The organism is Thermoanaerobacter sp. X514, assembly GCF_000019065.1.
In the GTDB taxonomy this organism is placed as follows: domain Bacteria; phylum Bacillota; class Thermoanaerobacteria; order Thermoanaerobacterales; family Thermoanaerobacteraceae; genus Thermoanaerobacter; species Thermoanaerobacter pseudethanolicus.
Map to the genome: position 1 here is coordinate 1,493,015 of NC_010320.1, position 57,671 is coordinate 1,550,685.

General features: G+C 34.0%; 61 protein-coding genes, 1 other RNA gene, 2 pseudogenes, 1 riboswitch and 1 other annotated feature (2 of these 66 running past the window's edge). All 64 genes and pseudogenes read left to right on the forward strand.

What is annotated here, in order from left to right:
- Nucleotides 1-582 carry the 3' portion of a thioether cross-link-forming SCIFF peptide maturase gene (scfB, locus tag TETH514_RS07370; RefSeq protein ID WP_009052294.1) on the forward strand. The gene continues 804 nt to the left of window position 1, outside the view, so 582 of the gene's 1,386 nt are visible here — the last part of the coding sequence; its start codon lies beyond the left edge, outside the window; the stop codon is at nt 580-582.
- On the forward strand, nt 563-1,120 hold the full coding sequence (locus TETH514_RS07375; protein WP_003868512.1) for a gamma carbonic anhydrase family protein: 558 nt from the start codon (nt 563-565) through the stop codon (nt 1,118-1,120). The genes scfB and TETH514_RS07375 overlap by 20 nt, the downstream gene beginning before the upstream one ends.
- Before the next feature lie 19 nt (nt 1,121-1,139).
- The gene (secD, locus tag TETH514_RS07380; RefSeq protein WP_003868511.1) at nt 1,140-2,375 is read left to right on the forward strand and encodes a protein translocase subunit SecD; all 1,236 of its coding nucleotides are present in this window, start codon (nt 1,140-1,142) and stop codon (nt 2,373-2,375) included.
- A gap of 12 nt (nt 2,376-2,387) precedes the next feature.
- On the forward strand, nt 2,388-3,299 hold the full coding sequence (gene secF / locus TETH514_RS07385) for a protein translocase subunit SecF (protein WP_003868510.1): 912 nt from the start codon (nt 2,388-2,390) through the stop codon (nt 3,297-3,299).
- Between the two features lie 82 nt (nt 3,300-3,381).
- Nucleotides 3,382-5,049 carry a 2-polyprenylphenol 6-hydroxylase gene (gene ubiB, locus TETH514_RS07390; protein WP_009052295.1) on the forward strand — a complete coding sequence of 556 codons (1,668 nt, stop codon included), beginning with the start codon at nt 3,382-3,384 and terminating at the stop codon, nt 5,047-5,049.
- An 8-nt stretch (nt 5,050-5,057) separates the two neighbouring features.
- Nucleotides 5,058-7,505: a single-stranded-DNA-specific exonuclease RecJ gene (gene recJ, locus TETH514_RS07395; RefSeq protein WP_009052296.1), complete on the forward strand. Its 2,448-nt coding sequence runs from the start codon at nt 5,058-5,060 to the stop codon at nt 7,503-7,505.
- Nucleotides 7,506-7,518: 13 nt separating this feature from the next.
- Complete coding sequence (locus tag TETH514_RS07400; RefSeq protein ID WP_009052297.1) at nt 7,519-8,040, forward strand: adenine phosphoribosyltransferase; 522 nt, start codon at nt 7,519-7,521, stop codon at nt 8,038-8,040.
- A 46-nt stretch (nt 8,041-8,086) separates the two neighbouring features.
- Nucleotides 8,087-10,245: pseudogene (locus TETH514_RS07405) on the forward strand (bifunctional (p)ppGpp synthetase/guanosine-3',5'-bis(diphosphate) 3'-pyrophosphohydrolase).
- Between the two features lie 11 nt (nt 10,246-10,256).
- A complete protein-coding gene (gene dtd, locus TETH514_RS07410) occupies nt 10,257-10,706 on the forward strand; it encodes a D-aminoacyl-tRNA deacylase (protein WP_003868856.1) in 450 nt (149 codons plus the stop codon).
- A 10-nt stretch (nt 10,707-10,716) separates the two neighbouring features.
- Nucleotides 10,717-11,349, forward strand: a complete 633-nt coding sequence (locus TETH514_RS07415; RefSeq protein WP_009052299.1) for an MBL fold metallo-hydrolase — start codon at nt 10,717-10,719, stop codon at nt 11,347-11,349.
- 352 nt (nt 11,350-11,701) lie between these two features.
- Nucleotides 11,702-11,903 (forward strand) — a binding site (T-box leader).
- Between the two features lie 66 nt (nt 11,904-11,969).
- Nucleotides 11,970-13,226: a histidine--tRNA ligase gene (gene hisS, locus TETH514_RS07425; RefSeq protein WP_009052301.1), complete on the forward strand. Its 1,257-nt coding sequence runs from the start codon at nt 11,970-11,972 to the stop codon at nt 13,224-13,226.
- Nucleotides 13,227-13,240: 14 nt separating this feature from the next.
- Entirely contained in the window at nt 13,241-15,019 is a 1,779-nt protein-coding gene (aspS, locus tag TETH514_RS07430) for an aspartate--tRNA ligase (protein ID WP_009052302.1), read from the forward strand.
- 66 nt (nt 15,020-15,085) lie between these two features.
- Nucleotides 15,086-15,268: non-coding RNA, 6S RNA (gene ssrS / locus TETH514_RS12350), on the forward strand.
- Nucleotides 15,258-15,992: a ThiF family adenylyltransferase gene (locus TETH514_RS07435; protein WP_012268706.1), complete on the forward strand. Its 735-nt coding sequence runs from the start codon at nt 15,258-15,260 to the stop codon at nt 15,990-15,992. Before ssrS ends, TETH514_RS07435 begins: the two co-directional genes overlap by 11 nt.
- Nucleotides 15,993-16,068: 76 nt before the next feature.
- Entirely contained in the window at nt 16,069-16,335 is a 267-nt protein-coding gene (locus TETH514_RS07440) for a metal-sensitive transcriptional regulator (RefSeq protein WP_003868846.1), read from the forward strand.
- Between the two features lie 102 nt (nt 16,336-16,437).
- Nucleotides 16,438-16,755, forward strand: a pseudogene (gene trxA, locus TETH514_RS12920) (thioredoxin); the annotation flags it as partial.
- On the forward strand, nt 16,741-17,109 hold the full coding sequence (trxA, locus tag TETH514_RS12925) for a thioredoxin (protein ID WP_049753480.1): 369 nt from the start codon (nt 16,741-16,743) through the stop codon (nt 17,107-17,109). The pseudogene trxA (TETH514_RS12920) and the gene trxA (TETH514_RS12925), both read left to right, overlap by 15 nt.
- A gap of 235 nt (nt 17,110-17,344) precedes the next feature.
- The gene (gene ord / locus TETH514_RS07455) at nt 17,345-18,385 is read left to right on the forward strand and encodes a 2,4-diaminopentanoate dehydrogenase (RefSeq protein ID WP_009052304.1); all 1,041 of its coding nucleotides are present in this window, start codon (nt 17,345-17,347) and stop codon (nt 18,383-18,385) included.
- Nucleotide 18,386: 1 nt separating this feature from the next.
- Nucleotides 18,387-18,689: a 2-amino-4-oxopentanoate thiolase subunit OrtA gene (ortA, locus tag TETH514_RS07460; protein ID WP_003868890.1), complete on the forward strand. Its 303-nt coding sequence runs from the start codon at nt 18,387-18,389 to the stop codon at nt 18,687-18,689.
- Nucleotides 18,686-20,080 carry a 2-amino-4-oxopentanoate thiolase subunit OrtB gene (gene ortB / locus TETH514_RS07465; protein WP_009052305.1) on the forward strand — a complete coding sequence of 465 codons (1,395 nt, stop codon included), beginning with the start codon at nt 18,686-18,688 and terminating at the stop codon, nt 20,078-20,080. The genes ortA and ortB overlap by 4 nt, the downstream gene beginning before the upstream one ends.
- A gap of 14 nt (nt 20,081-20,094) precedes the next feature.
- Nucleotides 20,095-20,469 (forward strand): ornithine aminomutase subunit alpha, encoded by a 375-nt coding sequence (locus tag TETH514_RS07470; protein ID WP_003868842.1) that lies wholly within the window; start codon nt 20,095-20,097, stop codon nt 20,467-20,469.
- Complete coding sequence (oraE, locus tag TETH514_RS07475; RefSeq protein WP_009052306.1) at nt 20,459-22,663, forward strand: D-ornithine 4,5-aminomutase subunit OraE; 2,205 nt, start codon at nt 20,459-20,461, stop codon at nt 22,661-22,663. The genes TETH514_RS07470 and oraE overlap by 11 nt, the downstream gene beginning before the upstream one ends.
- Nucleotides 22,647-23,990: a GlmL-related ornithine degradation protein gene (locus TETH514_RS07480; RefSeq protein ID WP_009052307.1), complete on the forward strand. Its 1,344-nt coding sequence runs from the start codon at nt 22,647-22,649 to the stop codon at nt 23,988-23,990. The genes oraE and TETH514_RS07480 overlap by 17 nt, the downstream gene beginning before the upstream one ends.
- Before the next feature lie 16 nt (nt 23,991-24,006).
- Nucleotides 24,007-25,071: an ornithine racemase Orr gene (gene orr, locus TETH514_RS07485; RefSeq protein WP_009052308.1), complete on the forward strand. Its 1,065-nt coding sequence runs from the start codon at nt 24,007-24,009 to the stop codon at nt 25,069-25,071.
- A gap of 85 nt (nt 25,072-25,156) precedes the next feature.
- Entirely contained in the window at nt 25,157-25,324 is a 168-nt protein-coding gene (locus TETH514_RS12930; protein ID WP_012268707.1) for a VOC family protein, read from the forward strand.
- A gap of 11 nt (nt 25,325-25,335) precedes the next feature.
- Nucleotides 25,336-25,449: a VOC family protein gene (locus TETH514_RS13155; protein ID WP_369791824.1), complete on the forward strand. Its 114-nt coding sequence runs from the start codon at nt 25,336-25,338 to the stop codon at nt 25,447-25,449.
- Nucleotides 25,450-25,537: 88 nt separating this feature from the next.
- Nucleotides 25,538-25,987, forward strand: a complete 450-nt coding sequence (locus tag TETH514_RS07495; protein ID WP_003868830.1) for an Rrf2 family transcriptional regulator — start codon at nt 25,538-25,540, stop codon at nt 25,985-25,987.
- Between the two features lie 46 nt (nt 25,988-26,033).
- Complete coding sequence (gene mnmA / locus TETH514_RS07500) at nt 26,034-27,128, forward strand: tRNA 2-thiouridine(34) synthase MnmA (protein ID WP_009052309.1); 1,095 nt, start codon at nt 26,034-26,036, stop codon at nt 27,126-27,128.
- Between the two features lie 87 nt (nt 27,129-27,215).
- On the forward strand, nt 27,216-27,377 hold the full coding sequence (locus TETH514_RS12750; protein ID WP_003868827.1) for a hypothetical protein: 162 nt from the start codon (nt 27,216-27,218) through the stop codon (nt 27,375-27,377).
- A gap of 17 nt (nt 27,378-27,394) precedes the next feature.
- Complete coding sequence (locus TETH514_RS07505) at nt 27,395-28,420, forward strand: AI-2E family transporter (RefSeq protein ID WP_012268709.1); 1,026 nt, start codon at nt 27,395-27,397, stop codon at nt 28,418-28,420.
- A gap of 113 nt (nt 28,421-28,533) precedes the next feature.
- Nucleotides 28,534-31,167: an alanine--tRNA ligase gene (gene alaS / locus TETH514_RS07510; protein WP_009052311.1), complete on the forward strand. Its 2,634-nt coding sequence runs from the start codon at nt 28,534-28,536 to the stop codon at nt 31,165-31,167.
- Nucleotides 31,168-31,244: 77 nt separating this feature from the next.
- Nucleotides 31,245-31,502: an IreB family regulatory phosphoprotein gene (locus TETH514_RS07515; protein ID WP_003868475.1), complete on the forward strand. Its 258-nt coding sequence runs from the start codon at nt 31,245-31,247 to the stop codon at nt 31,500-31,502.
- Between the two features lie 55 nt (nt 31,503-31,557).
- Nucleotides 31,558-31,977 (forward strand): Holliday junction resolvase RuvX, encoded by a 420-nt coding sequence (gene ruvX, locus TETH514_RS07520; protein ID WP_003868474.1) that lies wholly within the window; start codon nt 31,558-31,560, stop codon nt 31,975-31,977.
- Between the two features lie 79 nt (nt 31,978-32,056).
- Nucleotides 32,057-32,341, forward strand: coding sequence for a DUF1292 domain-containing protein (locus TETH514_RS07525; protein WP_003868473.1), 285 nt, complete (start codon nt 32,057-32,059; stop codon nt 32,339-32,341).
- Nucleotides 32,342-32,564: 223 nt separating this feature from the next.
- Nucleotides 32,565-33,005 (forward strand): Fur family transcriptional regulator, encoded by a 441-nt coding sequence (locus tag TETH514_RS07530; protein ID WP_003868472.1) that lies wholly within the window; start codon nt 32,565-32,567, stop codon nt 33,003-33,005.
- A gap of 145 nt (nt 33,006-33,150) precedes the next feature.
- Nucleotides 33,151-34,833, forward strand: a complete 1,683-nt coding sequence (locus tag TETH514_RS07535) for a ribonuclease J (protein WP_012268710.1) — start codon at nt 33,151-33,153, stop codon at nt 34,831-34,833.
- 17 nt (nt 34,834-34,850) lie between these two features.
- Entirely contained in the window at nt 34,851-35,180 is a 330-nt protein-coding gene (locus tag TETH514_RS07540) for a YlbF family regulator (protein ID WP_003868470.1), read from the forward strand.
- Nucleotides 35,181-35,651, forward strand: a complete 471-nt coding sequence (locus TETH514_RS07545; protein WP_009052312.1) for a QueT transporter family protein — start codon at nt 35,181-35,183, stop codon at nt 35,649-35,651. It abuts the gene before it with no gap.
- 84 nt (nt 35,652-35,735) lie between these two features.
- Entirely contained in the window at nt 35,736-36,791 is a 1,056-nt protein-coding gene (gene mltG / locus TETH514_RS07550) for an endolytic transglycosylase MltG (RefSeq protein WP_009052313.1), read from the forward strand.
- A gap of 12 nt (nt 36,792-36,803) precedes the next feature.
- A complete protein-coding gene (locus TETH514_RS07555) occupies nt 36,804-37,442 on the forward strand; it encodes an O-methyltransferase (RefSeq protein ID WP_003868466.1) in 639 nt (212 codons plus the stop codon).
- Nucleotides 37,443-37,449: 7 nt separating this feature from the next.
- Entirely contained in the window at nt 37,450-38,667 is a 1,218-nt protein-coding gene (locus tag TETH514_RS07560) for a U32 family peptidase (RefSeq protein ID WP_003868465.1), read from the forward strand.
- Nucleotides 38,668-38,719: 52 nt separating this feature from the next.
- The gene (locus TETH514_RS07565; protein ID WP_009052314.1) at nt 38,720-40,327 is read left to right on the forward strand and encodes a penicillin-binding protein 2; all 1,608 of its coding nucleotides are present in this window, start codon (nt 38,720-38,722) and stop codon (nt 40,325-40,327) included.
- A 68-nt stretch (nt 40,328-40,395) separates the two neighbouring features.
- The gene (gene sigK / locus TETH514_RS07570) at nt 40,396-41,091 is read left to right on the forward strand and encodes an RNA polymerase sporulation sigma factor SigK (RefSeq protein ID WP_003868463.1); all 696 of its coding nucleotides are present in this window, start codon (nt 40,396-40,398) and stop codon (nt 41,089-41,091) included.
- 63 nt (nt 41,092-41,154) lie between these two features.
- The gene (locus TETH514_RS07575; protein WP_009052315.1) at nt 41,155-41,655 is read left to right on the forward strand and encodes a YqeG family HAD IIIA-type phosphatase; all 501 of its coding nucleotides are present in this window, start codon (nt 41,155-41,157) and stop codon (nt 41,653-41,655) included.
- Nucleotides 41,645-42,499, forward strand: coding sequence for a shikimate dehydrogenase (gene aroE, locus TETH514_RS07580; RefSeq protein WP_012268711.1), 855 nt, complete (start codon nt 41,645-41,647; stop codon nt 42,497-42,499). Before TETH514_RS07575 ends, aroE begins: the two co-directional genes overlap by 11 nt.
- Before the next feature lie 3 nt (nt 42,500-42,502).
- Nucleotides 42,503-42,586, forward strand: a riboswitch (cyclic di-GMP riboswitch).
- Between the two features lie 26 nt (nt 42,587-42,612).
- The gene (gene gspE / locus TETH514_RS07585; protein WP_009052317.1) at nt 42,613-44,289 is read left to right on the forward strand and encodes a type II secretion system ATPase GspE; all 1,677 of its coding nucleotides are present in this window, start codon (nt 42,613-42,615) and stop codon (nt 44,287-44,289) included.
- Between the two features lie 5 nt (nt 44,290-44,294).
- Nucleotides 44,295-45,344: a type IV pilus twitching motility protein PilT gene (locus TETH514_RS07590; RefSeq protein ID WP_009052318.1), complete on the forward strand. Its 1,050-nt coding sequence runs from the start codon at nt 44,295-44,297 to the stop codon at nt 45,342-45,344.
- Nucleotides 45,345-45,354: 10 nt separating this feature from the next.
- Nucleotides 45,355-46,566, forward strand: a complete 1,212-nt coding sequence (locus TETH514_RS07595; protein ID WP_012268712.1) for a type II secretion system F family protein — start codon at nt 45,355-45,357, stop codon at nt 46,564-46,566.
- 24 nt (nt 46,567-46,590) lie between these two features.
- Entirely contained in the window at nt 46,591-46,956 is a 366-nt protein-coding gene (locus TETH514_RS07600) for a competence type IV pilus major pilin ComGC (RefSeq protein WP_003868457.1), read from the forward strand.
- A 67-nt stretch (nt 46,957-47,023) separates the two neighbouring features.
- A complete protein-coding gene (locus TETH514_RS07605) occupies nt 47,024-47,782 on the forward strand; it encodes an A24 family peptidase (protein WP_003868456.1) in 759 nt (252 codons plus the stop codon).
- A 4-nt stretch (nt 47,783-47,786) separates the two neighbouring features.
- Nucleotides 47,787-48,245 carry a prepilin-type N-terminal cleavage/methylation domain-containing protein gene (locus tag TETH514_RS07610; RefSeq protein WP_009052320.1) on the forward strand — a complete coding sequence of 153 codons (459 nt, stop codon included), beginning with the start codon at nt 47,787-47,789 and terminating at the stop codon, nt 48,243-48,245.
- Between the two features lie 10 nt (nt 48,246-48,255).
- Nucleotides 48,256-48,648: a prepilin-type N-terminal cleavage/methylation domain-containing protein gene (locus TETH514_RS07615; protein ID WP_009052321.1), complete on the forward strand. Its 393-nt coding sequence runs from the start codon at nt 48,256-48,258 to the stop codon at nt 48,646-48,648.
- 83 nt (nt 48,649-48,731) lie between these two features.
- Nucleotides 48,732-49,241 carry a PilW family protein gene (locus TETH514_RS07620; protein ID WP_038016633.1) on the forward strand — a complete coding sequence of 170 codons (510 nt, stop codon included), beginning with the start codon at nt 48,732-48,734 and terminating at the stop codon, nt 49,239-49,241.
- Nucleotides 49,231-49,890: a pilus assembly PilX N-terminal domain-containing protein gene (locus TETH514_RS07625; protein ID WP_009052323.1), complete on the forward strand. Its 660-nt coding sequence runs from the start codon at nt 49,231-49,233 to the stop codon at nt 49,888-49,890. The genes TETH514_RS07620 and TETH514_RS07625 overlap by 11 nt, the downstream gene beginning before the upstream one ends.
- 18 nt (nt 49,891-49,908) lie before the next feature.
- Nucleotides 49,909-50,169: a late competence development ComFB family protein gene (locus TETH514_RS07630; protein ID WP_003868451.1), complete on the forward strand. Its 261-nt coding sequence runs from the start codon at nt 49,909-49,911 to the stop codon at nt 50,167-50,169.
- A 10-nt stretch (nt 50,170-50,179) separates the two neighbouring features.
- Entirely contained in the window at nt 50,180-51,139 is a 960-nt protein-coding gene (gene pilM, locus TETH514_RS07635) for a type IV pilus assembly protein PilM (RefSeq protein WP_003868450.1), read from the forward strand.
- A gap of 1 nt (nt 51,140) precedes the next feature.
- On the forward strand, nt 51,141-51,674 hold the full coding sequence (locus tag TETH514_RS07640; protein WP_003868449.1) for a PilN domain-containing protein: 534 nt from the start codon (nt 51,141-51,143) through the stop codon (nt 51,672-51,674).
- Nucleotides 51,675-52,355, forward strand: coding sequence for a type 4a pilus biogenesis protein PilO (locus TETH514_RS07645; protein ID WP_012268713.1), 681 nt, complete (start codon nt 51,675-51,677; stop codon nt 52,353-52,355). It abuts the gene before it with no gap.
- 97 nt (nt 52,356-52,452) lie between these two features.
- Nucleotides 52,453-52,968, forward strand: coding sequence for a shikimate kinase (locus TETH514_RS07650; protein WP_009052324.1), 516 nt, complete (start codon nt 52,453-52,455; stop codon nt 52,966-52,968).
- Nucleotides 52,965-53,843, forward strand: coding sequence for a TIM barrel protein (locus TETH514_RS07655; RefSeq protein ID WP_009052325.1), 879 nt, complete (start codon nt 52,965-52,967; stop codon nt 53,841-53,843). The genes TETH514_RS07650 and TETH514_RS07655 overlap by 4 nt, the downstream gene beginning before the upstream one ends.
- Nucleotides 53,840-54,958, forward strand: coding sequence for a glutamate 5-kinase (gene proB / locus TETH514_RS07660; protein WP_009052326.1), 1,119 nt, complete (start codon nt 53,840-53,842; stop codon nt 54,956-54,958). Before TETH514_RS07655 ends, proB begins: the two co-directional genes overlap by 4 nt.
- Entirely contained in the window at nt 54,948-56,192 is a 1,245-nt protein-coding gene (locus TETH514_RS07665) for a glutamate-5-semialdehyde dehydrogenase (protein ID WP_009052327.1), read from the forward strand. Before proB ends, TETH514_RS07665 begins: the two co-directional genes overlap by 11 nt.
- 29 nt (nt 56,193-56,221) lie before the next feature.
- Nucleotides 56,222-56,668, forward strand: a complete 447-nt coding sequence (aroQ, locus tag TETH514_RS07670) for a type II 3-dehydroquinate dehydratase (RefSeq protein WP_009052328.1) — start codon at nt 56,222-56,224, stop codon at nt 56,666-56,668.
- 4 nt (nt 56,669-56,672) lie between these two features.
- Nucleotides 56,673-57,671, forward strand: the 5' portion of a protein-coding gene (locus TETH514_RS07675) for a Xaa-Pro peptidase family protein (RefSeq protein WP_009052329.1). Its footprint extends 66 nt past the window's final position; the window shows 999 of its 1,065 coding nt (coding positions 1-999); the start codon lies at nt 56,673-56,675; its stop codon lies beyond the right edge, outside the window.

A 57,671-nucleotide genomic window follows, 5' to 3' on the forward strand; every position in this document is an offset into this window, starting at 1 on the left:
CATATTGCTGATTTGGGAGTTTATGAAATATCTGTAGAGCCGGTAGTTGAAAAAGAAGATAAAGACTATACATTAAAGGAAGAGCATTTAGAGAGAATTTTAAATGAATATGACAGATTAGCAGAAGAATATGTAAAGAGATACGAAGAAGGAAGGCCTTTTTCTTTTTATCATTTTAAAATAGATTTAGAAGGAGGGCCTTGCATTAAAAAAAGACTTCAAGGCTGTGGTGCTGGTTTTGAGTATATAGCGGTGACTCCCGATGGGGATATTTATCCTTGCCATCAATTTGTGGGTATTGAGGAATTTAAATTAGGGAATCTTGAAGAAGGTATAACTAATAAAGAATTACAGCAAAAATTTATGGAAAGCGATATTTACAAAAAAGAAGAATGTACGAAATGTTGGGCGAGGTTCTATTGCAGTGGAGGTTGCTTTGCAAATAACTACAACATAAATGGAGATATTAATAAACCTTACGAGCTGGCTTGTGAAATGCAAAAAAGGCGTTTTGAAAATGCGATTGCCATAAAAGCATATCAAATGCTAAAGGGTGAGGAAAATGATAATAAAGGAATATAAAAGTATGAAGCCCAAAATAGATGATGAGGCGTATATAGCGGAAACAGCAGAGGTTATTGGAGATGTAGAAATAAAAAAAGATGCAAATATATGGTATGGGGCTGTGCTGAGAGGAGATATAGATAAAATAGTTGTTGGAGAAGGAACTAACATACAAGATAATTGCGTTGTACATGTTACAGAAGGACATCCTTGTTATATAGGAAATTACTGTACAATAGGACATGGGGCGATAGTTCATGCTTGTAAGATAGGAAATAATGTACTAATAGGTATGGGAACGATTATATTAGATGATGCAGAGATAGGAGATAATTGTATAATTGGAGCTGGTTCATTGGTAACAGGAGGTAAAAAGATTCCAGAGGGCAGTCTTGCTTTTGGAAATCCTGCAAAAGTTATAAGGAAACTTACTCAAGAGGAAATTGAAAATATTCATCGCTCCTATGAACATTATGTAGAATTAGCAAAATTACATTTTTCCAACTTTGGGAAATTGACCGTTTACAATAAAAGTAATATAATAGAAAATAGTTGAATTATGAAGGAGGATTCGAATGAGAAGTAGAGGTTTTATCAAATTTTTTTCTGTTGTTCTTATTGCAGCAATAGTTGCATATGTAGCATTTTTTGGAATAAATGTGGGTAATTACTCTATAAGTCCTGTGCAAAAGCACATAAGATTAGGGCTAGATTTAAGAGGTGGCGTTTATGTATTATTAGAAGCTCAGGGGGATGTTACACAAGACGCGATAGATAAAGCGATTGCGGTTATAAAAAACAGGGTGGATGCCCTGGGTGTAACACAACCTGTGATAGCTCAACAGGGTTCAAATAGAATTCGTGTAGAATTACCTGGTATGAAAGACCCTGACAAAGCAATAGAAATAATAGGTAAAACTGCTCAATTAAAATTTGTAGGTCCAGATGGACAAGTAATACTAACTGGTGCCAATGTTAAAGACTCTAAAGCAGTATATGGTCAGAGTCAAACAGGTGTGCAACAACCAGAAGTTACACTTGTACTTGATGCGGAAGGTACAAAAAAATTTGCAGAAGCAACACAAAAGTTTATAGAGCAACCAATCGCAATACTTTTAGATGATAAGGTAATTTCCGCTCCAACTGTGCAAAACGTTATCACAAATGGAAATGCAGTCATTACAGGCTTGAAGGATTTCCAAGAAGCATCTGAATTAGCTACTCTTATAAGAGCTGGTTCTCTACCTGTTACATTAAAACCAATAGCCTATAGTTCTGTAGGTGCAACTTTAGGCCCTAGTGCCTATAATGCTAGTGTAAAAGCTGGTATATATGGTGTACTACTTATTTTACTATTTATGGCAGTTTTTTATAGATTGCCAGGAGTAATGGCAGATATAGCCCTTTTAATATATATATTGATAGATTTAATAATTTATGCTTTATTTAATATAACCTTAGATTTACCAGGGATTGCAGGCTTCCTATTGTCAATTGGTATGGCTGTTGATGCTAATGTTTTAATTTTTGAAAGATTTAAAGAAGAACTATGGGCTGGTAAAAGCATAAGAGCTGCTTTAGAGGCAGGTTTTGCAAGGGCCTTCAGAGCCATTTTTGATGCTAATATGACTACTATTATCGGTGCTATTATACTTTTTTACATGGGCTCTGGAAATGTGAAAGGTTTTGCTTTAACACTTCTAATAGGTGTCATATCCAGCTTGTTTACAGCTATAACTGTAACGAGATTTTTGTTGCTTGCACTTGTCGATTTGGATTTGACAAGAAATATAAAATTTTACGGAGCGTAGGAGGGAAATTGAGTGAATCAACACAGATTTCATATAGACGTCATTGGTAAAACTAAGATTTGGTTTGCGATATCAGGAATTGTAATCTTAATTGGTGTAATAGCAATGTTTGTAAATGGATTTAATTGGGGTATAGATTTTACTGGTGGAACAATAATGGAATTCCAAATTGGCAAATCTTTTGATACTGCTGACATCATAAAAATATTAAACAATTATAAAGTCAAAGACTTTCAAGTGCAGAAAATAGGCACAAAGGGAGATACTGTTTCAATAAAGACAAGCCCAATATCTAATGAAACTCGACTTTCTATAATAAAAGATATAGAGTCAAAATATAATTTAACGGAAAACGATCTGATAATGTCACAACAAGTAGGACCTTCTTTAGGCGCAGAAATAAAATTTGGAATGATACGTGCTCTATTGCTGGCTTCTGCTGTAATGTTTATCTATTTAGGATTTAGGTTTGAATTTGAAATGAGTGGGGCTGCAGTTATTGCTTTACTCCACGATGTGATTATATTAATTTCTATATATGCTATTTTTCACATAACAGTTAACGCTCCTTTTATAGCAGCAGTTTTAACTGTATTTGGCTATTCTGTGAATGCTACTGTCGTAATTTTTGACAGAATAAGGGATAACTTAAAAATCATGAGAAGATCGGATTATGCAAAAATTGCAAATGTTAGTGTAAATCAGACTCTTACAAGGTCAATAAATACAACTTTGACTACGTTGATTATCCTTGTTTTAATGTATTTCTTAGGACCCAAGGCATTGAAAGATTTCGCATTGCCTTTGCTTATTGGGATAATTTCGGGAACATATTCTTCGATATTTATCTCTACTCCTCTTTGGGTATTAATTAAGAATAGAGAAAAGAGAAGAAAAACCTCTAATAAACCTATAAAAGCCTAAGTTTTAAATAAATACAAAAAATCTAGTGGCATAATATCTCTTTTTAGAGATAATGCTACTAGATTTTTATTGAGGTGAAAAAATGAATTTGCCTTTTATTTTTAGAAATAAAAATATTACCAGAAGATATAAAGAGATATTAAAGATTTTAACTAAAAATGGTTTTGGTTTTATTTCTGATATTTTATTAAAAGGTGGACATATACCTTTTCATATACTGAAAAGTCATGATTACATGGGAGCAGGAGAGAGGATTCGGAAAACATTAGAGGAATTAGGTCCTACTTTTATAAAAATGGGACAGCTTTTAAGTACAAGAGGGGACCTTATTCCCCATGATATTTTATTGGAACTTGCTAAACTTCAAGATGATGTAGAACCAGAAGACTTTGTAACTATAAAGAATATTTTAGAAAGTGAATTAAAAGGCAAAATATCGGATTTTTTCATTTATTTTGATGAAACTCCTATTGCTTCAGCTTCTATTGGACAAGTTTATAGGGCAAAAATTAAAGAAGGGAAAGATGTCGTTGTTAAAGTACAGCGTCCAGAAGTATCCCAAAAGATAAATGCTGATATAATAATTCTAAAGAATATTGCTAAAATTTTGAATGAGCGTATAGTTGATGCTCCTTTGGATTTTGTAGAAATTGTTGATGAATTAGCCGAATCTCTTCTCAATGAATTGGATTACACACAAGAAGGGAATAATGCCGAACGCTTTAGAGAAAATTTTGAAAAGGAAAGTTATATCTACATACCTAAAGTATATTGGGGATACACTACAAAGCGCGTTCTTACAATGGAGTACGTAGAAGGTATAAGTGTAAAAAATAGAGATTTACTTGTTAAAAAAGGCTTTGATTTAAAGAAAATTGCAAGAGAGGGAGCATGGGCTATATTTTTACAAGTTTATGAATTTGGTCTTTTCCACGGAGATCCCCATCCTGGCAATATCTTAATTACAAATGATGGCAAAATTTCATATATAGATTTTGGAATTGTAGGCTACCTTGATAAATCCTCAAGGGAAATGATAATTGACCTTTTTAAAGCTTTTGCTGAGAATGATATTGAGGAAGTAATAGAAGTTTTGTCGGACATGGGTGCCATAAGGCCTGATACTAACCTTAGAACTCTTAAGTCTGATTTGAGCCATATAATAAATTATTTTTACAATACTCCTCTAAAAAATATCAGTGTGAATGATTCAATGAGGAAAATAATGTCAACTGTTTATAAGCATAAGCTGATTTTACCTCCAGGGTTTACTTTACTTCTCAAGTCCTTAGCTACAGTAGAAGGTGTAGGCAGAAGCTTAGATCCCGATTTTAGCATTTCTAGTGTAGCAAAAGATTTTATAAAAGAGGTATATTTGAGAAACATCAGTTTAACTAAAATATTAAAAGAAAACTCGAAGGATTTACATAAGGCAATAATAGTATTGAGAAAACTTCCTTCCAAAATCCAAAGTATAATGACAAAGCTTATAAAAGACGATATAAAAGTTAGAATAAACCTTGATGAAAGTGAAAGCTTACGCTATGACTTAAATATTATGGTGAATAAAGTTATTATAAGTATCATAGCATCAGCATTAATTGTAGCTTCTTCATTGGTTTTGACATTTCAAGGGGGATATAAAATTTTCGGCTACAATGCATTGGGGCTTTTTGGCTATGTGGTTGCTTTACTTCTGTGCTTATGGGTCTTTTATCGAATCTTTATAATTGAGAGGAGAAAAAAATAGGAGAATTTGTGGGTGATTTGATGTCCAAAATTTACAGGTGGATTTTGAAGGAGAATAAAGATTCTCGATTGTCTGAAGAAGTACAAAAAACTTATGGGTTACCCAAAATAATTGCTGATATGCTTTCAGCAAGATTAAACCTCCAAGAAGTTAAGAGTTTTTTAAATCCTGATTTGAAAGATTTGTACTCTCCTTATCTTCTAAGGGGAATAAAAGAGGCAAAAGATTTGATACAACAACATATTGCCTCGAAGGATCTAATCACCATTTATGGGGATTACGATGTAGATGGAATTACTGCTACCTCTATCCTATATTTAACCTTAAAAAAATTAGGGGCAAAAGTGGATTATTACATACCAGAAAGATTAGTTGAAGGATATGGTATAAATGAAGAAGCGATAGACAAAATTGCACAGAGAGGAACAAAACTTATAATTAGTGTAGACTGTGGTATAACCTCTGTTAAGGAAGTGGAAAAAGCTAAATTTTTGGGAATAGATGTAATTATAACTGACCATCATAGTATCCCTAAAGAGATACCACAGGCAGACGTTGTGATAAATCCTCATTTACCTGATAGTGAATACCCTTTTTGTGACCTGGCAGGGGTAGGGGTTGCTTTTAAACTGTCACAAGCTCTTATTGGAGAAGAAGCTTATGAACTTTTAGATATTGTTTCAATAGGAACTATTGCAGATATTGTCCCTTTATTAGGAGAAAATAGAATAATTGTAAAAGAAGGACTAAAAAGACTAAATGAAACACAAAATATAGGTTTAAAAGCCCTCATAAAAGCTTCTGGATTGCAAAATAGTGAAATTGATGAATATCATGTGGGATTTATATTAGCTCCTCGCCTCAATGCTGCAGGGCGATTAAGAAGTGCAGAAGCGGCTGTGAGGTTATTGATAAGCCAAGATGAAAAAGAAGTAGAAGAGATAGCAGAATATTTAAATCAAGAAAATTTAAATAGGCAACAAATAGAAAATCAAATACTTCAGGAAGCAATCAAAAAAATAAAAGAGACGGTTGATTTAAATAAGGAAAAAGTAATTGTACTGTGGGATAAAAATTGGCATCCAGGTGTTATTGGAATTGTGGCATCCCGGATAACAGAAAGGTTTCATAGACCTTCTATACTTATAAGTTTAGGAGAAGGGGAAGGAAAAGGTTCAGGGCGAAGCATAGAAGGCTTTAATTTGTATAAAGCATTAGAATACTGTAAAGATTATTTGATAAAATATGGCGGTCATGAAATGGCTGCTGGAATAAATATTGAAAAAAACAATTTGGAGATTTTTAAAACTAAGATAAATGAATACGCTGATACGGTGCTTAGTGATCTTGATTTAATTCCAAGTTTAAGAATAGATGCAAAGGTTAAAAATGAAAAGATAGATATAGAAATAGCTAAACAAGTTCAAAGGTTTAAACCTTTTGGCAGCAATAATCCTCGGCCTAATTTTTTATTTGAGGGTTTGACAGTTACAAAAGTATTTGACTTAAATGGTGGAAAATACAAAAAAATCATCGTCCAAAAAGACAAGTTTGTGTATGAGCTTATGCTATTTGATGCATCAGAAAAAGGAAACGATGTAAAAATAGGAGATGTAATAGATGTTGTGGGAAGCATTGAAATAAATAGCTGGAACGGTATAGAGTTAGTAGTGATAAATGTAAAAGATTTAAGAATTAAGTTGCCTTTGTTTTCCTACTATAAAAACTTGAGCAAAATCATGGTAGAGTATAAGCCCGACAAAAAAGAGATAGACAAAAAAGTTGATTATATAATTGACCAAAGAGGAATTAATAATAAGTGGGAATATGTGCTGAAACTTTTTAAAGGAGAAAGCAAAACAGTTGTCATAGTAAATACAATTGTAGAACTTAGGTCATTACTTAGATATCTCAAAAAAGAAAAGTTTTTGGATTTTTCTTTATGCAATGTGGATTGTAAAAAAGAAAATGGTATACTATTTTTCCCAAATTCTTTAAAACCATTAAAATACTACGATGATATAATTATTTATGATATACCCTTTAAAAAAGAAATCTTTTACCACATTCTTTCTCATTCACAAGGAAAGAGGATTCATTTAGTTTTTAAAGAAGCAGATATATATTATAACTTAAAATCCTTTGACGAAATTTTTCCTCAAAGGAAGGACTTTATTAAACTTTACAAATTTATAGAAGAAGGAAACAACATTTTATTTAAAGAACATTTGCATCCACAACTGAATTTAAATCCAATAAAATTTTCATTTTGCATAAAAGCAATGAAAGAAATAGGATTGATAAATGTAAAAGAACGTGATAATATTTTTATGTTAAGCAAAAATTCTGTGTCACAAAAGGTTAATATTGAACAAGCTCGAATAATGCAACAGATACTCTCAGCTAAAAAAGAGTTTATTGAATTTGCCAAGTTCATTGTCAGCCAGAAAATTTAAGGAGGTTTTTGTAATGACGCTGGAAGAAATCAAAATGATGATTAGAGAAATACCTGACTTCCCTAAAAAAGGAATAAAATTTAAAGATATTACACCTGTTTTAAAAGATGCGCAAGCTTTCAATTATTCCATAGAAATGCTGGCTAAGGCTTTAGAGGGTAGAAAATTTGACCTTATTGCAGCGCCAGAAGCAAGAGGATTTTTGTTTGGAGCCCCACTAGCTTATAGATTGGGAGTAGGATTTGTCCCTGTCAGGAAACCTGGAAAATTACCTGCTGAAACTTTAAGCTATGAGTATGAACTGGAATATGGGACAGATTCTCTTGAAATACACAAAGATGCTGTTTTAGAGGGACAAAGAGTTGTGATAGTTGATGACTTACTGGCTACAGGTGGGACAATTTACGCTTCTGCAAAACTTGTTGAAAAATTGGGTGGAATAGTAGACTCTATTATTTTCTTGAGTGAGTTAACTTTTTTAGATGGTAGAAAAAAACTTGACGGATATGATATAATTTCATTAATAAAGTTTTAATCTATTAAGTGGCTTTAAGCCACTTTAATTATAAGGTGTGGTAAATATGTTGGACAAAGTGATAAATAGGATAAAAAAATATATGGGTGATGATGCAAATTTAGGTTTAATATACAAAGCTTATGACTTTGCTGTAAATGCTCATGACGGCCAGATAAGAAACTCAGGAGAGCCATATATTATTCATCCCATAGAAGTTGCATATATTTTGGCCGAACTAGAGTTAGATATTACCACTATTGCAGCAGGCCTTTTACATGATGTAATAGAAGACACAGATGTGACTTATGGGCAGTTACTGGAATATTTTGGCAAAGAAATTGCTGATTTAGTTGATGGAGTTACAAAACTTGGTAAAATAGAATATAAAAGTAAAGTAGAGCAACAAGCTGAAAACATGAGAAAAATGCTTATAGCAATGGCAAAAGACATAAGAGTCATACTTATAAAATTAGCTGACAGGCTTCACAACATGAGAACTCTCAAATATTTACCTCTTGACAAACAAAAAGAAAAAGCGGAAGAGACTTTAGAGATTTATGCCCCTATTGCTCATCGCTTAGGAATATCTAAGATAAAATGGGAATTAGAAGACTTGTGCTTGAGATATTTGCATCCGGATGAGTATTATGACCTCGTAGAAAAGGTTGCTGCCAAAAGAAAAGAAAGAGAAGAGTTTATACAAAATATCATAACTACAATTAAAGAGAAATTAAAAGAAATGGGGATACAAGCAGAAGTAGATGGTAGACCTAAACATTTTTACAGTATCTACAAAAAGATGAAAACGCAAAATAAAACCTTTGAACAAATTTACGATTTGTTAGCAGTGAGGATAATTGTTAACACCGTAAAAGACTGTTATGGTGTATTAGGAATTGTTCATACTTTATGGAAGCCAATTCCTGGCAGATTTAAGGATTACATTGCAATGCCTAAGCCTAATATGTATCAATCCCTTCACACTACAGTAATAGGTCCTAAAGGAGAACCTTTTGAAATACAAATAAGAACATGGGAGATGCACAAAACGGCAGAATACGGTATTGCAGCCCATTGGAAATATAAAGAGGGTAAGACTTCAGAAGACGAATTTGACCAAAAGCTTTCTTGGCTTAGGCAGCTTTTAGAATGGCAGAAAGAGTTAAAAGATGCAAAAGAGTTTATGGAAACATTAAAAATTGATCTTTTTACAGATGAGGTTTTTGTCTTTACTCCTAAAGGGGATGTCATAAATCTTCCAGCGGGGTCTACTCCTATTGACTTTGCGTACAGCATACACACTGAAATAGGTCATCGATTAAATGGTGCTAAAGTAAACGGTAAAATAGTCCCTATAAATTATCAATTAAAAAACGGTGATATTGTTGAGATATTAGTAAGTCCAAATAAAGACAGAGGTCCAAGCAGAGACTGGTTGCAAATTGTCAAAAGTTCTCAAGCGAGAAACAAAATCAGACAGTGGTTTAAAAAAGAAAAAAGAGAAGAAAACATCGCTCGCGGCGAGGAAATGTTGGAAAGAGAGCTAAGGCGTCATGGCATCCAGCCTGCTATGATAAAGAGCGAGATATGGGATGAAGTCCTTAAAAAACTTAACATTCACACAATGGAGGATTTATATGCAACAATTGGTTATGGAGGGTTAACTTTAAATCAGGTAATACCGAGAATTAAGGAAGAAATCAAAAAATCTCAGAAAGAAATAGGTTTAAAGTCCGTTTCATTGATAAGGCTGGAAAGAAAAAAGAGAAAACAGGCGGAACGGGGGTCATTGTAAAAGGTGTAAACAATGTAATGGTGAGGTTTGCAAAATGTTGTTCTCCTGTTCCGGGAGATGAAATAATAGGTTATGTGACTAAAGGAAGGGGTATTTCTATTCACAGAAAAGATTGTCCCAATATAAAAGAATACCTTTTTGATAGGAACAAGATTGTAGAAGTAGAGTGGGATCAAGGCAAGAACATCGCTTATCAAGCTGATATACAGATTATGGCCAATGATAGATTTGGGCTTTTAACAGAAGTTACAAGTGTTCTTGCAGATGTAAAAATTGCTGTAAAAGCTGTCAATGCTAGAACAACAAAAGACAATATTGCAATTATAAATTTAACTTTAGAGATTATTTCAAAAGAGCAACTGGAAAAAGTTATGAATAAGTTAAAAGCTTTGGAAGGAGTAATGGATGTTTACCGATTAAGTGCATAGAGGTGATTTTTTTGAGAGCTGTTGTTCAAAGAGTGATTCGCGGAGAAGTAAGTGTAGATGGAGAAGTAATAAGTTCAATAGGGAAAGGATTTGTTGTTTTGGTTGGCATATCTGTTGATGATAATGAAAATGACGTAATGTACATGGCGGATAAAATAGTAAATTTACGTGTTTTTGAGGATGAAGAAGGAAAAATGAATTTGTCGCTTTTGGATATAGGAGGAGAAGTTTTGCTCGTCTCTCAATTTACTTTGCTGGGAGATGTGAGAAAAGGCAGAAGGCCTAATTTTATGATGGCTCAAAAGCCGGAAGAGGCTTTGAAGTATTTTAATTTATTAGTAAATGAGATTGAAAAAAGAGGTGTGAGTGTCAAAACAGGTAAATTTCAGGCCATGATGAAAGTATTAATTGAAAATGACGGGCCTGTTACTATACTTATTGATTCTAAAAAAATATTTTAGGAGTGAGTTTATGAAAATACAAAGGTATGTGGTAGGACTTTATGGAGCCAATTGCTATATTGTTTCTGACGAAGAAGAGAGGGAAGCAATTGTAATAGACCCAGGGGAATATTCATCTGAAATACAAGATTATATTGTTACTAACAATTTAAATGTAAAATATATTTTACTCACACATGGGCATTTTGATCACATAGGTGGAGTAGAAGAGCTGAAAAAACTAACTCAAGCAAGCGTTGCCATTTCAAAAGAAGACGCTCCTATGCTTTTAGACCCTAGTTTAAACTTATCTGAAATGGTCTATAAAAAAATACTATGCAATCCTGCAGATATTTTATTAAGTGACGGTGATACTCTATATTTTGGAAAATACAAAGTAGAAATCCTACACACTCCAGGACACACAAAGGGTGGAGTGTGTTTTAAAATTGATAACGTCTGTTTTACAGGAGATACTCTTTTTAAAGACTCAATAGGAAGACACGATTTTCCTGGAGGAGATTTTTCTACTTTAAGGGACTCTATAAAAAATAAGCTTTTAGTTTTAGGAAATGATGTTACAATATACCCCGGTCATGGGGACTCTTCAACTATTGGCAAAGAAAAGAGACTTAATCTGTTTTTGAGGGATTTGATGGAGTGAAAAAGCAAGAGGACCTTCAAAATTATAGTTCTTCTTTAATTTTTTGCAATATGCTTTTTAATGTTTCTATTTCTTGGGGAGAGAGTTTTTCAAAAATTGGCTGTAAGACTTTCATTCTAAAGTCTACCAAATGTTTATAAATATTTTCTCCTTTTTTTGTTAAAGAAATATGTATTTTTCTTCTATCTTCTAAATCAAAGTTCGAAATTGTTTTGTCAATAGTTGGTGGAATATTAGGAAAATATAAAAAAAGACATTGTAGAACAATGCCCAATTAGCAATAAAAATGTAAAAGATAATTGTGATTGACAGTTAGTAATAGTATAATGTATAATATCAAATAAAATGAAGGATAAATGCGATGACCAGGAGAGTAGCAATAGCAGGTATACAGGGAGAAGATACCGTGATTGAGAGTATCTTCATACTTATGCTATTGCGAAAGACACCTGTGAGCAGACCAGTCGATAAGGTAGGCTGTGTCCGTGAACCTGCGTTAAGGGAATGAGTCCAAATCAGGGTGGCACCACGGGATTTAACCTCTCGTCCCTGCAAATTGTTGCAGACGAGGGGTTTTTAAATGTATAAAGTTTTTACAAAATGTAAAAGGAGTTGGTGAAATGCTTACAAAAGCGCCAAGAGGGACAAAGGACATTCTCCCTTCAGAATCATATAAATGGCAATATATAGAAGGACTCATAAGGGAGATATGTGATGTTTACGGTTTTAAAGAGATAAGAACGCCTGGCTTTGAACATACTGAGTTGTTTTTAAGGGGAGTAGGGGAATCAACCGACATTGTGAGAAAAGAGATGTACACTTTTACTGATAAAGGTGGGAGAAGCATTACTTTAAAGGCTGAAGGTACTTCTCCAGCTGTAAGAGCTTTTATAGAGCACAATTTGTACGCAGAAACACAGCCTACCAAATTGTACTATATAACTCCTGTTTACAGATATGAAAGGCCTCAATCAGGAAGGTTAAGAGAACATCACCAATTTGGAGTAGAAATTTTTGGTGCTAAAAACGCTTCTGCAGATGCAGAAGTTATAAGTGTTGCTATGACTTTATTAAAAAAATTAGGGCTTAATAATTTGGAGCTTAGAATAAACAGTGTAGGATGTCCTGTTTGTAGAAAAAATTATAATAAAGTACTTAAGGATTTTTTAAAGGACAATTTGGAGTATTTGTGTGATGACTGTAAAGTCAGATATGAGATAAATCCTTTGAGGGTGTTGGATTGCAAAGTAGAAAGTTGTCAGAGGATAACCAAAGATGCCCCTCTCATTACAGATTATTTGTGTGATGATTGCAAAAGTCATTTTGAAGAGCTACAAAAATATTTAGATATAATGGGCTATGATTATATAATTGACCCCAGAATTGTGAGAGGACTTGATTATTATACCAAAACTGCTTTTGAAATAATTTCAAAAGACATCGGAGCTCAGGGGACTGTATGCGGTGGAGGAAGGTATGATGGTCTTATAGAAGAATGCGGAGGGCCTTCTATGCCGGGAGTAGGTTTTGGAATGGGACTAGAGAGACTTTTACTTACTTTGGAGCAAAACGGCATTGAAATTCCAAAACCTGAAGGGATAGATTTGTTTATAGCTTATGTTGGTGAAGAAGCAAAATTATTTACTTTTGCTCTCGCAAATAAGTTGCGATTTAATGGATTAAAAGTAGAAAGAGACAATATGGATAGAAGCTTAAAAGCTCAAATGAAGTATGCCAATAAGCTTAATGCGAAATTTGCCATTGTAATAGGGGAAGAAGAGATGAAGGAAAACAAAGTTAAATTGAAAAATATGAGAGATGGAAGCGAAGTAGAAATATCCATTGATGAGATAGAACAAAGGATAAAAAATATATAAACGGAGGGAGTTAAATGGGAGAACAATTAAATGGACTTAAAAGAACTCACATGTGTGGAGAATTGACAGTTGAAGACGTAGATAAATATGTTGTAGTTATGGGATGGGTACAAAGGAGAAGAGACCATGGAGGATTAGTGTTTATAGATTTAAGAGATAGAACAGGCATTGTGCAGGTGGTTTTTAGCAATGAGGTTTCTTCTGAAGCTTTTGAAAAAGTGCAAAGTGTAAGAAGTGAATACGTCCTTGCAATAGAGGGAAAAGTGGTAAAAAGGTCACCTGAAAATGTAAATCCTAAAATTTCTACAGGAGAAATTGAAATATATGCCAATACTTTAAAAATTTTAAGTAAATCAGAAACTCCGCCTTTCCCAATAGAGGATAGGAGCAATGTATCAGAGGCCGTAAGGTTAAAATACAGGTATTTAGATTTGAGAAGACCTTCAATGCAGAAAAATTTGATGACTCGGTTTAAAATAACTAAAGTTGTTCGTGACTTTTTGAATAAAAATGGTTTTATAGAGATAGAAACGCCTCTTTTAATTAAAAGTACGCCAGAAGGTGCAAGAGATTACCTCGTACCAAGTAGAATTTATCCAGGAAAATTTTATGCTTTGCCGCAATCTCCTCAAATATTCAAACAACTTCTTATGATTTCTGGATTTGATAAATATTACCAAATTGCTAAGTGTTTAAGAGATGAGGATTTGAGGGCAGATAGGCAACCAGAGTTTACACAAATAGATATAGAAATGTCTTTTGTAGAAGTAGAAGATGTTTTGAAAATTAACGAAAAAATGATTGCAGAGATATTTAAAGAGACTTTAGGCATTGATGTACCAATTCCTTTTAAAAGATTATCTTATCAAGAATCCATGGAAAGATTTGGGACAGATAAACCAGACTTGAGGTTTGGAATGGAACTTAAGGATTTATCTGATATAGTGGCACAATCAGAATTTAATGTGTTTAAGACTGCTTTAAAAAATAACGGTTCTGTGAGAGGTATAAATGTAAAAGGTGCTGCTTCTATGCCAAGAAGACAGTTGGACGAACTGGTAGAGTTTGCAAAAACTTATGGCGCTAAAGGACTTTTGTGGATACAAGTTTTTGAAAAGGAAGTGAAATCTCCTGCTACTAAATTTTTAAGTGAAGAAGAAATGAAGAAAATACTCGAAAGACTTGAGGCAGAAGCCGGAGATTTGCTACTAATTGTGGCAGACAAAGATGAAATAGTTTTTGATACTTTAGCTCATTTGAGGCTAGAGCTTGGCAAGAGATTTAATTTAATTGATGAGAATAAATATGAGTTTGTTTGGATAGTAGATTTTCCACTTTTAGAGTACGACGAAGGAGAAAAAAGGTATGTAGCAAAGCACCATCCTTTTACTGCTCCTAAAGATGAAGATATAGAGCTACTGGAAAAGGAACCTTTAAAAGTCAGGGCAAAGGCTTATGACATAGTTTTAAATGGTACAGAGATTGGTGGAGGAAGTATAAGGATACACGATACTGAGCTTCAAAAAAGAATGTTTAAAGTTTTGGGATTTAGCGAAGAAAAAGCGTGGGAAAGATTTGGATTTTTGATGGAGGCTTTCAAATACGGTGCTCCTCCCCATGGAGGTATAGCTTATGGGTTGGATAGGCTTGCAATGATTATAACGGGAAGCGACACCATAAGGGATGTAATTGCATTTCCAAAGACTCAAAATGCAGTGTGCTTGATGACAGATGCTCCTTCTGAGGTTTCAGAAGAGCAGTTAAAGGAATTGCACATAAAGGTAGACCTATAAACGTTTACCAGTTGAAAAATAGAGGCTTTTGTGCTATTATTTATATAGAAATATGAATAAAGTTGAAAAGCCCTGTGGTGTACGTGAGGTCCGGTGAAAGTTTGAGCCAACACCAATAATAAGGGAGCCTGGGCTTTGGCAGTGGAATGTAGGCCGTCTTTGAACGGAAACATGAAGCTGCCAAGAGGGCACCCACGTTGTGAGGACGGGTTCAAGAACTACCGGGAAGCACGGCACTATGGGGTTTTTTTATGGAGGGAAAAGTGTGGACATTTTTTCGCGAACAGAGCTTTTAATAGGAAAAGAAGGGCTTTTAAAACTTAAAAACAGTACCGTTGCTGTTTTTGGAATAGGAGGAGTAGGCTCTTTTGCTGTTGAAGCTTTAGTTAGAGCAGGAATTGGAAAATTGGTTTTAATAGATGGAGACGATGTATGTGTTACAAATGTAAACAGGCAAATACACGCTACCACTCGTACGATAGGTAAACCTAAAGTTGATGTAATGAAAGACAGGATATTAGAGATAAATCCAGAAGCCCAGGTTTTAACTTTTAAAGAGTTTTATTACAGTGAAAATAGTGATAAACTATTATCAAAAGAATACGATTATGTAATTGATGCAATTGACAGAGTGTCTTCAAAAGTGGATTTAATAGTGAAATGCACTTTATTAGGTATACCTATAATTAGCAGTATGGGAGCAGGAAATAAATTAGACCCTACAAAATTTGAAGTTGCAGATATTTATCAAACAAGTGTATGTCCTTTGGCAAAAGTAATGAGGAGAGAACTTAAGAAAAGAGGTATTAAATCTTTAAAAGTGGTGTATTCTAAAGAAGAACCTATAAAAAATTTTTATGAAAACGAAAAGAGAAAAATATCGAAACCAGTACCTGGCAGTATTTCTTTTGTGCCTTCTGCTGTCGGCCTCATACTTGCTGCAGAGGTAGTTAAGGATTTATTAAAAAAATAACAAAAGGCTATTGACATATCTGTGAAAAACTTTTATACTATTCATTGGATACCCCGATGGGGTTGGGAGGTATAGTATGTACCAAGATAGCAAAGGAGATTTATTGAGAAGATTAAGAAAAATTGAAGGACAAGTAAAAGGCATACAAAAAATGATTGAAAATGACGCCCATTGTGTAGATGTACTGGTACAAGTAACTGCTGTTAGGTCTGCGATAAACAGCGTTGGTAAAATTCTTCTTAAAAGCTATACTACCAGCTGTGTAAAGGGAGCAATGTGCACTGAAAAGCAGGATGACATGATAGAGGAATTAGTTGAGACATTTATAAAATTTATGAAGTGATTTTAAAAGTTAGGTTTTGTGAGCAATTTGTTTTATAATAAATGTATAAAGCAATTGCTTTGTATAAAAATAAAAATGAAATAAGAGTATAGGAGTGGTTTTATGGCAGAATTAGTTATTACACTTGAAAATTTCGAACAAGAAGTTGTAAATTCGGACGTACCAGTCTTGATAGATTTTTGGGCTGAATGGTGTATGCCTTGTAGAATGGTGGCTCCAATAATTGACGAATTAGCGAAAGAATATGAAGGAAAAATCAAAGTAGGTAAAATTAATGTTGATGAAGAAAATGAATTGGCAATGAAATTTAGAATAATGAGTATACCTACAATTGGGCTTTTCAAAAATGGTAAAATGGTAGATAAGATAATAGGAGCAAGACCTAAAGCAGATTTTGTAAGATTTATAGAAAAACATCTCAATGGTGGTGCTACACAATCAGAAGAGTCTGACGAGGTAGAAATTACATACGATAATTTCGAAGAAGAAGTTGTAAACTCTGATGTACCAGTATTGATAGACTTTTGGGCTGAATGGTGTGCACCTTGTAGATTAGTTGCTCCCATAATAGATGAACTAGCAAAAGAGTATAAAGGAAAGATTAAAGTAGGAAAAGTTAATGTAGACGAAGAAAATGAGCTGGCAATGCAATTTAGGATAATGAGCATACCTACAATAGGACTTTTCAAAAATGGCAAGATGGTAGATAAAATAATAGGAGCAAGACCTAAAGCAGACTTTGTAAAGTTTATAGAAAAGCATTTAAACAATTAAAAATCCTGCATTATGCAGGATTTTTAATTTTATTCCTTGAATAAATATAAAAAGAATTGTTTAATTTTCCAAAAAATTACGAAAATCGAAACATACTAAGGCATACTTTTGTAACACGAAGAAAACCCAATATTAAATTGGGTTTTCTTCGTGTTTTAAGGAATGGAAAAGCTTTTATTTAGTCTAAGTAAATGTATACAATATAGATATAGAGAAAATTCTTAGAGGTGATAGAATGGAAAACATAAAAGTGGTTGTATGGGGACTTGGTGCAATGGGAAGTGGTATTGCTAAGATGATACTTTTTAAAAAAGGAATGGAAATAGTTGGAGCAATTGATACAGATCCAAATAAAAGAGGAAAGGATTTGAATGAAATTTTAGGGACAAATTCTAAACCTGTTTACATCACTTCTGAACCTCAAGATATTATAAAAAAAGGAAGTGCTGATATAGCGGTTATTGCTACATCCTCCTATGTAGAAAAGGTTTTCCCACTCATTAAATTGGCGGTAGAAAATGGCATCAATGTCATTACAACTGCTGAGGAGATGGCGTATCCTTCTGCTCAACATCCGGAATTAGCCAAAGAAATTGACAGACTTGCAAGAGAAAATGGCGTATCTGTCTTAGGTACAGGAATAAATCCGGGATTTGTATTAGACTATTTAATCATTGCACTGACGGGAGTTTGCGTAGATGTTGATTCCATTAAAGCAGCAAGAATTAATGACTTATCTCCTTTTGGAAAAGCTGTTATGGAAGAACAAGGGGTGGGTCTTACTCCTGAGGAATTTGAAGAAGGCGTAAAAAACGGGACTGTTGCAGGGCATATAGGATTTCCTGAGTCTATTTCGATGATTTGTGATGCTTTAGGGTGGAATCTTTCAGGGATTGAGCAGATAAGAGAGCCTATAATTTCTAAAACTTATAGAGAGACCCCTTATGCAAAAGTTGAGCCGGGATATGTAGCTGGATGTCGCCAAATAGGGTTTGGAAAAGTAGATAGACAGGTGAAAATAGAATTAGAACATCCTCAACAGATATTACCTCAAAAAGAAGGAGTAGAGACTGGAGACTATATTGAGATTAAAGGAACTCCGACTATAAAGGTGTCTATAAAGCCTGAAATACCTGGAGGCTTAGGTACTATTGCACTTTGTGTCAATACGATACCTCACGTCATAAATGCGCAGCCAGGTCTTGTTACTATGCTGGATTTGCCTGTACCTAGAGCTATTATGGGCGATGCAAGAGATATGATCAGGAGGAGATAAAATGGCTCAAAAAGGCGATTGGGTAAAAATTAAACAGGTTATTTTAGAACCATCGGAAAGATCTGAAAATACACCTCAAGATACCAAAGGGACTCCTTTGACGATGTGGGTTAAAGGTTTACTTTTACAAGATGGAGAGATTGGCGACACAGTCAAAATTAAGACTTTGACGGGTAGAGTAGTGGAAGGAATTTTAGTAGAAATCAATCCACGGCATATTCACGATTTTGGCAATCCAATTCCTGAGCTTATAAAAGCAGGTATAAAAGCAAGAGAGATATTGTATGGCGGTGAAGAAGAATGAGTAGGTATAAGCATGTAATGGCTAGGAAAAACGAAATAATGAAAAGATCTTTGGGAATAGATTATGAAAAATTTGAATCAGGTGGAATTGCTTTTGAATATGAAAAAATGATGAAAGAAACAGGTTACACCTTAGAAGAAATTGTTAAAATACAAAGGGAAGCAAATGTAGGAAATACTCCTCTTATAGAGTTAAAAAACTTGACAGAATTAGCGAGAAAAGTTTCGCCAACAGGAAAAGCTGCCAGAATCTTTATAAAAGATGAAGCTTGTAACCATTCAGGAAGCTTTAAAGAAAGGCGGGCTAGTGTTTCTATATATCACGCAAAACAAAAGGGATATAAGGGAGTCATAGCTGCCACTAGTGGTAATTACGGAGCAGCAGTGGCTTCACAAGCTGCCATGAAAGGTTTAAAATGCATCGTAGTGCAAGAAGCTTATGATAGTAGAGGTATAGGGCAGCCAGAAATATTGGAAAAAGGAAGAAAGTGTGAAACATTTGGAGCGGAAGTCATACAACTAACTGTTGGACCGGAATTATTTTATGTAAACTTGATGTTATTAGAAGAGACGGGATATTTTAATGCTTCTTTGTACACTCCTTTTGGAGTTGCTGGTATTGAAACATTGGGATATGAAATAGCTCAGCAAGTAAAAGAGAGGACTGGTAAGTTTCCTGATGTTGTTGTAGCCACCCATGCTGGTGGAGGCAATTTGACGGGTACTGCAAGAGGACTTATGAAAGCGGGAGCAGTAAACACAAAAATATACGGCGTGAGCGTTGATTTAACAGGGCTTCATATGGCTTCAGACAAGGATTTTAACAGAAAATCTTTTACAACAGGACATACAGGATTTGGAATCCCATTTGCAACTTGGCCGGATAGAGCAGATGTGCCTCGAAATGCTGCAAGGCCTTTAAGGTACATGGATGGGTATTACCTTGTCAAGCAAGGGGAAGTCTTTTACATGACAGAGCTTTTAGCTCAATTAGAAGGTTTAGAAAGAGGACCAGCGGGAAATACCTCTTTAGCGGCAGCTTTCAGTTTGGCACAGCAAATGGAAAATGACCAGATAATAGTGGTGCAGGAGACAGAATATACAGGAGCAGGTAAAAATCCAACGGCTCAGCTTACTTTTGCTATGCAAAATGGTATAAAAATTCTAGTAGGAAATCCTGATGATGAGATACCAGGACAAAACATAATTTTACCTGAACATCCTTCTATGATAAAGGCGAGAGAAGTTTATCTTTTGAATTTGAAAAAGTCTTACATTAAAAACTGCATTCAACACTTTGGATTGCCTAAAGATGATAGAGACATTAAATTTTTGGCTGAAGATACCAAGTCCAGTCAGGAATTTGTAAGAGAAATAATTTCAGAATTATAGGATGGGGTGATAATGTGAAAAGAGTAGACGATTTTGAAACGAGGAGTAAACACCTTCAACACATGACAGATGAAGAATTAGACGCATATTTCTGGGAATTGGCAGAAAAAATTGTAGACCCCTTGATAGAGTTGGCATATTATCACACATCTCCATCTATTGAACGCTCTGTGCTTTTAAGGATGGGTTTTTCTAGTATTGAGGCAAAGGAGATTGTAAACAGAATTGAGGAAAGAGGGCTTTTGCCAAAAGGAGCAGGAAATATTGTGTTAAAAGTTGCAGAAAGACTCAAAAAAGATTACCTTGCTGCTGGAAAAGCCATAGCTAACGGAGAGTACTTGGAGGTGCTTGATGATATAGCAAGGGAGGCTAGGAAAAATGAAGCTTGAAAAGGATAAAAAAATAGATATTGAAGAGATTTTAAAAGATTTAGATAAATATGTGCCGAGGAGAAGAGGATGGCACTGGAGAGAGGATGTAGGCAAACACAAAATTGGCGATTTTGAGTATTATCAGGTTTCAAAACCACTTAAAAACAGTATTCCACTTCCTGCTGCAAAACACTTTGGAAACATTGATCCTCAGCCAGATTGTGTGATAACTACAGAAATAGCTTCAGGAAGGTTTGAAGATGATATAAGGCGCATGAGGATGGCAGCATGGCATGGAGCAGACCACATAATGGTAATCAGAACTTTAGGACAAAGTCATTTTGATGGACTTATTGAAGGAACACCTGAGGGTGTAGGAGGAGTTCCTATTTCGAGAAAACAAATAAGAGCGACGAGAAAAGCATTGGATTTAATTGAAGATGAAGTCGGTAGGCCTATAAACTTTCACTCTTATGTAAGTGGAATAGCTGGACCTGAAGTAGCTGTTATGTTCGCTGAAGAAGGGGTAAATGGTGCCCATCAAGACCCTCAGTACAATGTCCTTTATAGAAATATAAACATGGTAAGGTCTTTTGTAGATGCAGCAGTTGCTAAGAAAATAATGGCAGATGCTAATATACTTCAAATTGATGGTGCTCATAACGCCAATGCAACAGCAAAATATGGATGGAAAGTTATGCCTGAACTTTTAGTACAGCATGCCATAAATACACTTTATTCGAGAAAAGTAGGAATGAAACCAGAAAACATAGCCTTATCTACAGTGCCACCAAATGCTCCACCAACTCCTTCTATACGTTTGGATTTGCCTTATGCAGTGGCTTTAAGACAACTTTTTAAAGATTATAAAATGAGGGCACAGATGAACACAAAATATATTGAGCACGATACAAGAGAAGCAACTGTGACACATGTGCTTAACCTTTTAATATCTCGATTGACATCTGCAGACATACAAAGTACTATTACTCCTGATGAGGGAAGAAATGTACCATGGCATTACAACAATATAAACGCGATAAACACTGCTAAACAAGCCCTTATAGGCATGGATGGCCTTAAAGAGATGGTAAAACTCAATTTTGATGGAGAGTTAGGCAAAAAAGTAAGAGAATTAAAGATGAGAGCCATTCTCTTTATGGAAGAAATTTTAGAAGTTGGAGGATACTTTAAGGCAGTAGAAGAAGGTTTCTTTGTGGATTCAGGCTATTATCCAGAGAGAAATGGAGATGGCATAGTAAGAACTATAAATGGTGGTATTGGCGCCGGTACTGTTTACAAAAGAGATAAAGACTATATGGCGCCGGTATGCTCTCACTTTGGATATAACAATTTGCCAGAAGGGCTTAATAAACCTTGCGATTTAATAAATGGATGTACTCTTTGCAAGCATGAGAAAATTCAATATATAGACGAATTAGATGAAAGTGACAATGTAGAAAATAGATTGAAAGAAACTGTTGAGTATAGAAAAGGAGATAAAATAAAACCAGAAGTGGAGTGGGCAGGAGACGGCATAATAAGCATGAACCTATTTTTGCCTGTAGATGAAAGGACTGCTGAATACGCGGCTATTAAATACGCAGAAAAGCTGGGGCTTAATGATGTAGTCGTTTTAGGTAAACTTCCAATGCATCCTGCAGAGGGAACGTACGTGGAAGTAAGAGGACGTGTTCAATTTTCTATTGACAAAAATGAATTAGAAATACCGCCGCAAGAGGAAATACTTTCAGATGAGGAAATAGAAGGAGATATCAAGAGAAAGCCTATGAAGGTGGTTGCTGCAACTGTAGGAAATGATGAACATTCTGTGGGCTTAAGAGAGATTTTGGATATAAAACACGGCGGAATTGAAAAATACGGCATAAAATTTACTTACCTTGGTACTTCTTGCCCTGCAGAAAAGTTAGTTGATGCAGCTATAGAGGAAAATGCTGATGCTATTTTAGTTAGCACTATAATAACCCATGATGATGTCCATATAAAGAATATGAAAAAAATTCACGACTTTTGTGTAGAAAAGGGAATAAGAGATAAAGTAATTTTAGTAGGTGGAGGTACGCAAATTACAATCGACCTTGCTAAAAGTGTTGGCTTTGATGCAGGATTTGGAAGGGGTACAAAAGGAAATCAAGTGGCAAGTTTTTTAGTTAAAAAAAGAAGGGAAAAGGAAAATGAAGAAAACAATTGACATATTTGTAGCTGAGGTTGGAAGTACTACGACAACTGTAAATGCCTTTATTCTCGGAAACAACCCTGTTTTTATAGGTCAGGGGGTGGCTCCTACCACAGTCTTAGATGGGGATGTGAATATTGGCCTTGAGGGGGCTATTGAGGATTTAAAAGATAAAATTGGAGATTTTGTATATAGTGAGATGCTTGCTTGTAGCAGTGCTGCTGGTGGCCTCAAAATGACTGTACATGGCTTAGTCTACGACATGACTGTAAGGGCAGCTAAAGAGGCTGCCCTTGGGGCAGGAGCCAATATAAAACTTATAACAGCAGGAAAACTGAGAAGAACGGATTTAGAAAAAATAAAACAAATAAAACCAAACATAATACTTTTAGCAGGTGGAGTGGATTTCGGAGATAGAGAAACTGCTCTTTATAATGCAGAAAAGTTAGCAGAAATGAAACTAAATGTTCCTGTCATTTATGCAGGCAATATAGAGAACAGAGAAGAAATTTCCTACATTTTTCAAGAAGCCAGTCAGGAAGTATACATTGTAGACAATGTTTATCCATCAATTGACAATTTAAATGTAGAACCGACAAGAAAAATGATTCAAAAAGTTTTTGAAAAGCATATTGTAACAGCGCCAGGTATGAGTAAAGTAAAAGAATTGGTGACAGGAAATATAATCCCAACGCCAGGTGCTGTCATGGAATGTGCTATACTTCTTTACAATGACATAGGTGATTTGATGGTAGTGGATATAGGTGGAGCTACTACAGATGTTCATTCTGTTACTGAAGGAAGTGATGAAATACAAAAAATAACTGTAAATCCAGAGCCTTTGGCTAAACGCACAGTAGAGGGGGATTTGGGGGTTTTTGTTAATTCAAGAAATTTATTTGATTTGTGCGGAGAGGATATATATAAAAAATTCAGTAATGCAGATGAGTTAATAAACAATATAAAGCCAATACCACAAACAGAAGAAGAAAAAGAATTTGTGATATATCTTGCAAACAAGGCATTAGAAGTGGCAGTAAAGCGTCACGCAGGTAAATTAAGCAGTTATTTTGGACCTACAGGAAGAACCTTTTATGCGGAAGGAAGAGATTTGACAAATGTTAAATGGATAATAGGTACCGGTGGAATATTTTCAAGACTTGAAGGAGGAGAAAAATTATTAGAAAATATAAATGATGGAGGAAGTGGAAAAGAGCTTTATCCTCCTTCATCGGCAAAAGTTTTAATTGACAGAGATTATATCATGGCGGTTTGTGGTGTTTTGTCTAAGAAATATCCTGACGAAGCTTTGAAATTAATAAAAAATAGCTTTGGCATTTAGAAATGGGGGAGATTAAATGTATCCCTTGTTGAGAATAAACTTAGTAAAACTTCGAGAAAATACACAAACTATCGTTAATTTGTGTGAAAAGAAAAATATAAAGGTAGTAGGTGTTACAAAAGTTTTTTGTGCTATTCCAGAAGTAGCACAGACGATGGTAAAAGGCGGAGTAGAAATTTTAGGAGATTCTCGAATCAAAAATTTAAAAAAATTACAACACATACCGGTACCTAAAATGCTTCTTCGAATTCCCATGAAAAGTGAAGTGGAAGAAGTTATAAAATATGCAGATATAAGCCTAAACTCAGAAATAGATACAATAAAAAGCCTGTCAGAAGAGGCAAAAAAACAAAGGAAAATTCATGAAATAATCCTAATGGTAGACTTAGGGGATTTGAGAGAGGGTGTATTAAAAGAGGATGTTATTCCAATAGTAGAACAAATAGTAAAACTAGAAGGCATAAGACTTCGAGGAATAGGTACTAATTTAACTTGTTATGGTTCAGTTATCCCTACACCAGATATATTAGAAGAGCTTGTGGAAATAAAAAATTCTATCAACAAAAAATTTAACTTGAATTTGGATATAGTCTCAGGAGGAAACTCAAGCAGTCTGTACTTAGTTCAAAATGGTCTCATACCAAGAGGAATAACGCAACTTAGAATAGGAGAAGCTATTGTCTTAGGTAGGGAAACAGCTTTTGGAGACAGAATTCCCCATACTTATGACGATGTATTTACTTTGGAAGCACAGATAGTCGAATTAAAAGAAAAACCTTCTTATCCACGAGGTATATTAGGAATGGATGCTTTTGGAGAAAGACAAGTATATGTGGATAGGGGGATAATGAAAAGAGCAATTTTGGCTATAGGAAGACAGGATGTCAATATGAATGACCTAATTCCTATAGACAGCTCTATTGAATTAATAGGTTCAAGCAGTGACCATTTAATTGTAAATGTTACAAATTCCACATATCCATATAAAGTTGGAGATATAATAAAGTTCAAACTGAGATATGGAGGGATTTTATCCTGTTCTACCTCTGAATATGTAGAAAAAGTCATTGAAGAGGCGTAAAAATGCGCCTCTTTTTGCATTATGAAAAATTTGAAGGGATTGCTATAATAGAGTGAGGAATAATATTTTTTAGGAGGGTTTTAAAATGATAATAGGTTTAGGGCATGTAGCCTACAAAGTCACAGATATTGACAGAAGCATAGAGTTTTATTGTAAAAAATTAGGTCTAAAAGAAGCATTTAGGTTAAACCATGAAAATGGAGAATTAATGCTTGTATATCTAAAAGTGGCGGAGGGACAATTCATTGAATAAAGGGGCAGCCTATGATGGGAGCAGATGGAAATTATCAATATTGGATAGAAGATCCTGATAGAAATAGAATAGAACTAATGCAAATAATGCCGGGTTCTTTGCAGGATAAAGCAAAAGAATTATAGAAAATTAAGTGTTGACAACCACTTTTTTAAGTGGTATTCTTTTTGGTGAAATCCGGGTAAAATAGTAGGAATTCAGGGGTGGATAATCGTGAAACTATCTACAAAAGGTCGATATGGGATACAAGCTATGTTTGAATTAGCCCTTTACTACGGGGAAGGCCCCATTTCTTTAAAGACAATTGCCGAAAATGAAGGACTTTCTGAGCATTATCTAGAACAGCTTATAGCAATCCTTAGAAAAGCTGACCTTGTGAAAAGTGTCAGAGGAGCACAAGGGGGATATATGCTAGCGGCTCCTCCTGATAAGATAACTGTTGGAGATGTGATAAGAACGTTGGAAGGTTCATTGGCTCCTGCAGATTGCGTTTTGGAAGATACTCCTTTTGAATGCAGCAGAGCAGGAGGTTGTCCGACGAAGTTGGTGATGGAAAGAATAAGAGACAGTATAAATAAAGTGATAGACTCTATTACTTTACAGGATATGGTGGATGATTACAGGCGATTAAATCAAAAAAGTGCTTTTATGTATTACATTTAGGGAAATAATAATTTTAGGACTTTTAAAGGAGGATTTTATATATAACATGGAGATAAACAATAGAGTAGCAATTGGAATGAGTGGAGGAGTAGATAGCTCTGTAGCTGCATATCTTTTAAAAAAGCAAGGATTTGATGTTATAGGTCTTACAATGAGAGTATGGGTAGACCATGAAGCTAAAGCTTTTGATAGCGATAAGAGTTGTTGTTCTTTAAAAGCTACACAAGATGCAAAGAAAGTTGCAGAGATATTGGGAATACCTCATTACACAGTTGATTTGAGTAAAATCTTTTATGATAAAATAGTAAATTATTTTGTCAATGAATATTTAAAAGGAAGGACTCCTAATCCTTGTGTATTGTGTAATAGGCAAATAAAATTTGGAGAGCTTTTAGAGAAAGCATTTGAGTTGGGAGCTTATTACATTGCTACAGGCCATTATGTCAGAAAAGAGTATGATGAAAAAACAAAAAGATATTTATTAAAAAAAGGTATAGATTCTTCTAAGGATCAAAGCTATGTCTTATATCGTTTGACACAGAAGCAGTTAGAACATGCTCTTTTCCCTTTAGGAAATTACAAAAAAGAAGAAATAAGAGCTTTAGCAGAGGAGTTAAAGCTACCTGTTGCTAAAAAGCCAGAGAGTCAAGAAATTTGTTTTATCCCAGATAATGATTACAGCGGATTGATAAAAAGGCAAGTTAAAGATGAAATAAAGCCAGGAGAATTTAGAGATGTTCACGGTAAATTTTTAGGGTATCATAAAGGAATAATACATTATACAATTGGTCAGAGAAGAGGATTAGGTTTATCTTCTGATAGGCCTTTATACGTCGTGGATATAGATGTGAAAAACAATGTAGTTGTTGTTGGACATCAAGAAGATGTGTGGGGAGAAGAGCTAATATCCTCAAATAACAATTTTATTTCCATTGAAAAACTTGAAAAGGAAATGAAGGTAACTGCAAAAATACGCTACACAGCTAAAGAAGAAGAGGCTATTATAAAGCCATATGAAGAAGATAAAGTATTAGTGAAATTTTTAAAACCTCAAAGAGCTATAACTCCAGGACAATCAGTTGTCTTTTACGATAAGGATGTAGTAGTAGGAGGAGGAATAATTGAAAGGAAGCTTAAATAAGTGCACACAAAAAGTGTGCATTTTTTATTTTAAAAAGGGAAATCTATAAAAAGCAGAAATTTTTTTAGATTTCAAAGGAGGGCTTTTATGAATAGAGACAAATATATAAAGGGATTTTTAGCAGGAATAGTAACTGCAGCATATATAATTCCTAAGATAGACATGAAAAAATATAGACGTTATAGAGATATGATAGAAAAAAATATGACAAAAATATGGCGTACAATGAACAAAATAAAAATCAAATAGATTTTTCAGGTGATAAAATGCAAATTAAAAAAACGTATCTACTTTTTTTAATCATTGGTGCCACAGGTTTATTATATTTTTTTATAAAGAATTGGGTGAGCATTAAAAATATACTTTCCCCATTTTTTGTTTCTGCTTTAATAGCCTATTTATTAAATCCAATGGTAAAATTTTTTAATTCAAAAGGTTTTTCTATCTCCTTATCAATTCTTTTAGTGTTTTTAATAGTGGCGTCAGGAATATTATTTTTTTCTTTTTACATAGTTCCTTTGTTGATAAATGAATTCATCGCTCTTTTACAAATGATACCCTTTTATGCAGAAGAAATTCAAAAGCTTTTAATACAACTAAAATTTAACTATTTATCTTATCTTCCGCCTCAAGTTGAAAAGGTGTTAGATAAAAATTTGGGTAGTTTAAACAATGCTTTTACATACCACATTGATTCTGCCTTTAAATCTGTTATTACCATATTAAAAGATGCAGTAGATATAATAATCATACCAATTGTGACTTTTTATTTTTTAAAAGATAAAAAAGTTTTTAAAGAAGAAATAGAACGAATACTGCCGCAAAAATATTCTACTAAATTTTTTAACATACTTAAAAAAATAGATAAAATTTTAAGCAAATACCTAAGAGCACAAATTTATATTTCCACTTTTGTAGCGATTTTCACAATGATAGGACTTTCTTTAATTAAAGTTAAATATGCCTTTTTAATAGGAGTATTAGCTGGTATATTAAATATAATACCTTACGTAGGACCGATATTATCTATTATTCCCACAGTTTTGATAGGTTTATTAGATTCTTTGACAAAAGGGTTTTGGGCATTAATTATATGTCTTTTAGTTCAACAGGTAGAAAATGCTTTTATTACTCCAAAAATAATGAGTGACAGTGTAGGGCTTCACCCTGTTACTGTAATTTTCTCATTAATTGCAGGAGGAGAGCTTTTTGGCATTTGGGGACTTTTACTTTCTGTCCCTATCGTGGCAATGATTAAAGCTATTGTAATAGAGATTTTTATTGAGAAATAAACCAGTTATTGACTTGTTATATTCAATCTTGTATAATATACTCAAAAAAGAGCGGGTAAAAGCCCGTCCCCAAATTTGGGACGGTTTTTATTGTATCAAAAAGGAGGATTTTTATGGAAAAACTCGGGATGAACGAAATTAGAGAAAAATTTTTAAGCTTTTTTGAAAGCAAAGGGCACCTGAGACTACCAAGTTTTTCTCTAATTCCTAAGAATGATAAAAGCTTATTGTTAATTAATTCTGGAATGGCTCCTTTAAAACCTTATTTTACAGGAAAAGAAACTCCCCCTAGCAAACGAGTAACTACTTGCCAAAGATGCATAAGAACTCCTGATATTGAAAGAGTAGGTAAAACAGCACGTCACGGTACCTTTTTTGAAATGCTAGGTAACTTTTCTTTTGGTGATTATTTTAAAAAAGAAGCTATTCCATGGGCATGGGAATTTGTCACAGAAGTTTTGGGATTGCCAGTTAACAGGTTATGGGTATCAATTTATGAGGAAGACGATGAAGCATTTGAGATTTGGAACAAAATAGTTGGGTTACCTCCTGAAAGAATTGTGAGAATGGGTAAGGAAGATAATTTCTGGGAGATTGGCACAGGACCTTGTGGCCCTTCTTCAGAGATTTATTTTGACAGAGGTGAAGAAAAAGGCTGTGGGAAGCCTACTTGTGGAGTTGGATGTGATTGCGATAGGTTTATTGAATTTTGGAATTTAGTTTTTACTCAGTTTAATAAGGACGAACAAGGAAATTATCATAGGCTGCCTAATCCAAATATTGATACAGGCATGGGGCTTGAGAGAATAGCCACAATAATGCAGGGAGTCGACAGCATATTTGATGTAGATGTAATAAGAGGTATAACTAATTTTGTATCCCAGATTGCGGAGGTAGAGTATGGAAAAGATGCAGAAAAAGATGTGTCTTTGAGAGTTATTACTGACCATATAAGAGGAATAACTTTCATGATATCAGATGGAATTTTGCCTTCTAATGAGGGAAGAGGCTATGTTTTGAGAAGGCTTTTAAGAAGAGCGGCAAGGCATGGTAAGTTGCTGGGTATAAATGATACTTTCTTGTATAGGGTAGTAGATTCAGTTGTAGAAAATTATGGAGAGGCATATCCTGAAATAATTGATAGGAAGGACTATATAAAGCGAATAGTCAAACTGGAAGAGGAAAGATTTAAGGAAACAATAGACCAAGGGCTCACAATTTTACAAGATTATATAAATGAACTAAAAGTCCAAGGTAAAACCGTATTAGAAGGTTCCAAGGCTTTTAAACTATACGATACCTATGGGTTCCCACTGGATTTAACAAAAGAAATCTTGCAAGAAGCCGGCATTACTGTTGATGAAGAAGGATATACAAAGGAGTTGGAGAAACAAAGGATAAGAGCGAGAAGCAGCAGAAAAGAAGATAATAGTTTGTGGGAACAAGACATATATTCTACTTTAGGAGATATTAAAACAAAGTTTGTGGGATATGATACTTATGAAAGCAATTCAAAAGTTTTAGCTATTGTAAAAGATGAAGAGCTTGTTGAGGAAGCAGAAGCTGGAGATGATGTGAGTATCATATTAGATGTTACTCCTTTCTATGCTGAAAGTGGTGGGCAGATAGGAGACAATGGAATTTTAGAGAATGAAAATGTTTTGATAAAAGTGAAAGACTGTAAAAAAGTAGGAGATAGGTTTATACACATTGGAACAATTGAAAGAGGTTTAATTTCAGTAAGAGATGAAGTAAAAGCTCAAATTGATGTGGTAAGTCGAAGGAATGCTGCAAGAAACCACACTGCAACTCATCTTCTTCATAAAGCCCTAAAGGAGATATTAGGAGACCATGTGCATCAAGCTGGTTCTCTTGTGGCTGATGATCGATTAAGATTTGATTTTTCACATTATCAAGCCGTGACTAAAGAAGAGTTAAAGCAAATAGAAAATAGGGTTAATGAAAAGATATACCAAAGTTTAAATGTGCATATTGAAGAAAAAACTTATGATGAGGCAGTGAAAGAAGGGGCTGTTGCGTTATTTACAGAAAAGTACGGGGATAAAGTAAGGGTTGTAAAAATTGATGATTACAGCATGGAACTTTGTGGTGGAACTCATGTTAAAAATACTAACGAAATAGGGATTTTTAAGATTGTATCTGAAAGTGCAGTTGGTGCAGGTTTAAGAAGAATTGAAGCTTTAACAGGACTTGCCGCAATAAAATATTTAGAGGAAAAAGAAGAGATATTAAAAGAGGCTTCTGATTTATTAAAAGCCCAAGATAAAGAGATAGTTTCAAAAATTGAGAGTTTACAGCAAGTTTTAAAGACAAAAGATAAAGAGATAGAACAATTAAAAATAAAAATGGCTTCTATTTTGGCAAATAGTTTAATCAATTCTGCTATTTCATTAGATGGTATAAAAGTAGTGGTTTCAAAGGTTGAAGATTATGATAGTGAGGCTTTGAAGGCATTGGGAGATATTTTAAAAGATAAATTAAAAACTGCTGCAATAGTATTAGCATCTTCTACCCCAGAAAAAGCTATATTTGTCGGTATGGCTACTAAAGATGTTGTTCAAAAAGGGATAAATATGGGAGCTGTTATTAAAGAGGTGTGCAAAGTATCTGAAGGAAATGGTGGTGGAAGACCGGACATGGCTCAAGGAACAGGCAAAAATCCATCTAAGGTGGAGGAAGCGTTAAACAAAGCTATAGATATTGTAAAAGAACAGTTAAAAAATTGAGAAAAGCTTGACTGGCCAAGTAAATATAGGTTATTATAAAGTTGATGGTAGTTAAATGTATCTAGAGGTGATATATTATGGTAGATAAAAACGAACAGACTCTGAGGTATCACGTTACAACTGATAGAAAAACTGTTAGAGAAATATTGACAGCAGTGTATGAAGCTCTTTCTGAAAAAGGTTATAATCCAATTAATCAAATAGTAGGTTATATATTGTCGGGGGACCCTACTTATATAACCAGCCATAAAAATGCGAGAAATTTGATAAGAAAAATTGAAAGAGATGAATTAGTAGAAGAACTTTTGAGAGAGTATTTATCTTCCCAAAAGTAAGAAAAACAAAATTGCCTCACCTTAGGTGAGGCGATTTTAGAATGGAGAGATTTTTTTGAGGATTATGGGTTTAGATGTGGGGGATAAAACAATCGGGATAGCCATAAGTGACTTGTCAGGTACAATTGCACAGGGACTTACTACTATTAAAAGAAGTAGTAACAAAAAAGATTTTGAGAGAATAAAACAAATAATAAATGAATATGAAGTGGGAATGATAATTGTAGGATTACCTAAGAATTTGAATGGTACTTTGGGGCCACAAGGACAAAAAGTTGTGAGATTTGTTGAACACTTAAAGGAAGCTATTAATATACCAATAATATTGTGGGATGAAAGGCTTACTACAGTAGAAGCGGAAAGGGTTTTAATAGAAAAAGCTGATATAAGTAGGGCAAAGAGAAAAGAAGTAATTGATAAGCTGGCTGCAGTTCTTATACTTCAGAACTACTTAGATTCACAAAAAAATAAATAAATTTTTATTAAAAACTTGACAGTCTTTTTGGTATGTTATACAATTACATTATCTTGAAGTAGAATTGAGGTGAAATAGTATGGAACCAGAAATTATTCAGCTAATCGACGAGCACGGCCATGAAGTAGACTTCGAACTTGTAGCATCATTTGACCTTGATGATACCAGGTACGCTGTTGTGGTCCCTGTCGATGGTGATGGAGAAGATGCTTACATCTTGAGAGTGGAACAAGATGAAAATGGCAATGATATTTTTGTAGGGATCGAAGACGAAGATGAGTTCAATGATGCTGTCGAAGCATACAATGAGCTGATGGAAGAGTATGAAGAATATTATGATGATGATTTTGATGAGGAAGAGTAAATTAAATTAGAGAGAAATTGATTAAGATATACCGTTTTGGTATATCTTAATTTTATATACCCCCAAAATTTAATTTCTATGTAAAAGGGAAATTGGATTCTCAATTGAAATATCTCTGTCCACTATAAAATTTGATATTTGCTAAAAAATCAAAAAAATATTTGACAATTGAAAATGAATATCATAAACTAATATTAGTTGATATTATTTGGCGGTGATTTAGGTGAATGAAATTGAAAAATTTAAAGAAAAATTAAAAGATAAGGGTTATAAGTTGACAACTCAAAGGCGTGTGATATTGGACGTTATTATGGAGAATAGGGATAAACATCTTTCCTCTGAGGAAATATATGACCTTGTAAGGCTAAAATATCCTGAAATAGGGCTTGCTACAGTTTACAGGACCCTTCAGTTATTTGAGGAATTAGGTATTGTCTATAAATTAAATTTTGACGATGGTCGAAATCGATACGAGCTATATCATAATGAAAACCATCAGCATCATCATTTGATTTGTCTAAAATGCGGAGCAGTTATAGAAATGGAAGGAGACCTTTTGGAGAATTTAGAAGAGGCAATAGAAAAAACTAAAGATTTTGAAATAATAGACCATAATGTAAAATTTTTTGGTTATTGTAGCAAATGTAGGAAGAGTTATAATTAAATTTGGGTTTTTGTTTGAGAAATAATTTACATTAACAGGGTTGAAGTATTTTTTTAAATAAAGTATAATTTATATTAACTGGTGTAAGGTACGGGTAAGTGTTTTTGGTTTTTTGGAAAAATAAAATTAAAGCTAAAAATTTCTAATGAAAGGAGATAAGTATTTGGCACACAAGGCAAAACTCAAAATAATACCGTTGGGCGGGTTAAATGAGATCGGCAAAAACATGACGGTTTTTGAATTCGGAAATGACATTATAGTTGTGGATTGCGGTCTCGCTTTTCCAGATGATGAAATGTTGGGAATAGACCTTGTCATTCCCGACATTACTTATTTATTGAAAAATCGGGAAAAAGTGAGAGCAATTGTTTTAACTCATGGTCACGAAGACCATATTGGGGCATTACCCTATATTTTAAAACAACTTAATGTTCCTGTGTATGGGACTCGTTTGACTATTGGTTTAGTAGAATATAAGTTAAAAGAGCAGGGTATTTTAAAAGATAGTAAATTGATAACTGTGAAGCCAAGAGAGATTGTCGAAATTGGTCAGTTTAAAGTGGAGTTTCTAAGGACCTCTCATAGCATTGCAGATTCTGCTGCTCTGGCGATTCACACTCCTGTAGGGACTGTATTTCATTCGGGAGACTTTAAAATAGATTTTACTCCTATAGGAGGAGAAATTGCAGACTTACACCGCTTTGCCCAGTTAGGGGAAAAAGGGGTACTTGTGATGTTGTGCGATAGTACCAATATTGAAAGACCTGGTTATACCATGTCAGAAAGGACAGTAGGAGAGACTTTTGACAATCTATTCAGAAAAGCGGAACAGCGAATTATAGTTACGACTTTTGCTTCTAATATCCACAGAGTGCAACAAATTATAGATTCTGCTCACAAGTATGGAAGAAAGGTTGCTATTTCAGGCAGAAGCATGTTAAATGTAGTTAATGTAGCGATGGAATTAGGCTATTTAATTGTTCCTGATGGCCTTTTGATTGATATTGATGAAGCCAATAAATTGCCCCATGATAAAGTTGCCATTATAACGACAGGCAGCCAAGGGGAACCTATGTCAGCTCTTACCAGAATGGCTTCTTCTGAGCATAAAAAAGTAGAGATTGTACCGGGAGATACAGTGATAATTTCTGCTTCTGCTATTCCGGGAAATGAAAAACTTATTTCTCGCGTTATCAACCAATTATTTAAAAAGGGTGCCAATGTAATTTATGAAGCATTGGCAGATATTCACGTATCGGGTCACGCTTGTCAAGAAGAGATTAAGCTACTTCATACATTAATAAAACCTAAATTTTTCATTCCTGTTCATGGGGAATACAGACATTTAGTTCAGCATGCTAAACTTGCAGAGACTTTGGGAATGCCTCCCCAAAATATCTTTATAGTAGATAACGGGACAGTGTTAGAGTTTACAAAAAATTCTGGAAGAATTGCAGGAACAGTAACAGCAGGGAAAGTGTTAGTAGATGGCTTGGGTGTTGGAGACGTAGGAAATATTGTTTTAAGAGATAGAAAACATTTGGCTCAAGATGGTTTGTTAGTAGTAGTGGTTACTATTTCTAAAGAGACTGGAGGAATTATAGCGGGTCCCGACATAATTTCCAGAGGATTTGTATATGTGAGAGAATCAGAGGATTTAATGGAGGAATCCAAAAATGTTGTCAGAGATGTGTTATCAAAGTGTAAGAAAGAGGGAATTAGCGAATGGGCTACTATAAAATCAATGATAAAAGATGATTTAAGCAGTTTCTTATATGAAAAAACTAAGAGAAATCCTATGATATTGCCAATCATAATGGAAATTTAACCAGGAGGAGCTTAAATATGAACGTCTACGACAAAGCTTATGAACTGGCTAATGCTATAAGACAGTTGCCAGAATACAAAGCTTTTAAAGGGGCGTATCAAAAAATAAATGAAAATGAGCAAAATAAGAAAATGTTAGAGGATTTTAGAAAAAAGCAATTAGAGATTCAAGCTAAAGAGTTGTCGGGTGAAAAAGTGGATCCTAAAGAAAAAGAAGTGTTAGAAAAGCTATGGGAGATATTGAATCTTAATCCTGAGATAAGTTCTTACTTGTCTTTAGAATACGCTCTTGGCAAGATAATGGATGATATACTAAAAATAATCATGGAACCAATGGAGATGAAGTAGATGAAAAGAATAGATACTAAGTACATTGTAAAAGCAGGAGCCATTGCAGCCATTTACTTTGTTGTTACTATTCTTTTGGGCAGTGTTTCTTATGGCCCTATTCAATTTAGAGTATCTGAATCTTTAGTTGTATTACCCATGGTAGAGCCGGCAGCAATATGGGGGGTTTTTATAGGATGTTTATTAGCCAATATAGGAAGCCCCTTTGGACTTCTCGATATTTTGGGTGGAAGTTTAGTGACATTACTTGCTGCGTACCTTACATCAAAGACTAAAACTTTTTACAAAGGTATATTGCCTCCTATAATATTAAATGCTCTTATTGTTTCAATATGGGTAAGTTATTTCACGAAAATGCCCTATTATCTTGTAGTTTTGTATATTGCTTTAAGTGAAGCTATTGTGACAGGTGTATTTGGGTATGTAGTGATTGCAGTATACAAAAGATTAAAAGATAAGTATACTTTATAAAAACAGGTAAGCGGAAGGCTTACTTGTTTTCATTTTTAATTAATTATATAATTTAGGTATACCTACAAAAGGGAGAGAAATGTAATGAATAATGTCGAATACAAAAGAAAAAGTAGATTTGTGGTAATTGTAGTTGTCATAATTTTTTTGTTTTTTTCTGCTTTTATATATTACCAAAGCCTTTTTCAACCTGTAACTACAAAGAGTGATGTAGTTGAAAAAATAATATACATCCCTAATGGCTATTCTACTTCCCAGATAGCTAAGTTGTTAAAAGAAAATAATTTAATTAGAAACGAACGATTTTTTATATGGAGAGCAAAAGTTTTAGGTGCTGATGGAAAATTACAAGCCGGAAAATATCTCTTAAGTCCTAACATGACTACTGACCAAATAATAAAAAAAATATTTGCTGGTAAGGCTCAAATTGATACTGTGAAAGTTACGATTCCTGAAGGGTATACATTAAAAGACATAGCCACCAAATTATCCCGATTAGGTTTAGTAAATAAAGACAAATTTTTAGAAATAGCTCAAAATGACACATTTGACTATGACTTTTTAAAAGATGTTCCTAAAGATAGGCCAAACAGGTTAGAGGGATATCTTTTTCCTGACACCTATTTTATACCTGTAAATGCAGATGAAAAAGAAATAATAAATATCATGCTTAAGAGATTTCAAGAAGTTTATAATAGTACTATAAAAAATAATGCAAAAAATGTAGGAATGACTCCTGATCAGATTGTAATAATAGCTTCTATAGTGGAGAAAGAGGCAGCTATTGACAGTGATAGACCTATGATTGCGGGTGTAATATATAATAGACTGAAAAAAAATATGAAACTTCAATTATGTCCTACTGTTGTATACGCATTAGGAATTCATAAAGATGTGCTTTCTTACAAGGATTTGCAGGTAGATTCCCCTTATAATACCTACCAACATTATGGGTTGCCTATAGGTCCCATTTGCAATCCTGGACTTAAATCGATTGAAGCAGCTCTTTTCCCAACAAAGCATGACTTTTACTATTATGTTGCAAAGAAAGATGGGTCCCATATTTTTAGTATAACTTATGAAGAGCATTTAAAAGCTCAGAAAGAAATTGAAGCAATTGAAAATAATAATACTAAATGAAAGGGTTGAGTTATGGAAAAAACTCCAAATGATATGAAATTTATAAGAGGGATAGCTCATAAATTTGGATATCCTTTAGATGAGATGGAGAAATATGCCTACGAAAATTATATCCCTATTGCAAAACCGGAAGTTGCTGATTTTTTAAGTTTTATTGTGAAGCTAAAAAAGCCTAACAATATATTAGAGATAGGTACTGCTATTGGCTATTCTACTATAATAATGGCAAAAGCTTATTCAGAAGTTAGTGTAGTCACTATTGAAAGGGATATAAATTTGGCTGAAATAGCTAAAGAAAATTTTAAGAAAGCAAAAGTAGAAGATAGAATCGAGCTTATTTGTGGAGAAGCACAGCAAGTTCTTCCAAATTTAACTAAGATGTACGATTTGATTTTTGTAGATGCGGCGAAAGGGCAATATATAGAATTTTACAAAGAACTGAAAAGACTTTTAAGCAAAGAGGGCGTAATCTTGTGGGACAATATTTTGTATAAGGGATATGTTGTAAATGAGAAAAATGTAAAACATAAGAGAAGAACTATTGTGTACAGAATGAGAGAATTTATAGAAATATTATATCAAGATAAAACTTTGTACACGGTAATTTTGCCTTTAGGAGACGGATTGGCTTTAAGTTTTAAGGAGGAATAGAATAATCATGTTAGAGCTTTTGGCACCAGTTGGAGATTTGGAAAGATTAAAAATAGCTATAAATTACGGAGCAGATGCGGTATATTTTGGAGGGAAACACTATAGTTTAAGGGCTTCTGTTGGTTTGACTCTTGAAGAGATAAAAGAAGCAATAAAATATGTGAGGAAAAGTGGAAAAAAAGCATATATTACTATAAATATCTTTCCCCACAATGAGGATTTGGAAGGATTGCCTGAATACATTAAATCAGTCGTTGACCTTGGCATAGATGCTATTATTCTTTCTGACCCAGGGATTTTTTCTATTGTAAAAGAAGTAGCTCCTGAAGTAGATGTTCATATAAGTACGCAAGCAAATAATGTGAATTATAAAAGTGCTCTGTTTTGGCATAATTTAGGGGCAAAAAGAATAATTTTGGCAAGGGAACTATCTTTAAAAGAGATAAAAGAAATAAGAGAGAAGACACCAAAAACTTTAGAATTAGAGGCATTTGTCCACGGGGCTATGTGCATTTCTTACTCAGGAAGGTGCCTTTTAAGCAATTACCTTACAGGAAGAGATTCTAATAAAGGTGAATGTGCACAACCTTGCCGGTGGAAATATTATCTTGTAGAAGAAAAAAGGCCAGGAGAGTATATGCCCATATTCGAAGATGAAAGGGGCACATATATTATGAATTCTAAAGACCTATGCATGATAGAGTACATTCCAGAACTTGTTGAGGCTGGAGTTACAAGCTTTAAAATTGAGGGAAGAAACAAAAGTGCCTACTATGTTGCTGTAGTGACAAGGGCTTACAGAAAGGCGATTGACGATTACCTTGAAAAAGGAAAAGATTATGTTTTTGACAAAAAACTTCTTGAAGAGGTTTCTAAAGCAAGTCACAGAGGATTTACCACAGGGTTTTATTTTGGCAAGCCAGGTCCTGACGCTCAAAATTATGAGTCTTCTAAGTATATACGTACTCATGATTTTGTAGGAATTGTAAAAGAATATGACCCCAATACAGAAATTGCTGTTGTAGAGCAAAGAAACAGGATGTTTGTGGGAGATAAAATTGAGATTATGGGTCCTAAAGTAGAGTTTGAGCAGCAAATTGAAAAAATGTGGGATGAAGAAGGAAATGAGATTGAAGTAGCTCCCCATCCTCAAATGATAGTGAAAATTCCTGTAAAGTATCCTGTAGAAGAATTTTTTATACTGCGTCGAGAAATTAAAAATTAGGTTAAAACTTGCTCCTTTTGGGAATACTTTTTCCTGAAAGGAGCAAAGTTTTATGGAAAATAGAAATTATAGGATTGTTTTTTTGAGGGTAGTTTTGTCAATTTTAATGTTAACATTGATTTTTAGGCTTTTTTACATTCAGGTAATCAAAGGAGATTTTTATTCTCAAAAAGCGGTGGAACAAAAAATTAGAAGCTTTAAAATTTTGGAGAGAAGAGGAGAAATATACGACAGGAATATGATTCCTTTTACGGATAGAGAATACAAAGAATATATATTTGCTATACCTAAAATGTTAACTGACAAAGAAAAAGCCGCTAAGGTTATAAGTGAAATTGCTGCAGTAGACTATGAGGATGTGCTAAAATCCCTTCGAAGTGCAAAAGATTATGTGAAATATGAAGTTAAATTTAATTTAAACAACAAATTACCTATAGGCATTTTTAAGTTAGCTTTGCCTCAAAGGTATTCGCAAAATTCTTTAGCAAAACATGTAATAGGGTATATAGGAGATAAAAAAATGGGTTTAGAAGATGCTTTTGATGGAATTTTAAATAGCAAAAGGGAAGATAGCATTGCAGTGTTTACTGATGGGAATAATACTGATTATATAAAAGGGTTAGGAGTAAGGTTAAAAACTTCTGGAAAAGAAGTTTTGGGGGTAAAAACTACTCTTGATTATCACATACAAAAGGCAGTAGAGAATGTTCTTGACAAGAATATGGTAGATGGAGCAGCAGTGGTATTAGATATAAAAACAGGTGATATACTTGCAATGGCAAGTAGACCTAATTTTGACCAAAATAATATTCAAGCTTATTTAAATAGCTCTAACGAAGAATTTATAAACAAAGCTGTCTCAATGTATCCCCCTGGCTCTATTTTTAAAATTGTAGTAGCTGCTGCAGCATTAGAATATAATAAAGTGAATTTACAAGATACTTTTTATTGTAGTGGTAGTTATGATATAAATGGAATAGTATTTCACGATTACAAAGGAGAAAGTCATGGAGTAATAAACATGGTAAAAGGTTTTGCAGTTTCCTGCAATACTACTTTTATAAAGATTGGGCAAATAACAGGGGCCAAAAATATTTTGGAGATGGCGAGAAATTTTGGAATAGAAAATGATGATGGTCTGCCAATACCTGAGCAAATAGGGAGATTGCCTAAATTGTCTGATACTTATGGAGCAGGAATTGGGAATTTGTCAATAGGGCAAGGGGATGTGCTGATGACGCCTCTTCAAGCAGCTGATATCGCAGCGACAATAGCTAATAACGGTGTTAGGAATGTTCCACGTTTAGTGACTGCAATAGTTGATGAAGAAGGGAAAGAAATTGAAAAATTGTCTCAGAAAAAGTCTTACAGGGTGATAAGCGAAAAAAACGCTAAAATTTTAAAAGAGATGATGAGAGAAGTGGTTATTGACCCAGAAGGGACAGGGAAAAGGGCTGAGACTACGTATGGCAGTGCTGGTAAAACAGGTTCTGCTGAAGTCAGTAAAGAGCTAAATATATATCATGCTTGGTTTACAGGTTTTGTTCCTTTTGATAAACCTAAATATGCAATTTCGATTTTTGTAAAAAACGGAGATACTGGAGGAACTAAAGCTGCTCCTCTTTTTAAAGAAATAGCGGAGGAAATAATGAAATATTGATGTACGTGCACCATTTTAAATAAAGCACATATAATAGATGTGTAATGTTGAAAAAAGGGGTGGCGGCAATGTGGGAAGTTGTTGTTGCAATTTTGGCTTCAATTGTAAAGGAAATCTTAAATCTTGGTTACTTGACAAACACCAACTCTTTTCCCAATCCACTTACTCCAGAAGAAGAAAAGAAATATTTAGAAGCTTATAAAAACGGTGATGAGGAAGCGAGGAATATTTTAATAGAAAGAAACTTAAGGTTGGTAGCTCATGTTGTTAAAAAGTACAGTGGCACAGGTAAAGATATAGATGATTTAATATCTATTGGGACAATAGGGCTTATAAAAGCAATTTCCACCTTTGATTCTTCTAAAGGAACACATCTTGCCACATATGCAGCCAGATGTATAGAAAACGAAATACTTATGTCTATACGAACGGAAAAAAAGATGAAAGGAGAGGTTTTTCTCCAAGACCCTATTGGTGTCGATAAAGAGGGCAATGAGATATCTTTAATGGATGTCCTTGGCACAGAGGAAGATGAAATATCAGAGCAAGTGGAGAAAAAACTTCAAATTAAAAAGCTGTACAGTAAAATGAACAGCGTTTTAAAAAATAGAGAAAAGTTAATTATAGAAATGAGATACGGGTTATATAATGGTAAAGTGAGAACTCAAAGAGAAATAGCAAAAATGCTGGGTATATCTCGATCATATGTTTCAAGGATTGAGAAGAAGGCTTTAAATAAGCTTTTTAAAGAGCTTTCCATGTAAAACTGTTTGTATTGACAGTTTATTTTTTTTTATTATATAATTTTAACTAAATGAGGTGAAGATATGTATAAAAAGTTAATTCCTGATATTATAGTGGAAAATATCTATGATATCAATTTAGACTTTTTAAAAGAAAAAGGAATTACCAGTCTTGTCTTAGATATTGACAATACTTTAGTGCCTCAAAAATCAAAATTTCCCGATAAAATGACTATTGAATGGCTTGAAAAAGTAAAAAAAGAGGGGTTTAAAATTTGTCTCATTTCAAATAACACTAAAAGAAGAGTAAATGAATTTAAAGAAAAAGTTGGTGTACCTGGAATAGCTTGGGCCATTAAGCCGAGAAAAGGAGCTTTTAAAAAGGCTTTAAAGATTTTAAATGCTAAGCCTAATGAAACAGCTTTAATAGGAGATCAAATATTTACTGATATTTTTGGTGGCAAAAGAGCAGGTTTATATACTATTTTGGTAAAACCTCTATCAGAAGAGGAATTAGGATGGACTAAACTTATGAGAAAAGCGGAAAAACATGTACTTAAAAGGATTGAGAGATATGGAGATTAATTCAAATACTAAACTGTATGGTCTTATAGGGCATCCTGTAGAACATAGTTTATCCCCTTTAATACATAACTATGCTTTTAAGTCTTTAAATTTAAATTGTGTCTACACTGTTTTTGATGTTTTGCCAGAAAAGCTTGAAGATGCAGTAAATGGAGTAAAAGCTTTGGGAATAAAAGGAGTTAATGTGACTGTGCCACATAAAGAGAAGATAATTAAATACTTAGATGTGGTTTCAGAAGAAGCTTTAAAAATTGGCGCAGTCAATACTGTAGTCAATGAAGAAGGAATATTAAAAGGCTATAATACGGATGTCTATGGCTTTATAGACTCATTAACAGAAGTAGGAGAAAAAATTGAAGGAAGAAAAGCTGTTGTCTTAGGAGCTGGTGGAGCTTCTAAAGCTGTTTGTGTCGCCCTTGCTCTAAAAGGGATAGATTCGATAATAATTGCCAATAGAAGTGTTGAGAGAGCAAAAGATTTGTCAGAGTACATTAAAAAAGAATTTAAGATTCAGTGTGATTACTGCAGTATAAATGAAGTAAAAGAACTACCAGAAATAGATATACTTGTTAATACTACAAGCGTAGGAATGTATCCAAATACAGAAGATTCTCCTGCTGATGAAAAAGTGGTTTTGAAAGCTAAATTTGTCTATGACCTTATTTACAATCCTTTTGAAACTGCTCTTTTAAAACATGCGAAAAAGAATGGAATAAAGTATTCTAATGGACTTTCTATGTTGGTAAATCAAGCTAATTATTCTTTCAAATTATGGACAGGGGGATTTTTCGACAAAAATTTGGTATACAGGTATTTAAAAGAAGGAATTACGCATAATTTGTAGAATATTTTATAAAGAGTAGATGAAGTGAGGCTATATGTGGGCACTTTATGCCTCACGGATACAGTGGTGCAACCGGCTTTATGTCGGCTTTATTATTTTTGGAGGTATATTTTATGGCCAAGAAAAAGCTAGGGGAGCTTTTACTTGAGGTAGGGCTTATAACAGAAGAACAATTAAAGCACGCAATAGAAGTTCAAAACAAAACAGGAGAAAAGTTAGGAAAAGTTCTTATTAAATTGGGGTATGTTACAGAAAGCCAAATACTAGAGGCTTTAGAATTTCAATTAGGTATTCCACATGTAGATTTGCAAAAATACTATATTGATCCCGATGTAGCAAAATTAATTCCTGAAGCCGTTGCTAAAAGACATACTATTATTCCTATAAAAAAAGATGAAGATGGTATATTGGTAGCAATGGCAGACCCTCTGAATATTTTTGCACTAGATGATGTGAGAATCATTACGAAACAAAATGTAAAGCCTTTAATTGCTTCTGAAGGAAGCATCTTAAAAGCCATAGATAGAATTTACGGAAGAGAACAGGCAGAAAAAGCAGTACAGGATTTTAAAAAGGAGTTTCAAAGTGAAAGTCAAGAAGAGCTGCCAGATGAGATTCTTGAAGAAGTACAAAACGCGCCTGCTGTACGCTTTGTAAATTCTATAATTGAGCAGGCAATAAAAAATAGGGCTTCAGATATTCACATTGAACCTACTGAAAAAGACCTTAGAATTCGATTTAGGATAGATGGACAATTAACAGAAGCTATGAGGACTATAAAAAGTACCCATGCCCCTGTTGTGACAAGAGTAAAAATTATGGCTAATATGAACATCGCTGAAAGAAGACTTCCTCAAGATGGCAGATTTGATTTTACTACAGGTGGTAAAAATATTGACATAAGAGTTTCTTCGTTGCCCACTGTTTTTGGAGAGAAATTGGTATTGAGGCTTTTAGACAAGGAAAATTTTATAATGACAAAGGAGCAATTAGGTTTTGAAGAAGAGGATCTGGTGCTCTTTGATAAACTTATCAAAAGGCCTAATGGCATTGTGCTTTTGACTGGTCCTACAGGTAGTGGGAAAACCACCACTCTTTATGCAATGCTGAGAGAGCTTAACAAACCCAATATTAATATAATAACTGTTGAGGACCCTGTTGAGTATTCCCTTGAGGGAATAAACCAGGTACAAGTTAATGAAAAGGCAGGCCTTACCTTTGCGACTGCTCTTAGGTCAATTTTGAGGCAAGACCCTGATATAATTATGATTGGAGAAATTAGAGATACTGAAACTGCTGAGATAGCTATTCGCTCTGCCATAACAGGGCACTTAGTCCTTTCCACTTTGCATACAAATGATGCGGCGGGAGCGGTGACTAGGCTTGTAGATATGGGTATAGAGCCTTATCTTGTGTCTTCTTCTGTAGTAGGGGTTATTGCTCAGAGATTGGCGAGAAAAATATGTGATAACTGTAGAATTTCTTATAAAGCTTCCAAAGGCGAAAAAGAGCTATTGGGAATTTCAGAAAATGAAGACATTACTTTATACAAGGGGAGAGGGTGCCCTGTTTGTAATAAAACAGGCTATAGGGGAAGAATTCCTATATATGAGATAATGACTGTTACTTCTGATATTAGAGAGCTTATAAATGCTAAGGTTTCCTCTGATGTTATTGGAGCTCAGGCTGTAAAAAATGGCATGAAAACTTTACGAGAAAGTGCTAAAAGACTTGTATTACAAGGAAAAACTACAATTGATGAAATGATAAGACTAACTTACGAGGAATGAGGGATATGGATACAAAGGAACTTTTAAAATTAGTAGTTGAAAGAAAAGCTTCAGACTTGCATATAACGGTTGGAGTACCTCCAGTTCTTAGAATTAATGGCTATTTAGAAAAATTAGAAGGGGAACCTTTTACCCCTGGGCAGACTGAAGAAATAGTTAAGGATTTATTGACAAGTGAGCAATTGAAAAAGTTAGAACAAAATGGAGATATTGATTTGTCCTATTCAGTTACAGGATTAGGAAGGTTTAGAATAAATGTATACAAACAAAGGGGAAGTTATAGCCTTGCAATAAGGTCTGTAGCTTTGAGAATACCTACAATAGAGGAATTGGGACTTCCTCCAATACTTAAAGACTTAGCTTTAAAGGCAAGAGGGCTTATATTGGTAACAGGACCTACTGGCAGTGGTAAATCTACTACACTGGCTGCGATGGTGGATTGGATAAACTCTAAAAGGACTTGTCATATTCTCACATTGGAGGACCCTATAGAGTATTTGCATAAGCACAATAAAAGCATAGTAAATCAAAGGGAAATTGGACATGATGCAGTCTCTTATGCCTCTGCCCTAAGAGCTGCTTTGAGGGAAGACCCAGATGTCATACTGGTAGGAGAGATGAGAGATTTAGAGACAATACAGATTGCCATAACTGCTGCTGAGACAGGGCATCTTGTGTTATCCACCCTTCACACAATAGGAGCCGTTAAGACGATCGATAGGATTATTGATGTTTTTCCTCCCCATCAGCAGCAGCAGATAAAAATTCAGCTTTCAAATGTTTTAGAGGGAATTATTTCTCAACAGCTTATACCTAAAAAGGACAACAGCGGCAGAGTAGTTGCGACAGAAGTGATGATTGCTACTCCTGCTATAAGAAATCTCATAAGAGAAGGGAAGACTTTCCAGATACAGTCGGCAGTTCAAACAGGTAGCAAGTTTGGAATGATGACAATGGATATGTCTATTTTACATCTGTTAAAAAGAGGAGTTATATCATTAGAGGATGCTTTGACATATTGCGTAGACCAAGAGAATTTTTCTCGCATGATATAGAGGTGATTATATGCCGTTGTATGCTTATAGGGCAAGGGATATGGGAGGAAATCTCGTTACAGGGACTTTGGAAGTTGACTCAAAATCTCAGTGTATTGACATTTTAAAACAGAGAAATTATTATATAATCGACATACAAGAAGAGATAGTCAAACAAGACATACTCGATTTTAGTTCTTTTAAAAAGGTCAAAGTAAAAGATATTGCGGTCTTCTGTCGGCAGTTTGCCACTCTGATAAATGCAGGGATTCCTATAGTGACCTCTTTGGTTACTATGAGAGAACAAGTGGAGAATAAAAGACTGAAAAATGCTTTGAGAGAGGTGTACGAAGAAGTTCAAAAAGGAAGGACTCTTTCTGATGCTATGAAAAGGCACAGTGATGTTTTTCCTATGCTTTTATATAATATGGTGGAAGTGGGGGAAGTAAGCGGTACTTTAGATAAAGTGATGAATGAAATGGCAGAACACTATGAAAAAGAGAATGAATTAAATCAGAAAATAAAGTCTGCCCTTACATATCCTGTAATTGTGTCAATCGTAGCGATTTTGGTGGTTATATTTCTCTTGACAAATGTTTTGCCTATTTTTGTGGGGATGTTTGAAAATGCAGGTGTACAGCTGCCACTGCCTACAAGGATTCTCCTCGCTATAAGCGGTTCTATATCTAAATATTGGTATTTTTACATAGGAGTAATTTTGGTGATTTCTTATTCGATTTCGAGTTTTTTAAAGACACCTCAAGGAAGGTGCATTTATGACAGAATGCTTTTAAACATGCCAATCTTTGCCCCTTTAAACAAAAAGATTTTAATTTCCAGGTTTACAAGGACTTTAGGAACATTGATAAGTGCTGGTGTACCGCTTATGAAGGCAATGGAAGTAGTAGAAAAAGTTGTGGGTAATACAGTAGTAGCAGAGGGACTTAAAAAAGCGCAAGACGATATAAAAAAAGGCTTACCCCTTTCAGAACCTCTAAAAAGAATTGGCATTTTCCCGCCAATGGTGATTCAGATGATAGGTATTGGTGAAAGTTCAGGTTCATTGGACAGCATATTAAATAAAACTGCTGATTTTTATGACGGAGAAGTGGATACAGCCGTGTCACAAATGACAACTCTATTAGAACCATTAATAATTGTTATGCTGGCAACAGTAGTGGGATTTATAGTTATCTCAATAATTATGCCACTCTTTGAATTATACAATTTTATAGGCCAGTGATATTGGGAAAGGGGGTGAAAAAGGATGGAATGGTTTGTAAAAGCATTAAACAAGGATGAAAGAGGTTTTACATTAATTGAATTGATTGTTGTCATTGCAATTTTAGGTATATTGGCAGCCATTGCAGTGCCAAGAGTGACAACTTCATTGTCAAATGCTAAGGCTAATGCCGATATAGCGAACGCACAAATTATTGGGCAAGCGGCTGAGAGATACTACATAGAAACAGGTAACACAACCACTGATATACAAGATCTAGTCGATGCAGGATATTTGAATAAAGTACCAAAGACGTCAAGTGGGGGTGATTTTACACTTACTATGGATAGTAACGGTAAAGCAATAGTTAAAGATTCTAATGGTAAACAGCTTTATCCAGAAGTAAAATAGCTTTTGCTAAATAATACATTTTGGGCACATTTTTGTGCCCTCCTTAATATCTTTTTAGGAGGTCACTATGAAAATACTACTTTACACACTCATATTTTTATTTGGTACAATTATAGGAAGTTTTTTAAATGTGGTCATACACAGAGTACCTAAAAAAGAATCAATAGTCTATCCGCCTTCTCACTGCCCTAGTTGTGGTCATGAATTAAATGCTGTTGATTTAATACCTATATTGAGTTATATTTTACTTAAAGGAAGATGCAGGTATTGTGGAGAAAAGATTTCAATAAGGTACCCTATTGTGGAACTATTGACAGGAATTGTGTTTTTGATAATTTACTATAAATTCGGTTTAGATTTTAAAGCTTTTTCTTACATGTTTTTGGCTTCTATTTTGATAGCTGTAAGTTTTATTGATATAGAACACAGGATTGTGCCAAATAAAATCATTTTAGTAGGCTTTATAGGTGGAATAATATTTAGAGTTTTGATGTACAATTATGGCTTTATAGATTACATAATGGGATTGGTCTTGGGTGGGGGTATTCTCCTTCTCATCTCCTTAATTTCAGGAGGAGAGATGGGAGGAGGAGACATAAAACTTATGGCCTTAATTGGATTTTTTATAGGGTGGAAGCTTACAATTTTAGTACTTTTTCTTTCTGTAATCATTGGAGCATTGGGTGGCGTTATATTAGTAGCTTTGAAAATTAAAGGAAGAAAAGATTACATTCCTTTTGCACCCTACATTTCCATTGCATGGCTCATCTCGATTTTGTATGGCTATGAGATGTTAAATTATTATATAAAATTTATAAGAGGCTAAGCTTATGAAAAAGGAAGAAGGATTAACTTTAATAGAGCTGGTAACAGTTTTGGCTATCTTGTCCATTATAGTTCTTATAGTTATTCCTTCGACTGACTTTTTTGATACGACAAGGTCAAATATAAGGCTTACTCTTATTGCACGTGAGGTTGTAAATGACTTAAGGTACATACAGCAAAAAAGTATTTTTGAAGGAGAAATTTTACGTTTTGAAAGCGATGACACTAAGACGAGGTATTACATAAAGAGAAAAGATGACAATGAAAATATCAAGATAAAAAATTTACCTGAGGGAATTAAGATAAGTAAAAAAGATGGGGGAAAGGTAGAAATATACTTTAATCAGATGGGGACTCCTATTGGAGCATGTACAATAACTTTAAAAAATGATAAAGGAAGCGAAATTTACATAAGTGTGGCAGTGGTAACAGGGCGCATTATGATAAGTGGGAGGAACTATTAGGAGTGATTTTATGAAGATTTTAAAAGATAATAGAGGCATGACTTTAATAGAGGTTCTTGTCTCAATAGCTATGTTTGCAATAGTGGCAATACCTCTTTTAGGTATTTTTAGTCAATCTGTTATTACTTCTACTGATTCTAGGATAAGGACAAAAGAAGCTACTATTGCACAGACAATTGCAGAAAACATAAAAGCGGGAAATGTATCAAACCTTGATGAAATAATAACTAAGTATAAAGAGGAAGGTTTTATAGCCTATGTTGAACAGCAAACTTCTACAGGAGAACTCTCTCAATATCAGATCAAAGTAGGGAAAATTGGTTCAAACACTCCTATGTATACCCTTTATGTTGTGGCGCCTAGAACAAATATAACTTCTTATGCTACTCTAGAAATGCCTTGACTGCTTTATTTTTAGGTTTTGTGGCAGCTACATTGGGCTGGAATGAGATTACCAAAACAAAAATTTTGGCTATGGTGGTTAAAATGGTGGTGAGAAAAGAAGAGGGTTTTACCCTCATTGAACTTATTGTGACACTGGCAATATTGGGGATTGTGATAGGGGTTTATTCATCTTTATATTATTCGGGGTACAAGTCATTTTCAAGTACACAAAATAGCGTAGACGTGGAACAAAATGTTAGGTTTGCTATGAATTATATTGTATCTTTATTAGAAAAAGGGCCTTCTAAAGTCGAGATTATTAATAATGGCTGTGGTCTATCGATAAAAAAAGTATTAACAGATAGAGGGTATCGTGATTATACAATAACGCTAGAAAATCTTATTCTTTATACCCATATCAAAGAATCTGACACGGACAGTAGAGGTAGTAAGCTTCAATTAGCTGTCAATATTTATGATTTTAAGGTGACTAAAAAACCTAACAACATGATAAATATTGAAATAATTGGACAAAGTGATGGTAAGGGGTCAAACAGGTTTTCTCTTTCTACAGATGTTTTTTTAAGGAAGAGTGGTATAAATGTTCAATGACAGAGGTTCTGCCTTAATTTTTACTTTAATGGTAATTTTGATTCTCACAGTTTTAGCTGTAGCGATTTTAGAAGTAACTATTACCAATTACAAAATTTCTCATGCTTATGCAAATTCTATATCAGCCACTTATGCAGCAGAAGCTGGCCTTGAACGAGTAAAAAATGAATTTACTATAGCTTTATCAGATGCTTATCAAGGAAAAGGTAAAGGAAAAGGGAAAGGTGAATTTTGGATAAATGTAGTTGAGAATAAAAATACAACTAAAATTCAATATAAAAAAGATGCAAAAAATTTATTAAGTGAGTCATTTGGACTTGACATCCCAGTAGGGGAGTGGATTTCACTGGGTGATGCAGGACAAGAGTATAAAATTGACAGTATAGAAATAGATCCTCCTTCAATTGAAGTTTTTGAAAATGAAGGAGAGCAAGTTTTGACCTATAAAGTACGTGTATGGACGGAAGGTAGAATGAACAAAATCGTACGTTACGGTTATGCGGAGATTACATTTAATATTAATGTAAATATTACGAAGATGGGTTCTGATAAGAGTGCAAATTATAAGGTGATTCTTAGTGGTAATGCATCACAGTCTCCACCTATAGTAGATAAGTGGATAATTGATTCAATTCCACAAACACAATAAAAATAAGGAGAGGATTTTATGCAACTTAAAAATTACATGGAAGACGCTGTTGAGCAGATGATGGACAGGGTTTTAAAAGACCTGGACGTTTGTAAGTGTGACAGGTGTAGGATGGACATAAAAGCTTTAGCCCTTAACAATTTGCCTCCGAAATATGTTGTATCAGAAGAAGGAGAACTGTATGTAAAGACAAACGAGTTAGTCAGGCAATTTGAGGTAGACATAATAAAAGCCATAACAATGGCTGCTATTAAAGTGAATAACAATAAGCGCCATTAGGAGGTAAAAAATGCTTGGAATTGAAATAGGAAATTTTAATACAAAATTATTAGTTGGAGAAAAAAAGAATAAATTTTTTGGTAAAAGGTTAATGATAAATACGCCTTCTAATGTGATAACTAATGGTAAAATTATTGATATAAATTCATTGGCAGATGTAATTAATGAGACTTTGAAAAGGAACAATATCAAAGAAAAACAAGTGTGTTTTACTATTTCCAGCTCAAATAATATAATAAGGGATTTAGAATTGCCATTAATGAAAGAAGATGAAGTCGAAAAGGCCTTATACTATGAGATTGAGCAATACATCCTTGACACTGAAAATTATGTAATAGATTATAGATATTTACCTAATATTGCAGAGAAAAATAAAACGATTAGAGTACTGATTGCCTCTTCTCCTAAGGATATAATAGAAAAATATGTTAAATTAGCAGAGATGTTAAAATTAAAAGTAGAAGCCATTGATATTTATAGCAATTCAATTTATAAAGCTTGTAAAAAGGTGAATTTAGCTGAAGGAATAGTAGCAGTTGTAGATATAGGGGCTGCTGTTACCAATGTGACAGTGATTGATAGTGGTATTTATATTTTTAGCAGAAGTATAGAGTTTGGTGGCAATAGAATTACACAAATAATTGCGAATGCCTTTAATATAGATTTTCAAGCAGCAGAAGAATATAAAAGGGCAAAAAAATTTATTGGAGAAGAAAACTATAAGGATATAGAAGATACTATACTTTTATCCTTTTCGGAAGTGTTTCAACAGCTAAGCAGAATATTTGACTTTTATTATGCCACATATCATAAAAATATACAAAAAATTATCATGTTAGGTGGTACTTCTAAGCTTTTAGGATTGAGAGACTACGTGGAAAATTATTTTAGGATACCTACTTTTGTGACAGAAGCAGAAGATTATTTATACTTTTTACCTGTTTATGGATGCATTTTAAGGGGGGAATAGGTTGAAGGATATAAACCTCATACCAGCTGAACTAAAAGAACAAAAAATGCGAAGAAAAAAACAAATATCCCGCCTTTTTTTTGTATTTGTTTTAATCACCGTTATTTTTGCCTTAATAGCTTTTCCAATGGTATATATCAATAAATTGTATCAAGATTTAAAATACGTAGATAATGAATTAGGTAAATTTAAAGACATTTCTCAGTTACAGCAAAATGTAAAAGATTTATCTCTTTATATAGAAAAGAAGAAAAGCTTAATAGAAAAATTGCAAAGCCAAAAGCTGGATGCGGTAAATATATTAGAAGATTTAGCCTCAAATATACCTGAAAAAGTATCTATTGATTCTTTGAAATATGAGAAAAATATTTTGGAAATAGATGGACAAGCACTTTCAGAATCTGATATAGCAACTTTTATGCTTAACCTAAGAAGTATAAGTTATGTAGAAGATGTGAAAGTGATATCGGTGGATTTGACAGATAAAGGCCTTCTAAAATATGTTTTACAAGTAAAAATCAAGGTGGTATCATAGATGAAGCTTACAAGGAGAGAAAGAGTATTAATTTACTTTGCTGTCATACTCGGATTTTTTGCACTTTATTATCAATATTATTTAACTCCCAAAATTTTAGAAATACGAAATTTATCTATTGAATTAAAAAACAAAAAGCAAATTTTAGAACAAGTAACTGCTTTAAACAATAAAAGTTTAAAAGAAGGTTTAGACACGCAACAAACTCAACTAAAGGAATTAAGCATGATTTTACCAGAAGAAAGGGATATAGAAATTTTTCTTTTTAATTTACAACAAATGGTCAATGATACAGGTGTAAAGACAAAAAGCTTAACTTTTGAAAACCAAGATCAAAGTCAAAATGAAACTAGTAATGTGAAAAAAGAAGATTTTGTAACAATACCCGTAAATATTACTGTTTCAGGTAATTATGATGAGATTATAGCTTTTCTAAAGGAAATACAAAATTCTAAAAGACTTTGTAACATTCAAAATTTCTCTGTTGAAAAAGACCAAAATCAGCAAAATCTTCTTTTGAATCTTAAGGTTTTTATTTATTCAATGAAAGACAGTGGTGGTACTTCAATACCGAAAGATTTTTTAAAAGGTAAAAGTAACCCTTTCAAGTCTCTGTATGATGATACCAGAAGTGAACAATCAAATAATGTAGACCAGCCTTCTAATTCTCAATCTCCTTAAAATCTTCAGAATATAGATGTAAATAAAATAATAAATGATACTATAGAAAAAGTTTTGAAAGAGAAAATACCTTCATTGCCTTAGGGAGGAAATATTCATGAAAAACATCGTTTTAACGGGTTTTATGGCTACCGGGAAAACTACTGTTGGCAAAAAAGTAGCTACCACCATGTCCTTTGGTTTTATAGATACGGATAAAATGATTGAAAAAATGGCAAATATGACTGTTTCAGATATTTTTGAAAAATATGGAGAAAATTATTTTAGAAAATTAGAAAAAGCAGCGGTTAAAAAAGCAGCCCGATTAAAAAATTTTGTCATAGCTACAGGAGGGGGAGTTGTATTAAACCCCTCAAATATTGTACAATTAAGAAAAAATGGTGTAGTCATTTGCTTTGTAGCCAGGCCAGAAATTATATTGAGGAATATAGGAAAGAATAAAGACAGGCCTCTTCTTATGGTGGATAATCCAGAAGAGAAAATAAGACAGCTTCTAAAAGAAAGAGAGCCTTTTTATAGGTTTGCCGACTATACTATTGATGTATCCGATATGACAATAGATGAAGTAGCAGAGGAAGTTATAAAGGCTTACATTAGACTTAAGAAAGGATGAGAGGATTGGCTATAAAATTTGGACCATCTGGGAATTCTGATAGTTTCTACAAAGAAGGGCATAAATCTTCTTTAGAAATGCCTGAATGGCTCCATAACATGGGGCTTGATGCGTATGAATATTCTTTTTCAAGGGGAATAAAAATTAGCGAAAAGATGGCTAAGGAGCTTAAGGAAGGGGCACAAAAATTCAACATAACTATTACTGTTCATGCTCCTTATTACATAAACTTAGCTACTACGGATAAAACCAAAATGGAGAATTCCAAGAGATACTTAATAGATAGTTTAATTGCAGGAAAATGGATGGGGGCTAAAAGGGTAACTTTTCATCCTGGTTCGGGAGCAGAAGGGACGAGAAAAGAGGCTTTAGAGAGAGCAAAAAAACTTTTAAAGGAAATTTTAAAAGAGATAGAGGACAAAGGACTTACTGACATAACCCTATGTCCAGAGACAATGGGAAAGAAAAACCAATTGGGTACTTTAGAAGAAGTATTGGAGCTGTGTAATGTGGATAAGAGAATTATTCCCACTATAGACTTTGCCCATTTACATGCAAGAGATAATGGAAGGTTTAAGTCTATAGAAGATTATGCAGAGGTTTTGGATATTATTGAAAGGTATTTGGGAAAAGAAAGGGCGAAAAAGATACACGTCCATTTTAGTAGAATTGAATACACAGATCAGGGAGAAAAAAGGCATTGGACACTGAAAGACACTCAATACGGGCCAGAATTTGAGCCTTTGGCACAGCTTTTCTATGAAAGAAAGATGGAGCCTATTGTCATATGTGAATCGAGAGGAACTATGGCAGAAGATGCTTTAAAACTAAAAGAGATATATCTAAATATTGCAAAAAGGATGTCGAAAGTATGAGAATTGTAGTAAAAGTTGGTACAAGCACTTTGACATATGAAAATGGTAAATTGAATTTAGAAATAATGGAGAAGTTAGTAAGGCAAATTGCTAATTTATTAAACAGAGGAGAGGAAGTAGTATTAGTAACTTCTGGGGCAATTGGGGCGGGAATGGGAAAATTAAATTTAAAGGAAAAACCTAAAACCATCCCAGAAAAGCAATCCTTAGCGGCTATAGGGCAAGGGCTTTTAATTGAAATTTATGAAAAGTTTTTTAATGAATATGGCAAAATTACTGCGCAAGTTCTTTTGACTAAGGAAGATTTTAGCGATAGAAGAAGATATTTAAATGTCAGTTATACCTTGTCAAACCTGCTCAAATGGGGTGTTGTGCCAATAATAAATGAAAATGATACAGTAACTGTTGATGAAATTAAAATTGGAGACAATGACACTTTAGCGGCGCTGCTTGCTAGTTTAGTTGAGGCTGATATTTTAATAATTTTAACTGACATTGATGGGCTTTATGATAAAGACCCTCGAATTTATAAAGAGGCAAAAATTATAGAAGTCGTAGAAGAGTTTTCAGATGAATTGTTTAAAATTGCTGGTAGTGCTGGGACAAAAAGAGGAACTGGGGGAATGTATACAAAGATTCAGGCAGCAAAGATATGTTGGAATTCAGGAGTTAAGATGATTATAGCGAATGGGAAAATTGACAATGTATTAAATCAAATAGCAAATGGCGAAAAAATTGGCACTACATTTTTGCCTATGAAAAAGCCAATAAGTAGCAGAAAAGTTTGGATTGCTTTTAATGCGAAAGTGAGCGGAAGACTTTTTATTGATGAAGGAGCAGCGAAAGCTATTATAAAGCATGGGAAAAGTCTATTACCAAGTGGAGTTGTAAAAACTGAAGGGGATTATGATGTAGGAGACTGTGTTGCAGTGGTTGACCATCAAGAAAAAGAGATTGCCAGAGGACTTATTAATTATTCTTCAGAAGAAGTTGAAAAGATAAAAGGTTGTAAAACTCATGAGATAGAAAAGATATTAGGTTATAAATATTACGATGAAGTAATCCATAGGGATAATCTTGTAATACTTGAAAGAGGTGAGAAGTTTGGAAGTTGAAGTAAAGGCAAAACAGGCAAAAGCTGCGGCCAGAAGAATGGCTGTGTTAGATGAAAATACAAAGAATTTAGCTTTGAATCACATGGCAGATGCTTTAATAAAAGATATGGGAAAAATACTTGAGGCTAATAAAAAGGATGTTGTGGAGGCTGAAAAAAGGAATATAAAAGCTTCTCTTATTGATAGACTAAAACTTGATGAAAAAAGAGTCGAAGCTATGGCAAAAGGATTAAGAGAGATTTCTGCTCTTCCTGACCCTGTAGGAAGTATAGAAAAGATGTGGAAAAGACCAAATGGACTTCAAATTGGCAAAATGAGAGTGCCAATTGGAGTAATAGGTATAATTTATGAATCTCGCCCGAATGTGACAGCTGATGCGGCAGGCCTTTGTTTGAAATCGGGAAATGCTGTGATTTTAAGGGGAGGAAGCGATGCAATCAATTCTAATATAGCAATTTCTTCTATTCTTGCCAAGGCTGCTTATGAGACTGGGATTCCTGAAGGTGCAATACAGCTTATAGAAAATACTGATAGAGAAGAAGTAAACCGTATGATGAAGTTAAACGGTCTAATTGACCTCATTATTCCTCGAGGTGGAGCCAGTCTTATAAAAAATGTCATTGAAAATTCTACAGTGCCTGTAATAGAGACAGGAGTAGGCAATTGTCATATTTTTGTTGATGAAACAGCTAAGTTTAATATAGCAAAAGACATCATTGTGAATGCAAAAGTTCAAAGGCCAGGGGTATGTAATGCAGTAGAGACAGTTTTAGTTCACAAATCTATTGCAAAAGAGTTTTTGCCTTTAATGGTAGAAGAATTGACTTCTTTGGGAGTAGAAATAAGAGGGTGTCAAATTACAAAAGAAATATGTCCTCAAGTTAAAGAGGCTACAGATAAGGATTGGGAAACGGAATATTTAGACCTTATACTGGCTGTAAAAGTTGTAGATGGCATAGAAGAAGCCTTAGATCATATTTCAAAGTATTCCACAGGCCATTCTGAAAGCATTATTACAGAAAATTATGAAAATGCCATGATGTTTTTAAAATCTGTAGATTCGGCTGCTGTGTATGTAAATGCTTCTACTCGCTTTACAGATGGAGGAGAATTTGGTTTTGGGGCAGAGATAGGAATAAGTACACAAAAAATGCATGCGAGAGGGCCAATGGGACTTGAGGAGCTTACCACCTACAAATATGTAATTTTAGGTAGTGGACAAATAAGGAAATAAGGTGTATTATAGTAAAGTGAGGTGAGATTATGAAAAGAGTTTTGATAATTCATGGCCCTAATGTAAATCTGACAGGTAAAAGAGAAAAAGAGGTATATGGAGATATAAATTACGAAGAAATAAATAATCTGATAAAAAGAGAGGCTGCAAAATTAGATATAGCTGTCAAGATTCAGCAATCTAATAGTGAAGGAGAAATAATTAATCTTATTCATTCTGCAGAAAACAATTTCGATGCTATAATTATAAATCCTGCAGCTTACACTCATTACAGTTTAGCTATTATGGATGCTATTGCAGCTGTGTCAGTTCCAGTAATAGAAGTTCATATTTCAAATATTTTTGGAAGGGAGGATTACAGAAAGACCTCTGTTACTGCATCTAAATGCAAAGGTGTGATAACGGGGTTTGGACCTTATAGTTATGTCCTTGCCCTCAATGCAGTTAAGCTTTTAGAGGATTCAATTGGGGGGTAAATTCATGAATAAAAGATTACAAAATTTGAGAAATTTGATGAAGAAAAGAGATATAGAGGCTTTTGTGATTTACAAATTTGTCAATGTTACATATATTACTGGCTTTACTGGAGATGACAGCGTAGCTCTTGTGACCCACGATAAAGCTATTTTTATTACAGATGGAAGATATACTGAGCAAGCTCAAAAGGAAGTTAAAGATTTTGAAGTTATCGAGCACAAAACTGGCATAAAAGAAGTTTTAAAAGAATACATTAAAACATTGGGGATAAAAAAATTAGCCTTTGAAGAAAGTATTTCTTATGGACAGTATAGGGAATTAAAAGAGTTTTTAGAGATTGAGCTAATACCACAGGCTAATTTGGTAGAGACTTTGAGAATGGTAAAAGATGAGGAAGAAATAGAAAACATAAAAAAAGCACAAAATATTACTGATAAGGCTTTTGAGTATTTGTTAAATTTCATTAAAGTAGGAATGACAGAAAAAGAAGTAGCATTAGAATTAGAGTATTTTATGAAGAAACAAGGAGCAGAAGACCTATCTTTTGATACGATTGTAGCATCAGGTAAAAGGTCCTCTCTCCCTCATGGAAAAGCCTCTGAAAAAGTGATAGAAAAAGGTGATTTTGTCACAATAGATTTTGGATGTAAAGTAAATGGTTATTGTTCTGATATGACAAGAACGATAGTGATGGGAAAAGCTAATGAAAAGCAAAAAGAGATATATAACATAGTTTTAGAAGCACAGCAAAAAGCGATAGCTAATTTAAAGGCAGGACTTACCTCAAAAGAGGCGGATTTGTTAGCAAGGTTTGTCATTGAAGAAAAAGGTTATGGTAAGTATTTTAGTCACTCTTTAGGACATGGAGTAGGGCTTGAAGTTCATGAGGCGCCAAGCTTGTCTTTCAAAAAAGAAGAAATTTTAAAAGAAGGAGCAATTGTTACTGTAGAACCAGGTATATATATTCCCGATTTTGGTGGCGTAAGAATCGAAGATATGGTA

What these genes read in the sequence shown, in the direction of transcription:
- secD (WP_003868511.1), top strand. Translation starts at nt 1,140, where the DNA reads ATGAGAAGTAGAGGTTTTATCAAATTTTTTTCTGTTGTTCTTATTGCA.
- proB (WP_009052326.1), top strand. Translation starts at nt 53,840, where the DNA reads ATGAGAATTGTAGTAAAAGTTGGTACAAGCACTTTGACATATGAAAAT.
- TETH514_RS07630 (WP_003868451.1), top strand. Translation starts at nt 49,909, where the DNA reads ATGCAACTTAAAAATTACATGGAAGACGCTGTTGAGCAGATGATGGAC.
- alaS (WP_009052311.1), top strand. Translation starts at nt 28,534, where the DNA reads ATGGAAAAACTCGGGATGAACGAAATTAGAGAAAAATTTTTAAGCTTT.
- TETH514_RS07610 (WP_009052320.1), top strand. Translation starts at nt 47,787, where the DNA reads ATGAAAAAGGAAGAAGGATTAACTTTAATAGAGCTGGTAACAGTTTTG.
- TETH514_RS07525 (WP_003868473.1), top strand. Translation starts at nt 32,057, where the DNA reads ATGGAACCAGAAATTATTCAGCTAATCGACGAGCACGGCCATGAAGTA.
- TETH514_RS07590 (WP_009052318.1), top strand. Translation starts at nt 44,295, where the DNA reads ATGGATACAAAGGAACTTTTAAAATTAGTAGTTGAAAGAAAAGCTTCA.
- TETH514_RS13155 (WP_369791824.1), top strand. Translation starts at nt 25,336, where the DNA reads ATGATGGGAGCAGATGGAAATTATCAATATTGGATAGAAGATCCTGAT.
- aroE (WP_012268711.1), top strand. Translation starts at nt 41,645, where the DNA reads ATGGAGATTAATTCAAATACTAAACTGTATGGTCTTATAGGGCATCCT.
- gspE (WP_009052317.1), top strand. Translation starts at nt 42,613, where the DNA reads ATGGCCAAGAAAAAGCTAGGGGAGCTTTTACTTGAGGTAGGGCTTATA.
- TETH514_RS07535 (WP_012268710.1), top strand. Translation starts at nt 33,151, where the DNA reads ATGAAAGGAGATAAGTATTTGGCACACAAGGCAAAACTCAAAATAATA.
- TETH514_RS07625 (WP_009052323.1), top strand. Translation starts at nt 49,231, where the DNA reads ATGTTCAATGACAGAGGTTCTGCCTTAATTTTTACTTTAATGGTAATT.
- TETH514_RS07605 (WP_003868456.1), top strand. Translation starts at nt 47,024, where the DNA reads ATGAAAATACTACTTTACACACTCATATTTTTATTTGGTACAATTATA.
- TETH514_RS07440 (WP_003868846.1), top strand. Translation starts at nt 16,069, where the DNA reads ATGTACCAAGATAGCAAAGGAGATTTATTGAGAAGATTAAGAAAAATT.
- TETH514_RS07480 (WP_009052307.1), top strand. Translation starts at nt 22,647, where the DNA reads ATGAAGAAAACAATTGACATATTTGTAGCTGAGGTTGGAAGTACTACG.
- TETH514_RS07415 (WP_009052299.1), top strand. Translation starts at nt 10,717, where the DNA reads ATGAAAATACAAAGGTATGTGGTAGGACTTTATGGAGCCAATTGCTAT.
- pilM (WP_003868450.1), top strand. Translation starts at nt 50,180, where the DNA reads ATGCTTGGAATTGAAATAGGAAATTTTAATACAAAATTATTAGTTGGA.
- TETH514_RS07615 (WP_009052321.1), top strand. Translation starts at nt 48,256, where the DNA reads ATGAAGATTTTAAAAGATAATAGAGGCATGACTTTAATAGAGGTTCTT.
- aroQ (WP_009052328.1), top strand. Translation starts at nt 56,222, where the DNA reads ATGAAAAGAGTTTTGATAATTCATGGCCCTAATGTAAATCTGACAGGT.
- TETH514_RS07515 (WP_003868475.1), top strand. Translation starts at nt 31,245, where the DNA reads ATGGTAGATAAAAACGAACAGACTCTGAGGTATCACGTTACAACTGAT.
- orr (WP_009052308.1), top strand. Translation starts at nt 24,007, where the DNA reads ATGTATCCCTTGTTGAGAATAAACTTAGTAAAACTTCGAGAAAATACA.
- TETH514_RS07545 (WP_009052312.1), top strand. Translation starts at nt 35,181, where the DNA reads ATGAAAAGAATAGATACTAAGTACATTGTAAAAGCAGGAGCCATTGCA.
- sigK (WP_003868463.1), top strand. Translation starts at nt 40,396, where the DNA reads ATGTGGGAAGTTGTTGTTGCAATTTTGGCTTCAATTGTAAAGGAAATC.
- TETH514_RS07400 (WP_009052297.1), top strand. Translation starts at nt 7,519, where the DNA reads ATGACGCTGGAAGAAATCAAAATGATGATTAGAGAAATACCTGACTTC.
- TETH514_RS07655 (WP_009052325.1), top strand. Translation starts at nt 52,965, where the DNA reads ATGAGAGGATTGGCTATAAAATTTGGACCATCTGGGAATTCTGATAGT.
- TETH514_RS07650 (WP_009052324.1), top strand. Translation starts at nt 52,453, where the DNA reads ATGAAAAACATCGTTTTAACGGGTTTTATGGCTACCGGGAAAACTACT.
- ortB (WP_009052305.1), top strand. Translation starts at nt 18,686, where the DNA reads ATGAGTAGGTATAAGCATGTAATGGCTAGGAAAAACGAAATAATGAAA.
- TETH514_RS07375 (WP_003868512.1), top strand. Translation starts at nt 563, where the DNA reads ATGATAATAAAGGAATATAAAAGTATGAAGCCCAAAATAGATGATGAG.
- TETH514_RS07505 (WP_012268709.1), top strand. Translation starts at nt 27,395, where the DNA reads ATGCAAATTAAAAAAACGTATCTACTTTTTTTAATCATTGGTGCCACA.
- TETH514_RS07555 (WP_003868466.1), top strand. Translation starts at nt 36,804, where the DNA reads ATGGAAAAAACTCCAAATGATATGAAATTTATAAGAGGGATAGCTCAT.
- TETH514_RS07595 (WP_012268712.1), top strand. Translation starts at nt 45,355, where the DNA reads ATGCCGTTGTATGCTTATAGGGCAAGGGATATGGGAGGAAATCTCGTT.
- oraE (WP_009052306.1), top strand. Translation starts at nt 20,459, where the DNA reads ATGAAGCTTGAAAAGGATAAAAAAATAGATATTGAAGAGATTTTAAAA.
- ubiB (WP_009052295.1), top strand. Translation starts at nt 3,382, where the DNA reads ATGAATTTGCCTTTTATTTTTAGAAATAAAAATATTACCAGAAGATAT.
- TETH514_RS07575 (WP_009052315.1), top strand. Translation starts at nt 41,155, where the DNA reads ATGTATAAAAAGTTAATTCCTGATATTATAGTGGAAAATATCTATGAT.
- TETH514_RS07560 (WP_003868465.1), top strand. Translation starts at nt 37,450, where the DNA reads ATGTTAGAGCTTTTGGCACCAGTTGGAGATTTGGAAAGATTAAAAATA.
- TETH514_RS07540 (WP_003868470.1), top strand. Translation starts at nt 34,851, where the DNA reads ATGAACGTCTACGACAAAGCTTATGAACTGGCTAATGCTATAAGACAG.
- TETH514_RS07620 (WP_038016633.1), top strand. Translation starts at nt 48,732, where the DNA reads ATGGTGGTGAGAAAAGAAGAGGGTTTTACCCTCATTGAACTTATTGTG.
- mnmA (WP_009052309.1), top strand. Translation starts at nt 26,034, where the DNA reads ATGGAGATAAACAATAGAGTAGCAATTGGAATGAGTGGAGGAGTAGAT.
- hisS (WP_009052301.1), top strand. Translation starts at nt 11,970, where the DNA reads ATGCTTACAAAAGCGCCAAGAGGGACAAAGGACATTCTCCCTTCAGAA.
- aspS (WP_009052302.1), top strand. Translation starts at nt 13,241, where the DNA reads ATGGGAGAACAATTAAATGGACTTAAAAGAACTCACATGTGTGGAGAA.
- ortA (WP_003868890.1), top strand. Translation starts at nt 18,387, where the DNA reads ATGGCTCAAAAAGGCGATTGGGTAAAAATTAAACAGGTTATTTTAGAA.
- mltG (WP_009052313.1), top strand. Translation starts at nt 35,736, where the DNA reads ATGAATAATGTCGAATACAAAAGAAAAAGTAGATTTGTGGTAATTGTA.
- TETH514_RS07645 (WP_012268713.1), top strand. Translation starts at nt 51,675, where the DNA reads ATGAAGCTTACAAGGAGAGAAAGAGTATTAATTTACTTTGCTGTCATA.
- TETH514_RS07435 (WP_012268706.1), top strand. Translation starts at nt 15,258, where the DNA reads ATGGGGTTTTTTTATGGAGGGAAAAGTGTGGACATTTTTTCGCGAACA.
- TETH514_RS12930 (WP_012268707.1), top strand. Translation starts at nt 25,157, where the DNA reads ATGATAATAGGTTTAGGGCATGTAGCCTACAAAGTCACAGATATTGAC.
- TETH514_RS07565 (WP_009052314.1), top strand. Translation starts at nt 38,720, where the DNA reads ATGGAAAATAGAAATTATAGGATTGTTTTTTTGAGGGTAGTTTTGTCA.
- TETH514_RS12750 (WP_003868827.1), top strand. Translation starts at nt 27,216, where the DNA reads ATGAATAGAGACAAATATATAAAGGGATTTTTAGCAGGAATAGTAACT.
- TETH514_RS07600 (WP_003868457.1), top strand. Translation starts at nt 46,591, where the DNA reads ATGGAATGGTTTGTAAAAGCATTAAACAAGGATGAAAGAGGTTTTACA.
- ord (WP_009052304.1), top strand. Translation starts at nt 17,345, where the DNA reads ATGGAAAACATAAAAGTGGTTGTATGGGGACTTGGTGCAATGGGAAGT.